38 protein-coding genes (1 of these 38 running past the window's edge) are annotated in these 57,671 nt (G+C 70.5%); 30 read left to right on the top strand and 8 right to left on the bottom strand.

The window, feature by feature from the left end:
- The 6 genes from Pmi06nite_RS26065 to Pmi06nite_RS26040 all read left to right on the top strand — a co-directional run.
- Positions 1-244, top strand: the 3' portion of a protein-coding gene (locus Pmi06nite_RS26065) for a DUF2398 family protein (RefSeq protein ID WP_203955762.1). 1,091 nt of this gene lie to the left of the window's left edge; 244 of the gene's 1,335 nt are visible here — the last part of the coding sequence; the start codon falls outside the window, past its left edge; the stop codon is at positions 242-244.
- Positions 241-4,419, top strand: a complete 4,179-nt coding sequence (locus Pmi06nite_RS26060; protein WP_203955761.1) for an SbcC/MukB-like Walker B domain-containing protein — start codon at positions 241-243, stop codon at positions 4,417-4,419. The genes Pmi06nite_RS26065 and Pmi06nite_RS26060 overlap by 4 nt, the downstream gene beginning before the upstream one ends.
- Entirely contained in the window at positions 4,416-5,645 is a 1,230-nt protein-coding gene (locus tag Pmi06nite_RS26055; protein WP_203955760.1) for a TIGR02679 family protein, read from the top strand. The genes Pmi06nite_RS26060 and Pmi06nite_RS26055 overlap by 4 nt, the downstream gene beginning before the upstream one ends.
- Positions 5,646-6,196: 551 nt before the next feature.
- Positions 6,197-13,369 carry an OmpA family protein gene (locus Pmi06nite_RS26050; RefSeq protein WP_203955759.1) on the top strand — a complete coding sequence of 2,391 codons (7,173 nt, stop codon included), beginning with the start codon at positions 6,197-6,199 and terminating at the stop codon, positions 13,367-13,369.
- 19 nt (positions 13,370-13,388) lie between these two features.
- Positions 13,389-16,646, top strand: a complete 3,258-nt coding sequence (locus Pmi06nite_RS26045) for a hypothetical protein (protein ID WP_203955758.1) — start codon at positions 13,389-13,391, stop codon at positions 16,644-16,646.
- The gene (locus Pmi06nite_RS26040) at positions 16,643-19,930 is read left to right on the top strand and encodes a phospholipase D-like domain-containing protein (RefSeq protein ID WP_203955757.1); all 3,288 of its coding nucleotides are present in this window, start codon (positions 16,643-16,645) and stop codon (positions 19,928-19,930) included. The genes Pmi06nite_RS26045 and Pmi06nite_RS26040 overlap by 4 nt, the downstream gene beginning before the upstream one ends.
- Before the next feature lie 35 nt (positions 19,931-19,965).
- On the opposite strand, the gene Pmi06nite_RS26035 is transcribed toward Pmi06nite_RS26040, so the two are convergent.
- Positions 19,966-20,799, bottom strand: coding sequence for a class II glutamine amidotransferase (locus Pmi06nite_RS26035; protein WP_203955756.1), 834 nt, complete (start codon positions 20,797-20,799; stop codon positions 19,966-19,968).
- A gap of 884 nt (positions 20,800-21,683) precedes the next feature.
- Entirely contained in the window at positions 21,684-22,511 is an 828-nt protein-coding gene (locus Pmi06nite_RS26030) for an IclR family transcriptional regulator domain-containing protein (RefSeq protein WP_203955755.1), read from the bottom strand.
- Between the two features lie 863 nt (positions 22,512-23,374).
- Here Pmi06nite_RS26030 and Pmi06nite_RS26025 point away from each other — a divergent pair.
- From Pmi06nite_RS26025 to Pmi06nite_RS26000, 6 genes are all read left to right on the top strand, one after another.
- Positions 23,375-25,078 carry an amidohydrolase gene (locus Pmi06nite_RS26025; RefSeq protein WP_203955754.1) on the top strand — a complete coding sequence of 568 codons (1,704 nt, stop codon included), beginning with the start codon at positions 23,375-23,377 and terminating at the stop codon, positions 25,076-25,078.
- A 44-nt stretch (positions 25,079-25,122) separates the two neighbouring features.
- The gene (locus Pmi06nite_RS26020) at positions 25,123-26,373 is read left to right on the top strand and encodes an amino acid ABC transporter substrate-binding protein (RefSeq protein WP_203955753.1); all 1,251 of its coding nucleotides are present in this window, start codon (positions 25,123-25,125) and stop codon (positions 26,371-26,373) included.
- 180 nt (positions 26,374-26,553) lie between these two features.
- Positions 26,554-27,423 carry a branched-chain amino acid ABC transporter permease gene (locus Pmi06nite_RS26015; RefSeq protein WP_203955752.1) on the top strand — a complete coding sequence of 290 codons (870 nt, stop codon included), beginning with the start codon at positions 26,554-26,556 and terminating at the stop codon, positions 27,421-27,423.
- Positions 27,420-29,453, top strand: coding sequence for a branched-chain amino acid ABC transporter ATP-binding protein/permease (locus Pmi06nite_RS26010; protein WP_203955751.1), 2,034 nt, complete (start codon positions 27,420-27,422; stop codon positions 29,451-29,453). Before Pmi06nite_RS26015 ends, Pmi06nite_RS26010 begins: the two co-directional genes overlap by 4 nt.
- Positions 29,446-30,162 carry an ABC transporter ATP-binding protein gene (locus Pmi06nite_RS26005; protein WP_203955750.1) on the top strand — a complete coding sequence of 239 codons (717 nt, stop codon included), beginning with the start codon at positions 29,446-29,448 and terminating at the stop codon, positions 30,160-30,162. Before Pmi06nite_RS26010 ends, Pmi06nite_RS26005 begins: the two co-directional genes overlap by 8 nt.
- Positions 30,159-31,460, top strand: a complete 1,302-nt coding sequence (locus Pmi06nite_RS26000; protein ID WP_203955749.1) for a hypothetical protein — start codon at positions 30,159-30,161, stop codon at positions 31,458-31,460. Before Pmi06nite_RS26005 ends, Pmi06nite_RS26000 begins: the two co-directional genes overlap by 4 nt.
- A 113-nt stretch (positions 31,461-31,573) precedes the next feature.
- On the opposite strand, the gene Pmi06nite_RS25995 is transcribed toward Pmi06nite_RS26000, so the two are convergent.
- Complete coding sequence (locus tag Pmi06nite_RS25995) at positions 31,574-32,848, bottom strand: cytochrome P450 (RefSeq protein ID WP_203955748.1); 1,275 nt, start codon at positions 32,846-32,848, stop codon at positions 31,574-31,576.
- Positions 32,845-33,048, bottom strand: a complete 204-nt coding sequence (locus Pmi06nite_RS25990) for a ferredoxin (protein ID WP_203955747.1) — start codon at positions 33,046-33,048, stop codon at positions 32,845-32,847. The genes Pmi06nite_RS25995 and Pmi06nite_RS25990 overlap by 4 nt, the downstream gene beginning before the upstream one ends.
- Before the next feature lie 611 nt (positions 33,049-33,659).
- Between Pmi06nite_RS25990 and Pmi06nite_RS25985 the strand changes: the two genes are divergently transcribed.
- The 4 genes from Pmi06nite_RS25985 to Pmi06nite_RS25970 all read left to right on the top strand — a co-directional run bounded on the left by Pmi06nite_RS25985 (position 33,660) and on the right by Pmi06nite_RS25970 (position 37,717).
- Positions 33,660-34,574 carry a TIGR03564 family F420-dependent LLM class oxidoreductase gene (locus tag Pmi06nite_RS25985; protein WP_203955746.1) on the top strand — a complete coding sequence of 305 codons (915 nt, stop codon included), beginning with the start codon at positions 33,660-33,662 and terminating at the stop codon, positions 34,572-34,574.
- An 87-nt stretch (positions 34,575-34,661) separates the two neighbouring features.
- On the top strand, positions 34,662-36,083 hold the full coding sequence (locus Pmi06nite_RS25980; RefSeq protein ID WP_203955745.1) for an aldehyde dehydrogenase family protein: 1,422 nt from the start codon (positions 34,662-34,664) through the stop codon (positions 36,081-36,083).
- A gap of 14 nt (positions 36,084-36,097) precedes the next feature.
- Complete coding sequence (locus tag Pmi06nite_RS25975) at positions 36,098-37,171, top strand: Zn-dependent alcohol dehydrogenase (protein WP_203955744.1); 1,074 nt, start codon at positions 36,098-36,100, stop codon at positions 37,169-37,171.
- A gap of 336 nt (positions 37,172-37,507) precedes the next feature.
- Positions 37,508-37,717: a ferredoxin gene (locus Pmi06nite_RS25970; RefSeq protein WP_203955743.1), complete on the top strand. Its 210-nt coding sequence runs from the start codon at positions 37,508-37,510 to the stop codon at positions 37,715-37,717.
- Here the strand turns inward: Pmi06nite_RS25970 and Pmi06nite_RS25965 are convergent.
- A complete protein-coding gene (locus Pmi06nite_RS25965) occupies positions 37,692-39,218 on the bottom strand; it encodes an MFS transporter (RefSeq protein ID WP_203955742.1) in 1,527 nt (508 codons plus the stop codon). The genes Pmi06nite_RS25970 and Pmi06nite_RS25965 overlap by 26 nt on opposite strands.
- A gap of 109 nt (positions 39,219-39,327) precedes the next feature.
- Positions 39,328-39,951 (bottom strand): TetR/AcrR family transcriptional regulator, encoded by a 624-nt coding sequence (locus Pmi06nite_RS25960; RefSeq protein ID WP_203955741.1) that lies wholly within the window; start codon positions 39,949-39,951, stop codon positions 39,328-39,330.
- Positions 39,952-40,091: 140 nt separating this feature from the next.
- Between Pmi06nite_RS25960 and Pmi06nite_RS25955 the strand changes: the two genes are divergently transcribed.
- Positions 40,092-41,261, top strand: coding sequence for an acyl-CoA dehydrogenase family protein (locus tag Pmi06nite_RS25955; protein WP_203955740.1), 1,170 nt, complete (start codon positions 40,092-40,094; stop codon positions 41,259-41,261).
- A 1-nt stretch (position 41,262) separates the two neighbouring features.
- Positions 41,263-43,395 carry an acetate--CoA ligase family protein gene (locus tag Pmi06nite_RS25950; protein ID WP_203955739.1) on the top strand — a complete coding sequence of 711 codons (2,133 nt, stop codon included), beginning with the start codon at positions 41,263-41,265 and terminating at the stop codon, positions 43,393-43,395.
- On the opposite strand, the gene Pmi06nite_RS25945 is transcribed toward Pmi06nite_RS25950, so the two are convergent.
- Positions 43,379-43,693, bottom strand: coding sequence for a hypothetical protein (locus Pmi06nite_RS25945; RefSeq protein WP_203955738.1), 315 nt, complete (start codon positions 43,691-43,693; stop codon positions 43,379-43,381). The genes Pmi06nite_RS25950 and Pmi06nite_RS25945 overlap by 17 nt on opposite strands.
- A gap of 120 nt (positions 43,694-43,813) precedes the next feature.
- On the opposite strand from Pmi06nite_RS25945, the gene Pmi06nite_RS25940 reads away from it, so the two are divergent.
- The 4 genes from Pmi06nite_RS25940 (at position 43,814) to Pmi06nite_RS25925 (ending at position 48,684) form a co-directional block, all read left to right on the top strand.
- Positions 43,814-45,133, top strand: coding sequence for an MFS transporter (locus tag Pmi06nite_RS25940; RefSeq protein WP_203955737.1), 1,320 nt, complete (start codon positions 43,814-43,816; stop codon positions 45,131-45,133).
- A gap of 293 nt (positions 45,134-45,426) precedes the next feature.
- Positions 45,427-46,056 (top strand): TetR/AcrR family transcriptional regulator, encoded by a 630-nt coding sequence (locus Pmi06nite_RS25935; RefSeq protein ID WP_203955736.1) that lies wholly within the window; start codon positions 45,427-45,429, stop codon positions 46,054-46,056.
- A gap of 228 nt (positions 46,057-46,284) precedes the next feature.
- Complete coding sequence (locus tag Pmi06nite_RS25930; RefSeq protein ID WP_203955735.1) at positions 46,285-47,772, top strand: MFS transporter; 1,488 nt, start codon at positions 46,285-46,287, stop codon at positions 47,770-47,772.
- A gap of 135 nt (positions 47,773-47,907) precedes the next feature.
- Positions 47,908-48,684: an SDR family NAD(P)-dependent oxidoreductase gene (locus Pmi06nite_RS25925; RefSeq protein ID WP_203955734.1), complete on the top strand. Its 777-nt coding sequence runs from the start codon at positions 47,908-47,910 to the stop codon at positions 48,682-48,684.
- 17 nt (positions 48,685-48,701) lie between these two features.
- On the opposite strand, the gene Pmi06nite_RS25920 is transcribed toward Pmi06nite_RS25925, so the two are convergent.
- The gene (locus tag Pmi06nite_RS25920) at positions 48,702-49,553 is read right to left on the bottom strand and encodes a MaoC/PaaZ C-terminal domain-containing protein (protein ID WP_203955733.1); all 852 of its coding nucleotides are present in this window, start codon (positions 49,551-49,553) and stop codon (positions 48,702-48,704) included.
- A 211-nt stretch (positions 49,554-49,764) separates the two neighbouring features.
- On the opposite strand from Pmi06nite_RS25920, the gene Pmi06nite_RS25915 reads away from it, so the two are divergent.
- The 8 genes from Pmi06nite_RS25915 to Pmi06nite_RS25880 form a co-directional block, all read left to right on the top strand.
- Entirely contained in the window at positions 49,765-50,643 is an 879-nt protein-coding gene (locus tag Pmi06nite_RS25915) for an SDR family NAD(P)-dependent oxidoreductase (protein ID WP_203955732.1), read from the top strand.
- A 24-nt stretch (positions 50,644-50,667) separates the two neighbouring features.
- Positions 50,668-51,465: an SDR family NAD(P)-dependent oxidoreductase gene (locus Pmi06nite_RS25910; RefSeq protein WP_203955731.1), complete on the top strand. Its 798-nt coding sequence runs from the start codon at positions 50,668-50,670 to the stop codon at positions 51,463-51,465.
- A 21-nt stretch (positions 51,466-51,486) separates the two neighbouring features.
- Complete coding sequence (locus Pmi06nite_RS25905; RefSeq protein ID WP_203955730.1) at positions 51,487-51,909, top strand: Zn-ribbon domain-containing OB-fold protein; 423 nt, start codon at positions 51,487-51,489, stop codon at positions 51,907-51,909.
- Positions 51,909-53,054 carry a thiolase C-terminal domain-containing protein gene (locus Pmi06nite_RS25900; RefSeq protein WP_203955729.1) on the top strand — a complete coding sequence of 382 codons (1,146 nt, stop codon included), beginning with the start codon at positions 51,909-51,911 and terminating at the stop codon, positions 53,052-53,054. Before Pmi06nite_RS25905 ends, Pmi06nite_RS25900 begins: the two co-directional genes overlap by 1 nt.
- Positions 53,051-53,779, top strand: a complete 729-nt coding sequence (locus tag Pmi06nite_RS25895) for a PHP domain-containing protein (protein WP_203955728.1) — start codon at positions 53,051-53,053, stop codon at positions 53,777-53,779. The genes Pmi06nite_RS25900 and Pmi06nite_RS25895 overlap by 4 nt, the downstream gene beginning before the upstream one ends.
- 49 nt (positions 53,780-53,828) lie before the next feature.
- Complete coding sequence (locus Pmi06nite_RS25890) at positions 53,829-54,812, top strand: alpha/beta hydrolase (protein ID WP_203955727.1); 984 nt, start codon at positions 53,829-53,831, stop codon at positions 54,810-54,812.
- Between the two features lie 385 nt (positions 54,813-55,197).
- A complete protein-coding gene (locus Pmi06nite_RS25885) occupies positions 55,198-56,730 on the top strand; it encodes a flavin-containing monooxygenase (RefSeq protein ID WP_203955726.1) in 1,533 nt (510 codons plus the stop codon).
- Between the two features lie 653 nt (positions 56,731-57,383).
- The coding region (locus tag Pmi06nite_RS25880; protein WP_203955725.1) for an Hsp70 family protein at positions 57,384-57,671 on the top strand (288 nt) is incomplete at its 3' end.

The following is a 57,671-nucleotide window of genomic DNA, read 5'->3' as shown; positions in this document are numbered from 1 at the left end:
GGAAGAGCTGATCGGGGAGTTGTACGAGCGGTTCGGCGCGGCCTCCTTCACCGGCGCCTGGCAGCAGGATCCGCAGGGGTTGCTCGACGCCGCGGTCGCCCTGCTCGAGGACCTGCGCCTCACCCGCTCCGTACCCGGCGGCGTTCTCGTCCTTCCGGCCGCGCTCCGCTATCGCAACATCTCCCTGGCGATCCCGGCGCCGCCCAAAAACCAGCTTGATCTCTTCGATGGAGACCTGAAATGAAGCGGTTCAAACCGTCCCGTGCCGGTTTGATCAACATCTGGGACTACACGGACGAGGAGTTCGTGTTCGCGGACGGCAGGCTGGTGCTCCGCGGCCACAACGGCTCCGGCAAGACCAAGGCCCTCGAGGTGCTGTTCCCCTTCATCCTGGACGGCGTCGTGGACGCTCGCCGGCTGGATCCATTCAGCGGCGAGAACCGCACGATGAAGTCCAACCTCCTGTACCGAGGGCAGGAGTCGGAATACGGGTTCGTGTGGATGGAGTTCGCAGCGGGCGTACGGACCGTCACGCTGATCATCGCCATGCACGCCCACAAGGATCGGCCGGAGGTCAAGAGGTCGTACTTCGTGACGGCCAAACGGCTTGGTGTCGACTTCGGTCTCTTGACGGACGATTCCCGGCCACTGACCGATCAGCAACTGAAACGTGCGCTGGAGCCCGAGGCGTGGCACAGCAGCCCCACCGACTACCGGGACGCGGTCGACGACGCCCTGTTCGGGCTGGGGCGCGAACGGTACATCCAACTGCTCGACCTGCTGCTCGCGTTGCGCAGGCCGTTGCTGGCCAAGGACCTGGACCCGGGCAAGGTGTCCGACACCCTCACCGCGGGACTGAGCCCGGTGCCGGAGAACCTCGTCGAGCAGGCCGCGCGCGACTTCGACAACCTGGCCGCCGTCCAGCGGCAGGTCGACGACCTCACGGCCGCGGACGGCGCCGCCAAGGCCTTCCTCGAGGCGTACGCCGGCTACCTCCGAGCCGAGGTGCGTTTTCATCTCGACCGCATCGCGAGCCGTACGCAGCAGGTGGTGAAGCAGGCCGGCGAGATCGCGGTGGCGGGAACCGAGATGCGCCGGGCGGATCTCGCGCGGAGCGAGGCGGAGCAAGCACGCGAGGTCGCGAGCGCGGAACAGAACAGACTGTCCGCCAGGCTGGACGGACTCAAGAAGGACAGCGCGTACACCGCTCAAGGAGAGCTCGAAACCCTCCGCGGGCAGGTCGGCAGGCAGGCGCAGGAGATCGTTCACGAGCGGGACGCGAACGCCAGGTCGGCCACGCGCATAGCCGATCTCCTCAAGGAGGCCGACGACGCCGACCGGCGGCTGAAGAGTGCTCGTGACGGAGCCGGGCAGTTCGCCTCGGACCGAGCCGAAGCCGCGAGGCTCGCGGGAATCGTGCATGCGGAGGATGACGATCTTCAGGCCGCCAGAGCGCATGTCAGCGCACGCCGGCAAGACGTGGAGGACGTGCAGGCCTGTCTGCAGAAGGTCGGCGACACGGAGAAGGACCGGCGCCGGGCGGAGCAGGCCGTGGACAGGGCCCGGGGGAGGACCGAGGCCGCGGAGCAGGCTGTCGAGGCCGCCGTTCGGACCCTTGAGGAAACGCGCGCACAGGCGCTGGAGCGACTGCACGCCTGGGCCGGCAGGTGGTCCGCGGACTCCTTGGTGAGCGCGGACGACCTCGCAGCCCTCGTCGAAGGGCTGGACCGCCTGGGAGAGGCGGGCGCCCCGCGCCTCGCCGAAGTCTTCGGCGACCTGACCGAAGAGCGGCGGACGGTGCTCGCCCAGGGCGTGGCGGCGGCGGACGCACGGTCGGCGCAGCTGTCGGCGGATCTCGAACGGCTGGGCGCGCTCCTGGAGGGGATCGCGGCTGAACGCGACGACGCGCCCGCGCTCTCCGGCGCCCGGCGCGCCGACCGGACGGCACGGCGGGGCGCAGCGCTGTGGCAGCTCGTACGGTTCGCCGACGAGGTCTCGGACGCTGACGCGGCGGCTGTCGAGGGAGCCCTTGACGCGGCCGGCTTGCTCACCTCGTGGATTCATCCCGATCCGCAGCTCACCGCGGCCGCCGTGGAGCAGGCCGAGGCCGACGCCTACCTGCTCCCGGCTCCGGTCGGGCTGCGGCCGAGTGGGCCGACCCTTTCGAGCGTCCTCGTTCCGGAAGATCAGGACCATGTCCCCGGTCAGATCATCTCCGACGTGCTCGACTCGATCGCGCTGACCGACGCGCTGATCGGTTCGGCCACGACACCCGCGGTCACCCGGCGAGGGCAGTTCACCTTTGGGACGCACCTCGGCGCGCAGCCGAAGACCGCGGCGGAGTACATCGGCGCGACCAACCGCGCGGCTCGGCGGCGGGCACGGATCGCCGAGTACGAGCGGAACATCGAGGCCATGTCCCAGGACCTGTCGGCTGCCCGGGGGGAGGGCGACCGGCTCAGGGAGCGGCTGAACGATGTGAGCCGGGCTAAGTCGGAGCTTCAGCCGGTGGGCACGGACATTCTCACGGCGGTGAGGACGCTGGCGGAGAAATCGACCGTGCTGGCATTGGCCCGTGCCGAACACGGCGAGTCCACCAGGGCTCTGGACGGTGCCGTCGCCGAGGTGGACGCCGAACGCCGCAGGCTGAGGCAGGCGGCCGCGGACCGGAACATGCCCACCGAAGCGAAGGAGATCGAGGCGATCGCCGCGGCGATCACGGATTTCATCACCGCCGCCGAACGGCTCTCCGCGCAACACACGCACATCGGGTCTTCGGAAACGGACCTCGAGTCGCGGCGCCGTACGATCGCCTCGCTGGAAACGGAACACCGGACCGCGCGCGACACCCTGGCCGAGAAGGAGAAGGCGCACGAGGGCGCCGCCGAGCGGCTGACCGCCATGGAAGAGGCGCTGAGCGCGCCGCTGAAGGAGATCCTGAGCCAGATCAACCAGGTGGAACAGGCGTTCGCCGTGGCCGCCGATGCCTGGAAGACCGCGGACACGTCGGTCCGCGACGAGCACGACGCCCTGGTCAGAGCCACGTCCGCGCATGAACACGGGAAGACGGGCCTCACTGCCGCACTGGGTGAGCTGCTCGGCCAACTGGCGGCGTTCGGGCCGCTCGCCCAGACGGATCTCCGGCCGGTCCTCGGAATCGGCTCGGGGCCGGCGTGGCCGGACCGGGCTCAGTGGGTGGAGCCGGAACAAGGCGTGACCGAGATCATCGAACGGCTGGCCGACCAGGACGCCGCCGCGGTGATCGGATCCATCCTGCCGGACGGCACGGCCGACCTCCGCGGGCTTTACGAGGCGGCCACCGCGGGACGGCAGGCCGGAGAAACGGCCAGGAAGCGCGCTCGTGACCGGATGTCGGAAGCGCTGAACGAGTTCGGCGAGGCACTGAACGCCTGCGAGGAGGACTATCGGCTGGACTGGCAACCAGGGGAGTCCGTGGTCGTCGTGCAGGTTCAGGACGCCGACGGCCGTCACCCGGTCGCCGAGTTCGCGCGGCGCATCGCGGACCGTGCCGAAGAACAGGGCGTCCTGCTGGAGGAACGGGAGCGGACGGTCCTCGAGGACGAGCTCCTCGCCGGCCTGGCGCAGCAGATCTTCGACCGCGTTTTCGCCGCGAAGGACCTCGTCAAGGGCATGGACGCCGACACCAGATCCAGGCCGATGTCGACCGGCACGACTGTGGGCATCCGCTGGGTGGTGGCGGACAAGATCACCGATTCGGAGCGGGAGATGTCCGAACTCCTGGGACGGGATGGCCTGGGGGTCGCCCAACTCGCCGACCTGCGCCGCATCATCCGGCAGATGATCCGGGAGTACCGGGCCGGCCATCCGCGGGCGACCTACAAGGAGGTGCTCTCCAAGGTCCTCGACTACCGAACCTGGCGTTCCTTCGAACTCCGGCTCAAGGTCCCGGGGCAGGAGGAGGTGCGGCTCAGCAAGAAGCGCCATTCTCAGATGTCCGGCGGGGAGAAATCCGCCGCGATCCACCTGCCGCTGTTCGCCGCGGCGAATGCCCTCTATTCGTCGGCGTCGGACACCTGCCCGCGGCTGATCGCGCTCGATGAGGCGTTCGCGGGCATCGACGACATCTACAAGCCGGACCTGCTGGGGCTCACCGTCCGCTACGACCTGGACGCGTTCATGACCGGTCACGACCTGTGGGTCCGATACGAGACGGTTCCCGCGGCGGCCCACTACGACATGCACAGCGACAAGGCGTCGCACACGGTCTCGGCGATGCTCGTCATGTGGGACGGATGCCAGCTCATCGACTCCGCCGCCGGGTTCTCCGGCAACGAAGAACTGGCCACGGAGTTGCTGGGGTTCACCCCGAGCCGGCGCGTTCCCCTTGAGGACGGGTTGCTGGGACTGACGGAGCCTGCCCCTGGGGGCACGCGTTGACGGAGCCGGCGAAGTTCACGGGACCGGGGTTCGCGCGGCTGATCTTCAAGGCGCGTCGATCACTCGAGAGCACGGGAGGGGACCTGGCCGCGAATGTCGGGATCCCTGCCCCCACTGACGCAGAACGTAAGGCCATCGGCGGGCTGCTGGGCCGGCATATCCCATCCGGAGTGAAGCAAACGACGGTCAAGCTGGCCGAGCTGGACGTCGCCTTACGCGCGAGGAGCGGGGCCGGGCTCGTCGATCTTCTGGAGAAGCTGGGACCGGAGCTGCGGAACCGGCCTCAGGCTTTGGAGCAGGAACGCAGGGCGAAAGCCGACTTGCTGGCCGTGGCCCAGGCGAGCCCGCTGTACGGCAGTGCCGAGTGGTTCCGCGACTGGGTGGAAAGGCTCGCCAGGGATGGCACCTTCACCAAACTGACCAGAGAACCGGCGAGGTTCGCTCAGGCCGTCCGCGTGCTTGAGCGCATCGATGGGAACCTCGTTCCCCTGCCCAAGCTCGCCGGCCTGGCAACGGAGCACTCGCACGCGCTCGACCATCCCCGACCGCTGTCCGGCCTGGTGCTCGCGGCACTGGCGATTCGCGCGGGAGTCCCGAAGCCGAAGGGCGCCGAGGAGCGTCGGGAGCTCTGGGACCGGTTCAATGTGATCGTCGACGATCTGGCCAGCCGTGTTCTGGTGCTCAATCTTGCTGCTCGGGGAGCGGGGCTGGGGGAGTGGCTTAGTGGTGCGGCCTCCTTCGGCACGCCCTTTCAGGTGACCTTGCACCAGCTCGTCACGCATGCGCTCCATCTCGACCACCCGATCGTGTACGTCTGCGAGAACCCCGCGGTGCTGCGAGAAGCCGCCGAGGTGCTCGGTCCGAGAGCCTTGCCGCTGATATGCGCGGAGGGCAGACCGTCTACGGCGTTCCACCGGCTTGCGTGGAAGATCACGGATAGCGGGGGTGAGCTGCGGTATCACGGGGATTTCGACTGGCCCGGTGTGGAAATGGCCGGCGCCGTGATTTCGCGCCACGGTGCTATGCCGTGGCGACTCGCTGCCGACGACTACCTCCAGGCGGTTGGGCGGGAGAGCGGCGATCTGATACTGGACGGCGATGAGCGCCCGACACCCTGGGACGTGGAGCTGGGGCAGGTGATGGCACGTGTCCGCAGGCCGATCTATGAGGAGACCGTGGCGGATCTGCTCCTGTCCGATCTCGACCGCGACGCCCCGTCACTCTGACGATCACAACTCCGGCACGCCGAGCTCGAGACCCATGGGGCGACGTTCGAGGACGCGGTGGACGCGTTCTTCACATCCGCCGCTGAGTGCATCATCCGCCGGCACGGCGCGCAAGTCTCCCGGCAATCGAACGGATGAATCCCGAACATCCCTCGCGATAGTCCTTTTCGAGGAACCGGCCAGGCGAGGACGACGGGGGACGGCGTTCGAGGCGGAATGGACAGGCGGATCAGGAAATGCGCGATACCACTGATGGTGTCCACGACCACCTATGACGCTTGGTGGCGCCGTCGACGCATTCTCGGATGTCAGCCCCTGTCCCGAAGGTCTTGACGATCGCCCGCCTGCGGTTAACGTATGGCGTAGGCTCGATCGCTTGTGTGAAAACGGGGTCCGCGCTGCACACGAAATTCTCGTTTCGTGAGGCGGCGCGATGAGGGGTGCGGAAACAAAAAAGAAATTCACTTAATCAGTCATGCAATGGGGAACGTATTCCGGCCGGCGGATGCTCTTCTTCGTCGAGTCGCGTATCCGAATGGACGGAACCGGCGATGGCAAAACGTGGCGTTTCCATTCTCGACCTGGCGGCTCCGTTCCCCGGTGCCCAGGCACTGGTTCCGGACGACCTCGCGTCCCGGCTCGAGAACCTCGCCGTCGTCTCGCATCAGTCGACGACCAGTCCCGGCGTGATGATCCACTCCGGCGTCGTCCAGCCCATCGCCGACCTCGGCTTCCCGTCCCTGCGCGATTGGGACGTGGAGGTGCCCGGGCTGAACTCGGGACTGCCGTTCCGTCTCGTCCGCACGAGGACGACTCCCGGCGCCGGACAGACCCTCGAGCCTGCCGGGGCCGCCTCGTTCCTCGATCTCTTCGTCGACCGGATCGCCATAACCGTGCCCGGTCTGCGGCCGGCGACGCTCGTGCCGTCCGCTCCCGCCGTCGTCGCGCACCTGCTGCCGGACACGACTCGGAGCAAGGTCCGGATCGTCGGCTCAGGCGTCGTGCGCATCGATCTGTCGGGCGCCGGCGATCTCGTCCACTTCGTCGACTGGCCGGACCCGTTCGACCCGTCCGCCCCCTCGGGAGCCGTCTACCGGGTCACCTTCGACCCGGTGAGCTTCTTCATCGGGGGCTCCGACATCGGGATGACGGTGGACCGCCTGGTGTTCGACGCGTCGTCGGAGATCACGCCCCCGGAGATCATCGCCCGCGGCCAGACGCCGGGCTGGCAGGGCATCTCGATCGCGGAGGCGACGCTCTTCCTGCCGCCTGACACACCGCTGGTCGACAAGATCAACGTCGGCGTCAAGGACGTCCTGCTCGGCAGCCCCGCCGGCCTGCAGGGGGAGATCCAGGTGGAACTCGGGCGCACGCCCATCAGCGGCGCCGCCGTGGAGTTCCTCCAGGATTTCGAGGACTCCGAGCAGCCCAGGACCGTCTCAGGCTCCGGCCGGGAGCTCACCGTCCCGTTCATCACGGGGACGCCGAGCACCGGCCGGATGCGGGCCAGGCTCAACCCCTCCGCGCTCGGCGCGTCGACCCACCCGCACATGACGTGGTCCCTGCCCGACGGCACCCTCGTCGATCAGGACGACTCGGGCTGGTTCACCACCTCCGTCGGCGAGACGATGAGTGGCCGCTTCTCCGAGGAGGTCGCCGGAGAGAAGGTGTTCGACTCTCCGACGAGTTACACCTTCGTCCAGTCCGAGGCGGAGGTGAAGCACGCGGCCAAGGTGAACGTGCACGTCGGCGCGGTCGACATCGCGAACGTCGTCGCCGTCGCCGGCACCGCGCAGGACCTGAACCTGCTGGAGTTCGAATCGGCGCTCAACCCGGCCGATGCCGCGAATCTACGCTGGCAACACGGAGAGGGCGCGGACGCCCACACCCGCACCGGTCCGGACTTCGTCCTCATCCCGAGCACCGATCCCGGCACGAGCCACATCGTCGTCACCGACCCGGACAAGCGCACCCGCCGCATCCGCGTCGACGTGCTCGCCAAGGGTGAGCTCCTCATCGGGGCGCAGGACGGCGTCCACGACCGGACGGGCGCTCTCCTGCAGGTCCGCGGCGTCGACCAGACCTACGGCCTCAACGCCTTCCACCGGGACGCCTCCCTCGTCCCGTTCTCCACGCCGGCCGCCCTGTCCGACGGCGCGGTCAGCGTCCCGGACGGCGGGCTCGCCGAGGTGACCGTGGAGCGCGGCAGCGGCACCGAACCGGACGCCCCGCCGCCGCCGGTGACCGAAGGCGAGATCCGCCACCTGACGATTCTCTTCGACTACGGGCTGAGCAATCCCCAGACGTTCGGCGCCCTCGCCCCCCGCACTCGGGGGCCCGACATCCAGGCCTCCGTCCAGGCGTGGGCGGCGTTCTTCCCCGACGCCCGCTTCGTGGTCATCGGCCGCGCCTGCGACATCTCGGACGGCCCCCTCAACGCAAAGCTCGCGACGCAGCGGGCGGACGCCGTAAAAGGCTGGCTTCCGGCCGACAGGACGCTGGTGCGCGGTGAGCAGACCACGCCGAGCCAGGAAATGGCCGATGCACAGAACGCTGTCGCTGGACTGTCGCCCGCCGAGAAGGGCGCCAAATGGTTGATCAAAGAAATCCCTGAAGACGTGCGGAAGGGCTGGGGCAAAGCCTCGACCTACACGACCCGCGTGGAGTATCGGCGTGCCGACATCTACGCCGTCGACGGGACCTACACCCCGCCGGCAGACGCGGGCGCCTCCGACCAGCGCTCGCCGACCGACACTCAGGAACTCGACCCCGCGCTGCGGCGCAGCTACGTCCCGGGCGAGGACGCCGACGAGGTGGTCCTCCCCGAACCGCGCGATCCGCGTCTGGCCTGGCTCGTCCGCCTGCTCGTACGGTGGGACTCTCCCACGGTCACCGACTGGTCGGACGCCATCCCGACCCAGGCCGAGTTCACCTTCGAATGGGCGACCACGAACGTCCAGACCCTGCCGGCGCCCGGTGGCGGCGACTCGCCGGTGCCGGTCCGCGCGCCCTCCGAGCCCGTCGGGCAACCCTCGACCGAGGTCTACACGCTGACCGGACGCTGGTCCTACGACTCCCGATCGGGGCAGACCGTCTTCTCGCTCTCGATCGCGTCCTCGGGCGATCCACAGGGCCTCGCGGCGATCGACTCGGAGTTCCTCGCCGTCGCCCTGGCACTGGCCCCCGCACTTCTGGCCGGGATCGGCGCCTCGGGCGTGGACGGCCAAATGGTGCGGGTCGCCGCGCTCGCGATCGCCGCAGGCGTCCTGTCGAGCGTCGCCAAGGACGGCGAGGTCGTCATCCACGCCGCCGAGATCGAGCATCGGCAGCGGAGCCTCACCGACACCACCGGCTTCCGTACGCGGGTCCTGTTCGACTACACCGCTTCGTTAGGGCTCGACATCGAGGCCGCGGGCCTCGGTGCGATCGCCACCGACGACGGCCACCCGCTCAAGGTGCGGTACAAGAAGGTCGGCCTGGAGTTCGACGATTCCAAGACCGAGTGGTACGACAAGGTCGGCCTCGTCTACGAGGACGTGTCGTTCGAGGTGGCCGACCCCGGCCGATGGCAGATCGACGGACCGCTCGGGCAACTCCTCCAGGTCGTCGCCACCCGCGCCGGCGTCGGCTCGACGTGGTTCGAGTGCGATCTGGAGTTCGCCCTCGACCTCGGCGTCGTGTCCGTCACCGGCGCCACCGTCCGGTGCACCTTCGGCGATGACGGCTTCTCGGCCGAACTGCGCGGGCTCGGCGTCGGCGTCGACATCCCCGGAGTCCTGCGCGGTGAGGGTCGGCTCGTCCTCGGAGACGGCGGCGCGTTCAAGGCCGCCCTCGAACTCGACCTCGTCAGCGTCGGAGCCAAGGCGATGGGCGCGCTCGCGTTCGATCCGGCACACGACTTCCTGTCGATTTCGCTCGGCCTGGTGCTGCCCGTCGGGATCCCGCTCGGTGCGACGGGCCTGGGCATCTTCGGCTTCCTCGGGCAGTTCGTGTCCAACGGCGCCCGCGCGCTGCCACCCGGCTTCGACAACGATCCTGTCGGGCGTGAGATCGCCTGGTTCCGTGACATCCCGTACGAGAACAAGTTCGCCCCGCTGCGCGGCCAGTGGGCGATCGGGCTCGGCATGATCGTCGGGACGCTGCCCGACAGCGCGTTCACGTTCAACGCGACGGGCATGTTCGTCGTCGCCTTCCCCGATCCGACCGTCGTCTTCGGCATCGACGCCAAGCTCGTCGAGAAACCCGCGGCCGCCCCGAGCACACAGGGCGCCCCCGCGGACCCGAGTCTGAGCATCCTCGGGCTGGTCTCCATCAACGATGAGGCGGTCGCGGTCGGCGTCCGCGGCCGATACACGATCCCCAAGGTGCTCGAGTTGCTCCTGCCGATCGACGGCTACTTCCCCTACCCGTCCACTCCGAAGGACGCCTATGTCCGCATCGGATCCGACGGTGTGGTCAGCGAGGGGCGTCCCGGCGACCCGGTGACCATCAAGCTTCTGCCCGGCACGCTCGACGTGCCCGCCTTCTCCTATCTCATGATCGAGGAGAGTAAGCTCCACCGGCTCGGCGGCGATCCGGAGTTCAACTTCGACGGCTTCTCCGTCGGCTTCGGCGCCGGCTGGGAGATCAGGTGGTCGGCCGGGCCCATCAGGCTCGAGGCGTCAGCCAAGATCCTCGTGGGCTTCGGCACGAACCCGATCCTGCTCAAGGGCGGAATCTTCGTCAAGGGCGAGCTGAGCCTCATCGTCGTCAAGGTCTCGGCGAAGGGGTCGATCGTCGCGACCGTCTGGAACGATGGCGGCTTCTTCCCCGCGGTCAACCTCAAGGGCGAGTTCTGCGGCTCGGTCTCGTTCTTCTTCTTCTCCATCGAGGGCTGCGTCGGCATCGAGATCGGCGCCCCGATCACCCCGGACGCCCCGCCGCCTCCACCACCGATCGGCAAGGTGTCGCTGACCGACAGACGCGGCTTCACGACCGCTCTGGCGACCACCACTTCGCCGGGCCTGGAGCAGACCGTCTGGCCCGACACCGTCCCGGTCATCGAGTTCACCCACCACCTGGACGTCGACCTGAGCGGCGGCGCGTTCGGCCCCGGCCCCGGTCCGGCCGGGCCCACCTGGTCGGGCACGAGCGAGATGAAGTACGCCTACCGGCTGACCGGCGTCGAGATCGTCCCGGACGGCGGCACCCCGCTGCCGGGTCCGCTCGACTCCGGCTGGTGGCTGCCCACTTCACGCCCGGGCGTCCTGAGCGACGGGGACGTCGCCGTCTCGGAGTCCGAGGGCATGTTCCTGGCCCTTCTCGCCTGGGACCCGGGCCCGTGGACGTACTGGCTGACCGACGGCGGCGCGGGCACGGACGCCGACCCCGCCGGCACTCCGGGACGGCTCTGCGACCCGCCGGCCCGGCCGAAGCCCAACTGCGTGCTCGGCGAACTCGGCCTGCGCGCCGGCGCTGACGACGTCCGCTTCTTGACCGCGCACGCGGGTGAGCCCCCGTTCCCGTCCCGCTTCACGCTCCTCGCCCGCGAACGCGCGTGCGGGAGGCCGCTCGCCTCGCTGGTGCCGTTCGTGGCGGCGCAGGGATGGTCCCTGACCCCGGGCCGGGTCGACGCCGGACCCTTCGGGGAGGACGTCTGGTGGCTGGCCGGGATCACCCAGCACTCGTTCACCGTGCGGACGACCGAGTTGCGCGGCCGGCTCGCGCCCGAGATCCGCGACGCCGACCTGCTGCTCGTCGTCTGCCGGGACTTCCGCCGGCGGCCGCCGGTGAAGCCGCAGCGGACGTGCGCCGTGGTCGCCGACCGGTTCGGGCCGGGCGAGGATCTCGGCATCGCCAACGCCATCGGGCCGGTGAAGATCGACTCCTACTCGACGGACATGCGGACCTTCGAGGGCGTGAACGGCGTCGGCACGACCCTGCGCTACCCGAACGACGGCATGGCGTTCCACCTCCCGGAGGCGGCCGACGAGGTGCTCGTGACCCTTCACCCGCTCGGCAGTTCCGCCGAGGTGCGGGCCTACGACGCCCGCGGGGCCGTGGTCGCGTCCGACCAGGTCTCCCAGGGCCGCGATCCGGTCGACGTCGTCCTCACGGCGCCGGGCATCGTGCGGGTCGACCTGTACCGCGGCTCCTTCGAGGTCGGCGTCGTCAAGATCTGCTGGGGTGGCGCGGTCGCCGGGCCTCAGCTGCCGGACGACTCCACGACGGGCGCCTTCCCTGTCGTCATGGGAACGGCGGTCGGGAGCGGCGAGCACGAATGGACCCCCACAGTCGAGCAGGAGATACGCACCGGGGAGGGGATCTGCTCTCTCGTGCGGTACACCCCGCCCGACGCCAAGGCGACCTGGTCGGCGGTCCGCATCCGCGAGTGGTCGGGCACCGGCAAGAACGACGCCGGGCGCGTCGGCCTGGTCCGGCTGTGCGGCGTGAGCGGGTCCGCGGCCGCGCAGGCGGAGGCCAACGCCGCCTTCGCGGCACACCTGCTGGCCACCATCAACGACCGCGCCGCGGCCGAGGAGCCCGCACGCAAGGACCTGCTCGAGGCGAACCGGGGCTACACGATCAACGTGTCGTGGCAGTGGCAGGGCTGGGTGAAGTCCGAGAGCCGGCCCGAGCCGCCGGTCGTGCCGCCGTCCGGCGCCTGGCAGAACGGCCCGGTGCAGTCCTATCGGTTCAGGACCGCGGCGCGGGCGGTGACCACCGGGGTCCCGCCGGCGGAGCTGACCGACGAGCGCGACTTCGACCCGCGTTCTCTCCTGCGCTATCTCATCGCGTTCGAGCCGGACACGCACTCCGCGCCTCACCTGCTCGACGACACCCTCCTCGTCCACCTCGCCGTCGACCACGGCGAACAGCTCGCGGCGCTCTACGGGCGCCACCTGCAGCTGCGGCTTCGCCGTACCGACCCGCCGCCGGGCAGCATGCCCGAGCAGGACCATCCCGACGACGAGGCGATCGACGTCGACTGGGGCCCCCTGTTCGACGCCTACCGCCCCCTCGGGCAGTTGCTCTTCCTCCAGGCGATCCGCGAGGCGCCCTGCCTGGAGGAGCCCGTGCTCGGCGGCACCACCGGCGAGATCACCGCGGACCTCGTGCCGGGCGCGTGGTACGACCTCATGCTCATGGCGACGCCGGCCGCCCGGCCCGACGCCGAGGACGTCGTGGTCTCGCGGGCCCACTTCCAGGCCTCGCGCTACCGCGACGCCGCCGAACTCCTCGCGGCTCTCGGCTTCGCCGTCCCCGGGCCCGTGGCGTTCATCGCGCCGGACGCCATGGTCGCCGCCGCCGTGCCGCCCGCACCGCTCGCCGTGGGCGACGGAGACCTCGACGCCGCGCTCGCCGCCGTCGGCCTCGATCCCTGGCCACTGGCCGACCAGGCGCGCACGTCGATCCTCTGGCTTGACGACGCCGGCACGTGGAAACTCGCGGGCCTGCTGCTCGAGGCGCCGGAGGCCATCGTCCGGACGGGCCGGACGGCGCTCGACGTCACGGCCTGCGCCTACGGCGGGGTCACGCTCGCACAGCGCTGCCGCAACCTCGCAGGCACGCGGGTCCTGCTGACGCCGTCCGCGCCGGTCGCCGTGACAGGCGCCGACACCATCACCCTCGCCCTGACCCGCACGGTGACGGACAGGACAGGGACGGCGTCCTCGACGACGGTCACGGGCCGCCGGTTCGCGATCGACGTCCCGCGCTCGGTGCGCATGGAGGCCGGAGCATGACCACGAACGGAGCGCTGCCATGGGCCTGAGCCCGTCATGGGCCCTCTCGGGCCAGGCCGTCGACGGCGTGGGCGACGCCCATCTCGCCACCGGCGTGCACTACCGGGTGCTCACCAACCCGCTGCTCGGGCTGCCCGTGGTCCCGCTGTCCATCGGCCGGATAACCCTCGGCGAGATTGCCAAGGGCCACACCCGCCGCGACGTCACGTGGGTCGACTCGCGCGGGAACATGCTCACCCCGCCCTTCACCGTGACCCCCGACAACCCGGTGACCGGCCACCTGCCACTGGGCGAGACGTGCTGCTGGGCCGCACTCGAAGGAACGGCCGCCCGGGGCGGTCCGCGCCCGCCTGTCCCGCCTCGGCCGCCGCGCCCACCTGTCGTCGTGCCCCTTCGTACCGGTGAGGACGCGCGGACGGCCGGCGTGCGGCCCATCGTGGTGCGACCCGGTGCCGGGCCCGTTCCGCAGGCCGGCCTCCCCGCGTCGTTCTGGGTCGAAGGCGTCGTGGCCACGCCGTACGGCGACGCGCCCGTGGCGATCCGGAGCGCCGAGCCCTTCCATGTCTACGCCTCCCATCTCGAGCGCATCGTCGTCCACGGCAGCGGAACCGTGACCGGCCTGTCCTGGCTTCCCCCGAGCGCCGTGGACGTCTTCGAGCGGTTCCGGACCGCGCCACTGCCGACCGGGCCGGGCGTCCGGTACGCCGGACCCGCCGACGGCGAGGACCGGGGCTTCGAGCGCGTCAAACGCGGAGCGCCGGCTCGCTTCGGCATGCACGAGTCGCCACTGGCGGCCTCGCCGACCGCCTGCGCCCCGGTGAGTCCGGGCGAGGAGTCCGACCGGGTCGCCGCCCTCACCGGGGAACTCGCCGGCAGCCTCGGTCGGCTGATCAACGACGTCTCGGCGCCGCAGCGACTGCTCATCTCCGCCATGACGGTTCTTGACGAGAACGGCAGAGCCCTCGGCAGCTCTGAGCGCTACCTCCTCATGGACCTCCTCCAGGGGGCCGTCGACCCCGGCGTGGCCCGCTGGCTGGGTCTCCTCGACGTCGACCAGGACGTGCCGCCCAAGAACGTCGTCGTCGCGTACGTGGTCGACGGCCTGTTCGCCCCCGACTGGAAGTCCGTCACCTCGGGCCGCCTGGATCAGACGCTGCCGTTCGGCACCGTCGTCGAGGACGGCGCCAAGGCCGTGATGGAGATGGCGCGACACGCACCTGACCTGGCGAACTACGCCGCGCAGGTGGCGAGGATGGGCCGCGGCCCCTTCCTTCAGTTACGCGTCGTCCTCGCCGCGACGGCAGGGGTGCCGCTGGATTCCCCCGCCGCCCCCGGAATGGACACGCCGGCCTCCGGCGACTGGCTGCCGGCGACGGCGCCCATCGCCGCCCGCGAGCTCACCGTCTCCATGGAACATCTCGTGCCGGGCGCGGGCCTGGGGTCGGCGATCGCTCAGCCGTCCGGCGACAAGCCCCTCGCACGCAATCCCGAGGAGCCGAAGGGGCGCCGCGTCCTGCTCACCGCGGGCCTCGACGACCCGCCCCTGGGAGCGAGGAGGGCGGCGAGTGCGACCCGCGGCGTGCTGTCCGACCGGCTCGTCGACGAGCGGGACGGCGTCTGGCAGGTCGCGCAGGCCGACTGGTTCGGGCGGTGGTCGGCCTGGGGCCGGACCGCCTTCGCCACCGCGGACCGGCCCCGGCCACCGCGGCCGGTGTTCACGCTGACGACCCGGCCTCCCGTCGTTCCCGCCCCGGTCCCGGCAGGCCCGCTCGCCGGCGTCGTGCGCATCGAGGTCTCAGTGCCTCCCGTCACCGGGCTGCCTGCGGGCGGACGGCTGCTCCGGCACCTCAAGCTCACGGTCACCTCAGGTGGAGTGCCCGTCCAGACGATCCACCCGATCACCAGTCCCGCCGCTCCTCCGGAGACGCTCGTCGTCGAAGTGCCCGGCCCGGCCCTCCCGCCGACGGCGAGCGGCACGGTGACGGTGACCGCCGTCTGGACGGACAGCGCGGGCATCGACTCCGGCACCTCCGAGGCGAAGCAGGCGACGCTCCACGACCCGCGGCCGCCGGAGCCCGTGGTCATCCCGCCGACGCTGACGTACACCGCGCGACCTGACGCGACGGGCCGCGCCCGCGCCGCCCTCCGCTGGACGCCCGGCGCGGGGCAGGCCGCGTACCGGGTCTTCGTCGCCGACGAGACGACGTTGCGCGCCAAGCTCAAGGACACCGCGACCGGCGTCATCGCCGGGGGAGACGCGGGCCAGGCTCCCACGAGCGGGCAGGCCGCGGCGCTCCTCGCGGCGCTCGACACCGCCCCCGACGCGCCGGCGCGCGGTGCGGTCTGGGACGCGAACCGCCGGCTGCTTCCCCGGCGGTGGTGGCTGCAGTTGACCGCCGAACCCCTGCACCGACCGGTGAGCGGGCAGGCCGTGTTCACCCACGACGTCTCCGGCTCGTTGTCGGTCCTCGTGCTCTACCGCGTGGTGGCGGTCAGTCCCGCGAGCGTCGAGTCCGACTTCGCGACCTGCCCACTGCTGCCCCGCGCCGTGCCGAACCTCCTCGTCCCGCCCGTGCCGACGCTGGACGTCATGCCCGTCGTCGACGATTCGGCCGATCTCCTGGCCAGGCTCACCGTCACCGTTCCTGTCGGGCCGACACCGGCGGTGCGCTATCGGCTTCGCCGGGCGACGGCCACGACCGATCCCACGTTCATGCCGGTGGTGGCCGAGGGCGCCGTTCCGCCTCGGCCGGTCGGCGACCCGGCCCCTCAGGTGTTCACGATCCTCGACGCGGGCGCCTCGCCGAGTGAAGCGCGTACGTCACTGCCCGCGTGGCTTCGCTACAACTGGCGGGTCGAGGTCCAGGGGGCTCCCGCTCCGGGCGGCGGGCCCGCCGGTGAGTGGTCGGCCCCGTCGGCGGCCGCCTCCACGACCGTGATGCCTCCCGATCCACCGGCGGCCATCACCGATCTGACGGTCACGCGCGACGCCGGCGGCGTCCATGTCCGCTTCAGACACCCCGAGCCGCTCGCGGGCGGTGCGACCGCCGGATACACCGTCGACGTCTACCGCCAGTGCCCAGGCGGGTCGTTGCGGCTTCTCACGAGCCTGCCGGGCCAGGCGCCGCCGCCGACCGGCCGCGGCCCCGACGTCACCGGCTCGTTCGACGTCCTGGACCCCGACGCCGAGGCCGTCACCGGGACGCTCTACCGGGTGGTCGTCACCGATCCGATCGGCCGGGCGTCTCAGCCGAGCACGCCGGAGGAGGCGCCATGACCGCGCTCGTGCCGGACCCGGGCACCCTCGGGCTGGAGTCGCCGACACTCGGGCCGTGGTTCTCGACGGACGTCACCCTCGAGGCGCCCGGGAACGACCTCGGGGTGGCGCTGACGATCCCGGCGGGCACCGACTGGCTGCCACCCGCCGCCGGCCTGCTGTCCCTCGCGGTGGCGGGCACCCCGCTGCCGCCGATCCTTGCGGGGCTACGGGGACCGTCCGGGGCTCCTCCCTTCACAGCCGGACGACTCGTCGGGGTGTTCCGCCTGCTGCCGGAGGTCGAGCAGCGTCTGGCCACACTGCTCTCCGACGTTCCCCCTGCCGACGGCACGACCGCGGCCCCGGGCCTCGCGACCCGCGCCGCCGTACGCACGTTCGCGCTGGAGATGCCGGAGGATCCGCCGACGCTCACCGTGCTCAAGACCCGGGTGCACCCGCCGATACCGGTCCTGTCCTCGCCGAGTGAGGAGGCCGAGCACGTGGGTCTGAGCCAGACCGGGGGCGACTTGAACAACGGCGCCGAGCCGATGACGGACCTCAAGCGGCCGGGCCAGTTCTTCGGTCCGCCCGAGAAGCTCCTGACCTTCCCCACGTCCACCGCCGCGACGCTCTACGCCTTCGACGCCCGGGGGCGTGTGATCGACCCCGGGGCGGTCGCGGCGTGGTGGGCCCGGCTGACGAGGACCTTCACGAACCTCTTCGCGGCGGGCGTGACGCAACGAACCGCCACGGTCGACCCCCGGCTCACCGTCCAACTCGTCGGGCCGAACGACGCGCCGGCGTCCGACGCCGTCCTGTCCCGGCTCGCGGCCACCAACGTGACCGGGACGGGACCGGTGCGCGTCCACGGCGGCGGCGACGCGGCCGCCGCCTTCGCCCTGACGGACGGCGCCGTCGACGACGCGCCCCTGCCGTTGCTCGCCGCCATGCCCGCCGGGACGTACGGGGCCGCGGTGAACCTCTGGACCGGCGGCGCCGTCGGAGACGTGACGCGGGACTTCGTCCGGGTGGCTCTCGTCGACGTCGAGCGGCACCTCACCGGTCAGCCGCGCGTGGCCGAATCGGGTGCGAACGCCGAGGTGCGGAGGCGCGCCGACGACCAGAAGCGGGCCTCGACACGCACACTGGCCGCCCAGGCCACGGCGAACGCCGGTGAGAGCGTGCTCCTCGCGACTGCGGACGCCGCGATGAGCGGTCTGCTCGCCGTACTGTCCGCCGGGCCGGCGACGATGGTGGCCCCGGTGCTCGACCGGGCCGCCGGAGCACTGGCGGCGCCCCCGCTGCCCGCAGCCGCCGCTCCGGCGACGCTGCCCGCACCCGTGACCATGACGGCGCTGACCGGCGGCGGGACCGACGACGGCGGCACGGTGGTCGGGCAGCGGGTGCTCGTGCAGACCACGGTCGACCCGTCACTCGCCGGGGCCTGGCTGCGGGTGTGGCCGCAGTATTTCGACTCGACGACGGGCCGCCACGTGCGCGGTGCCGGCGGCGGGGGGCTGGTCGACTCCACGGGTGTCGTGCGTGCCGTCGTCCGGCTCGCGGACGGCGCGGTGGAGCCGGAGAACAGGATGGGCCTGGACCTCATGCTCGTCACGGCCGCCCAGGCCGTCCGCTACCCGGAGGTCCGCCTGGAGAGGCCGGCTCCCGTCGGCGGCGCCATGCCGTCCCTGTCGTCGGTCACGGACACGGTCGTCGCCTGCGAGAGCGGGCAGTCCTTCGCGGGCGGCGTCCCGGCGGGCGCGCTCGCCTCCGGCGTCACGCTGGTGGCCCTGTCCGCTCCGCCGGCGCTGGTCGACCCGGCGAGCATCCCCGCGGCGCAGTGGAGCGTGACGACCGTCGCCGCGAGCCTGACCGCCGGGGACCTCGTCCAGCTGACCGAGCCCGCGTGGAAGGGCTGGCGCGGCGGCGAGGGCCCCGCGACGCTGGCGGGCTCGGCGACGGCGACGCAGATCCTGCGTACCGGGCTGACGCGGCTCACGCAGATCGGTGCGCCACTGCCGACCCAGTCCCGTGACGAGGTGGCGGCCGCCGTGCTCTCCGCCACGGCGGCGGACGGCCTCGTCGCCGGGGTGCGGCCACTCGGCGCCCACCATGAGTTGCTGCCTCACCAGAACGGACATCCCGGCGCGCCCGCCGACGACGAGCGCCACGGCGCCGGCGCCCGGCTCCGCGGCCCGGCCGTCCTCGGGCTCGCCGAGATCATCCGGGAGCGGGTGGCGGGCACGACGGCAGAACTGGCCGCCGACGCCTCGACGCCCCTGGCCACACCCGCCACCCCGGCCGTCCCCGCGTCGTGGGCGGCGACCCTGCGTACGGTGGGGTTCGGGGTCGAGGCCGAGCCCGGCCTCGTCGAGGCGCTCAATCTCGTCGGGGTGGAGGCCTTCCCGTTCGACGGTCCCGTCAACGCGGTCCAGTCGTGGCTGTCCGCGCGCGGCATCACGATCCCCGGTGGCGTCGGAGGCGCGGCGACGAGCATGCTGCGTGCGGTCGACCGGCGCCTGCTCGGCGCCCGCAGCGGCTACAGGGAGGCGGCGACCGCGCTCGCCGCCGCGTTCGCCGGGGCCCAGGATTTCGTCTACCTCGAGACCCCCGCGCTCGACGGGCTGGCCGTGGGGAGCGGTGACGCGACACTCTCCGTGTGGCAGGCGCTCGTCGAGCAGGTGCGCGCCAACCCCGTCCTTCGAGTGCTCGTCTGCCTGCCGGCCAAGCTTGCGCCCGGCGCCCCCGCGAAGCTGCAGCGCGTGCGGGACAAGGGCGTTCGCGAGGCACTGGACGCCATGCGCGCGGCCGCAGGCGAGCGGCTGGCGGTGTTCAACCCGGTCACCGGGCCGGGACGCTCGCTGCATCTGGACGCGACAAGCGTCGTCGTGGACGACGCGTGGGCGCTGACCGGCGGGACGCACCTGTGGCGGCGCGGCCTGAGCTTCGACGCCTCGCTGGCGGTCAGCGTCTTCGACGAGCGGCTGACCGGCGGCCGTCCGGCTGACGTCGTCGCATTCCGCCGAGCGCTCATCGCGGGGCGGCTGGGTCTGGCCGCGACACTGCTGCCCGAGGACCCGGCGGAACTCGTCGCCGCCGTGCGACAGCTTTCCGCACGAGGAGGAGGACTTCGGCTGAGCCCCGAATCCATCCAGGCACCGGACCCGATGCCGTCCGAACTCGACGTGACGGTCTGGAACCCCGACGGCTCCCCGGTTTCGTCGTTCGACGCCATGGCGTGGATCGCCGCGCTCGTGGTCGACGTCCAGGCCGAGTTGCAGGCAGAGATATCAGGATCTCCCTGACCCGGCTTTCGCGGTCCCCTCCCGCGGAGCCTCCGCTACTCGGGCTTCGGATGGAACGGATGCATTTCGAATAGGTTGTGGCTGATCACCGTGTAGGTCGACTCCGGCGCTTCGATCCACTGGCCGGGCAGGTCGCGCAGGGGTTCGGACACGATGACCCGCGCGTCGCCGGACAGATCCACGCGCATGAACACCTCGGGGTGCAGGTCCCGGAGGCACTGTGTGGTGGTGCTGTGGAAGAGCGATCGCGAACGACGCTCGGTGGAGTAGCGGAACGCCCACAGCCGCTCGCCGTCCGATGTCGCCACCGTCATCTGGACCGGGCACTCCACGCCGTGTGCCCGTCCCGTCTTCTCCACGAAGCCGACCATCCGCTCCACCGCGGCCGGCGGGTCCTCGCGCAGCCCGAACGTGAGCGCCAAGAAGAACATGACCTCAGAATCCGTGGACCCCTCGATCGCCGGGAACAACTCCGGCTCGACGGCCAGAACGAGGTCGCGTTTGAGCCGGCCGAACTGGGAGATCGCGCCGTTGTGCATCCACAGCCAGTTGCCGTGGCGGAACGGATGGCAGTTCGTCTGCTGTACGGCCGTCCCGGACGACGCGCGCACGTGGGCCATGAACAGCGGCGACCGGACGTGGCGCGCGAGTTCGCGCAGGTTCCGGTCGCCCCAGGCGGGCTTGGTGTCCTTGAACACCGCGGGCGGCACCTCGACGTCGTCGTAGTAGCCGACCCCGAACCCGTCGCCGTTGACCGTCTCCGCGCCGAGTCTGGCGTGGAGACTTTGGTGGATCAGCGAGTGCTCCGGCTCGTAGAGCAGCTTCTCCAGATTGATCGGCGAGCCGGAATAGGCCAGCCAGCGGCACATATGTCCTGTTTACCCCCGGATGTCGCAGGCGGAACTGGTTCGACCGAATCCGGATTTAGAGGGACATGGGCCGCGGGGAGGTGCAGTCACTCGTGCGTCGAACGAGCGCCCTGGTCGGTGAGGCCGGGGGGCCTTTTCGGGGCCGAAGGTGATCACGATGTCGCTGCCGATGGCGTAGCCGACACCGGCCGATCCGATGCGCGGCGTTTGTCGCGGAACGCTCGACAGGAAATTACAAGCCGTCGCCTTGAGCGGAGTCGCCGCCGACGTCCGAGATATCCGGGACGAGGCCGTTTCCGTTCGGACGGGGAAGGTCCGCCTGTATGGCTTCACGGCGATCTGGACCCGGCGAATGTCCTCTCGGGCGAGACGCTTTAGGGCGTACGGTGAACTCCGCGCCGGCGATCCGACGACGAATCTCACGGCCGTGCGGCGCTCCTTCCGGCCCGCGGCTCCGCGATTCTCAGAGGCGTACATGAGGCGATGATCCCGGCTGTCTTCGCAGATGAACGAGGTGGCCGCGACGACGAACCCCGTTCCGCGCGAGCTGAGGATTTCGACGTCTGACATCTTCGAGTTCGGCCCGATCCACGGGTCAGTGGCATGAAGGTGAAATTCTGCCGAGAGCCTGCGCCGTTGTCGTGTCGTGCGCGTTCAGCACTCTCATCTTGGTCGGAGTCACCTGCTCAGGAGACATGGTGACGAGAGGAATGGTCACTCGTCGCCGCCGAATTCGGAATCGGCCTCAGCCCCACAGGAAACAGGCCTGACGCACACATCACGACGACCGTTTCCCGGAGTCCCCATCGGCTTTCCGCTCGACATCGGGGCGGTTATGAAAGCGCCCGGGCTTCGGGGGCGCCGGCTGCGGTACCGGGGTGCCGTCAGGGAGAGCCGACGGCATCTCCGGCGGCCGGCACCTCGACCTGTGGCCGAGACTGCCAACGGGCCCAGTCCGCACTGATCGCGCTCGCCGCCTTGATCAGTTGTGGCAGGTGCTGCTCGATGAGGGTCTTGACGCTGGTTTCGGCCGAGTGGACGGTCACGTTCATCGCGGCCCTGACGACGCCGTGCCCGTCCCTGATCGGAACCGCCACCGACCGGATGCCGGGCGCCAGCTCATCGTCGGCGAGGGCCCAGCCACAGGCTCGCACTTCGCGCAGGATCGCGTCGATGGCGTTCCGGGTGTGCCGGACCCGTGGTGTCACCCTGGAGTTGCTCGGTTGCGCAAGCACGGAGTCGAGGGTGTCGGGGTCGAGTGCGGCAAGCAGCACCTTGCCCAGCGAGGTCACCTGCGCCGGGAACCGGGTGCCGATCTGCACGCGCAACGCGATGATCTTGGGTACCGCCACCCGGGCCATGTAGACGATGTCCGAGCCGTCGAGCTGCGCCATCGACGTGGACTCCCCGGTCGCCGCGACCAGATCCTGCATGTGCGGGCGGGCGATCTCCCATAGCGAGAGCGCGCCGATGTACGCCATGCCCAGCTCCAGGACCCGGGGGGTGAGTTCGTAGTTGCCCGCGTCCGCGCGGACATACCCCAGCTCCTCGAGGGTGAGCAGGAAGCGCCGCGCGGTGGGCCGGGCCAACCCGGCCGCGGCGGCCACCTCGGTGAGGCTCAGCTGCGGGTTGTCGGCATGGAACGCGGTGATCACGTCCAGTCCTCGGGCCAGAGCCTCGATGAATTCTGGTCCTTCGCCGCGCTGTGCCATCGTCACCTCAATCCGTTCGTACTGGCTCGGTTCCGCCGCGGGTCCGTGGATCCGGCGGTGGCCGGCGCCGTCAGGGGCGGCGCGCGGAACAAGTTCACCACGCGGCGCGAGGTGGTGTGTCGCCCCGCGCCGGTCAAGGGCCCGTCCTGCGCCGTTGTCGGCGCCGCAAGTGGCCTGAACAGCCGTAGTCGACGCCGCGCTGACCGCTTAGCGGACACTAGTCCGCGTGGCCTAATTGTTTCCGGCGTGAGTCTTGACATTAAGCAAGTGTGAGCGCAGATTGTGATCTGCGCAACGTCCGTCTGGCGGACGATTGTCCGCGCAAACGGATGTGGAACGGCTCAGGCTTCCGGAGGAAAGTAATGGCACTGTCGCCAGCGGTTGTTCCCGCGCCCGGCACCGCGGTCGTCGGCACCCGACCACCAGCCGTCCCCAGTTGCGCCGTATCGGGCCACACCGCAGCCGGCCGAGTCGATCCCCGGCGGTGCGGCATGAGCCCCAGACTGCTGCTGCACCGATCGCAGGTCCCCGCCGCCGAAGGCTGATCGATCCACGGGTCACCCGGCGGAGTTCCGCCGGTGGCCCACTCCGACCCCGCACCGACGAAACCCGTCCGCTCGCGGCGAATCCGGCGTCGGCCACCCCGCGCGCCGATACGCCCGCGATCGTCCATCGCGGGACGGGCACCGAACCCACCACTCGCACCTCGGGACCCGACACCGAGGCGCCGGCCATCCGGTTCCGGCGTGGCCGAGATCCCCTGACCACCGTTCGCCGGTGGCCCCTGCCCCAACCCCCGCCTCGCCGACTGCCGGTGCCCCCGCCGGCAGTCGGCGCGCATCCCCATAAGAGGTGACCCGCATATGAGCAATGAGGAACACCAAGGAGTGTCCCGCCGCAGCATCCTGCGTAGCGGAGCCGTGGCCGGCGCGGCCGCGGCCATCGGCACCGCCGTAGGTGCCACCACCGGCGGCGGCACGGCCTTCGCAAGCGAGCACTACCGCGAGGGCGCGCTCCAGGCCGACCTGGTGCTTTACAACGGACGGATCCACACGATGGACCGCCGAGACCGGGTGGCCAGCGTTCTGGCGATCCAGGACGGCAAGATCGTGTACGTCGGCAACGACCAGAAGGCCGCCACCCGCGGCTTCGATGGCAATCCGCGCACCATCAACCTGCGTGGCCGGACCGCCGTCCCCGGCCTGATCGACTGCCACAACCACATCGTCCTGATGGGCAACCGGCCCGGGCACCACACCCCGCTGGAGAACGCCTACTCCATCGCCGACGTCCAGGACACGCTGCGGGACCGGGCCCGTCACGCGCCCGCGGGCGAATTCATCACCACCATCGGCGGCTTCCACTTCAACCAGTTCAAGGAAGTACGGCTGCCCACCCTCGCCGAGTTGGACAAGGCGCTGCCGCACCACCCGGTCTACCTCTCCATCGGTTTCACGGGGCCGTCGGTCACCAACAGCCTCGGGAAGAAGTTCTTCGAGGCGGCCGAGATCCCGGTGACCGTGGGCCCGGACGGCTCGATCGCCGGTGGCACCGAGACCGGCAAGGCCACCCTCGCGCTGCGCCGGACGCTCACCTTCGAGCAGCGCAAGCGCGGCGTGCTCGACGCGATGGAGTACGCGGTCAGCCTCGGCATCACCACGCACCTCGACCAGGGCGCGTTCCAGGCCACCGACACCCCGGCGGACGGCGCGGCCCACGAGGACAACTACGCGATGCACCTGCCCTTCCTCTCCGTCTACGACGAGGAGAAGGGCATCATCAGGCTGCGGATCAACTACCTGCACCAGGACACCGACACGAACGTGACGACGCTCAACCAGCGACTGCTCAACGCGTTCCAGTTCTTCGGCAACGACATGGTCCGCACCGGCGCGATCGGTGAGTTCATCGCCGCCAACTACTCCGGCGGGCCGGTCTTCCTGGAGGCCGCGCGGCGCACCGCCAAGGCAGGCTGGCGCGTCGAGGTGCATTCGCTGAGCGGCAGCGACTTTCAGACCCAGATCCAGGCCTTCGAAGCGGTCCACGCCGAGACGAGCATCGCCGACCTGCGCTGGGTGGTCGCCCACGTGCCGCGGATCACTGAGGAGTACGTCAACCGGCTCAAGGCGATCGGCGGCGGGGTCAACCTCACCGGCTGGCAGTATCTCGCCGGCACCGGCGCGGCGGCAGGCCCGCCGTTCCGCATGATCGTCGACAACGGCATCCCGGCCGGGATGAGCTCGGACGGCATGCAGATCGCGCCGATGAACCCGTGGATCCACGCGTACTACGCGGTCACCGGCAAGAACGCCCGCGGAGACGTGATCAACGCCGGCCAGCAGATCACCCGGCAGGAGTTGCTGCGCCTCTACACCCGCGACAACCAGTGGTTCCTCGGCGGAGCCGACGAGGAACTGCTCGGCAGCCTCGAGGTCGGCCGGCTCGGCGACGTGATCGTGCTCAACGACGACTACTTCACCGTCCCGGACGAGCGGCTCAAGAAGCTCTCGTCGGTCCTGACCGTGGTCGGCGGCGCGGTCGTGCACGACACCGGCGTCGTTCACTGACCGTCCCGCGATCCCGCACCCCCCAACGAAAGGTTCATATCCAGATGCGCAGGCGCTCCATAGCTGTCATCGGTGCCGTCCTGGTGCTCGGCGCCGCTGCCGCGGGATGCGGCAAGGGCTCGGGCTCCGGCGGGGACAGTGACAAGCCCATCGTCGTCGGCTCCACCCTCTCGCTGACCGGCGCGTTCGCCGCGACCGGCCAGATCCACAAGATCGCCGGCGAAGAGTTCGTCGACCGGCTCAACGCGAACGGCGGGCTGCTCGGCCGTAAGGTCGAGTGGAAGGTCGTCGACGACCAGTCGGACCAGGCCAAGGTCAGTCAGCTCTACGAGCGCTTGATCAGCCAGGACAAGGTCGACCTGATTCTCGGCCCGTACGCGACCCCGAACATCCTGTCGGCGATGGCGGTCGCCCAGCGGCACGGGTACGTCATGCCCCAGCACAGTGCCGTGCTGGCCCCGCAGCTGACCTACGAGTGCCAGTTCCCCGCCTGGTCGATCGGCCCCACGCCGAACAGCTTCATCCCCGGCCAGTTGTTCGACGCGGTGGCCACGCTTCCCACCCCGCCGAAGCGGATCGCGGTGCTGACCAGCCAGAGCGGGTCGGCCGCCTTCGTCTCCGACGGTTTCGGCGACGACAAGTCCGGCGCGCTGAGCATCGCCAAGGAGCGCGGCCTCGACGTGGTGGCCGACATCCACTACCCGCCGACCACCACGGACTGGGCGCCGATCGCCGCCCAGGTCCGCGACGCGGATCCTGACCTGGTCATCGACAACGGTCTCGGCGTGGACGCGGCGAACATCCTGCAGGCGATGGCCCAGCTCAACTATCGGCCGAAGCAGATGTTCGGACTGTTCCCCGCGCCCGGACCGCTGCTGGCGCTCGGCGACGAGGCCGAAGGGATGTTGTCGGTCTCGATGTTCGAGCCGAACAAGCCGACCCTCGACAAGCTCGGCCCGGAGGCCACCGAGATCACCGCCGACTTCACCAAGCGCGCGCAGGCGGCGAAGCTGCCGTACACGGTCTTCGAGACCCAGGCCGCTGCGTCCTGGAACGCTTGGGAGATCCTCATCGACGGCGTCAAGAACAGCGGCGGCACGGACCAGCGGAAGATGTGCGACACGCTGCACCAAAAGGGCGCCGACACGACGTTCAGCGGGCACCTGACCTTCGACCCGAAGGTGCACAACTTCTGGCCCACCACGCAGAGCATCAAGCAGATCCAGAACGGCGACTGGGTCACCGTGTGGCCGGCCGACCGGGCCGCCGCGCCGTTGCAGGGTCCCCGCTCCTGACCGCCGCCCGGGTGACCGGCCGCGCCGGTCGCCCGGGTTCAGCACCACCACCCCACAACGCCGTCGGGTACGTGCTTCCCCCAGCCGCGTACCCGACGGCCCCGGCTTCCTGACGAAGCGTCGGACGCCGGGCCGCGAACCCCGTGGCACCGGCCCGACCCCGACCCGAGGCGACCCCGTATGAACGTTATTCAGGCCACGCTCACCGGAGTGCTGATCGGTGGCCTCTACGCCCTCATGGCCGCCGGACTGTCGGTGACATGGGGCGTACTGCGGATCATCAACCTGGCCCACTTCGGGCTGATCCTCATCGGTGCGTACCTGACCTTCCAGATCGCCACCTCCTGGCACCTCGACCCGGTTCTGACGCTGGTGATCACCGTGCCGGCCATGTTCATCGCCGGGGCCGCGATCCAATGGCTGTTCGACAGGTTGCGGCTCACCGAGTTCAACTCGCTGCTGGTCAGCTTCGGGTTGCTGATCATCATCATCCAGGTCACGAGCAACATCTGGAGCGCCGACTTCCGGCGGATGTCAGCCGGAACAAACCCGTATGCCACCCAGTCGGTCGCGATCGGCCGACTGGTCTTCCCGGTCACCACGCTGCTCGCCTTCGGGCTGGCCGCGCTGGTGGTGCTCGCGGCCCACCTGGTGCTGCGCCGTACCTTCGCCGGCCGGGCGATGCGGGCGATCGCCCAGGACCGGGCGGTGGCCGGTGCGTTCGGCGTCGACCACCGCCGGCTCAGCGTGCTGCTCGGCGGGGTGGTCGGGGCCACCGCCGCCCTGGCCGGCATGGTCTTCTCACTCTCGAACGCGCTGACCCCCGATACCGCCTACGAGTGGTTCGGCACCGTCTTCGCGGTGGTCATCCTCGGAGGGATCGGCGAGGTGGTGGGGACATTCGCCGCCGGCATCCTCGTCGGCGTCCTCTCCGGCGTGGTCTCGGCGGTCTGGTCGCCCGCGGCGGCGCCCTTCGTGCTCTTCTCGGCAATCATCCTGGCCCTGTTGCTGCGTCCGCAGGGTCTGTTCGCGGTGGGAGGTGTCCGATGATCCGCCGAGGTGGCATCGGGCTGTTGGTGGCATTCCTGGTGCTGGTCGCCGTGGGAGCGTTCAGCGACCAACTCGGCCTGTCGTCGTTCTATCTCATCCTGCTCGGTTCGATCTGTTTCTGGATCGCGCAGGCGACCAGCTGGAACATCCTGTCCGGCTACAGCGGCTACTTCAGCTTCGGTCAAGCCGCGTATGTCGGCGTCGGGGCGTACACCACGGCTGTGCTGAGCGGGCGGCACGGCGTCAACTTCTTCCTCACCGTCCCGCTGGCCGCCCTGCTCTGCGGCCTGCTGGCGCTCGGCGTCGGCGCGGTCGCGTTCCGGCTCGGCTCGCTACGTGGTGAGATCTTCGCCCTGCTGACCCTCGCCGTGCCGTTCATCCTCGCCGCGTTCGCCCGGATCAACCGGTCGGTCGACGGCGGACAGGGGACCACCGTCCCGATCCCGGAGGTTCCCGACGCGTTCGGAGCCCTGCCGCAGTTCCAGTACCTGCTCGCCCTGTTGATCGCGGCCATCGCCGTCGCGGCCGCGTACGCGATCCAGCACAGTCGGACCGGCTCGGCGCTCGCGGCGATCCGCGACGCCGAGGACGTCGCCGAGGTGATGGGGGTGGCCACCTTCCGCTACAAGATGCTGGCCATGTTGATCAGCGGTGTGCTGGGCGGGGCGGCCGGCAGCGTCTACGCGCTGCAGATCGGCTTCGTCACCGTGGAGAGCGTCTTCGGCCTGACCATCCCCCTCTTCGTCATCGTGATGGGGGTGCTCGGCGGCCGTACCCACTGGCTGGGCCCGGTGATCGGCGCGGTGCTGATCGTCACGCTGCAGGACCGGCTCTCCTCATACGGACTGGACGCCTGGAACTCGATCATCCTTGGCGGCATCCTCGCGCTGCTGGTCGCGGTATCCCCAGACGGCCTGTACGCCCGGTTGCGGGCCCGCCCGCTCGCCGCGCTCGGCGCCCTGGTCGTGGTCAGCGGGGGACTGGCGGTGCTCAACGCCTGGGGCGAGGTTCTCGACTGGCTGGTCGTCGGGATGCTGGTCGCCAGCCTGCTGGCGATCGTGCTGGGCTCTCGGTGGGCCACCGCCTGGTTGCGGCGCGGCCGACCGGCCGCCGTGCCCGACGAGGCCGCGACCGCGACCGCCGACGATGTCACGGTTCCGGGCGATGCTGCCGGCGATGCCGTTCCGGCGGGTTCCGCCGAAAGCACCGTCCCAGCCGGCGCCCCCGGCAGCGGAGCGCCCGGGGATGCCGAGATCGAGGCCGGCGAGACCGGGGCGTCACGGGGGGCCGACCAACTCGGCGCGGTGCTCGTCGAGTGCCGCCAGGTGGCCCGCTACTTCGGCGGCGTGCACGCGCTGGAGGACGTCACACTGGACATCCGGGCCGGCGAACTGGTGGGCCTGGTGGGGCCGAACGGGTCGGGCAAGACGACGCTGATCAACCTGCTCTCCGGCGCGTTCCGGCCGACCCGCGGCGTGATCCGGCTCGATGGAAGGGACATCACCCGGCTGGCCCCGCATAAGATCGCTCACGTCGGGATGGCCCGGACCTACCAGATCCCCCGGCCGTTCGACTCGATGACGATCCGCGACAACGTGGCCATGGCCGTCATGTTCGGCCCGGAGTCGCTGCCGCTGAACCGGGCCCGCCCGATCGCCGAGCAGCATCTGGCCACGGTCGCGTTGGACCATCTGGCCGACGCCTACCCGGCCGACCTCAACCTGCATCAGCGGCAACTGCTGGAGATGGCCCGCGCGGTCGCCTCCAACCCGAAGGTGCTGCTGCTCGACGAGGCGCTCGCCGGGCTCAACCCCGCCGAGGTCGACAACGCGGTACGGGTGGTGCGCCGGATTCACGAGAGCGGCATCACCATCGTCATCGTCGAACACCTGCTGCGGGTGCTCAATCAACTGGCCACCCGGCTCGTCGTGCTCGACCGCGGGACCTGCCTGGCCGACGGCGAGCCGCAGACCGTGCTCAACGACCCCGCCGTCATCCGTGCCTACCTGGGGAGGCAAGCCCATGTCTGAGCCGCTGTTGCAGGTCCGGGATCTCGACGTGCGCTACGGCGACGCGCAGGCGCTGTGGGACGTCGCGATCGAGGTCCATGAGGGAGAGACGGTCTGCGTCGTCGGTCCCAACGGGGCCGGCAAGTCCACCCTGGTCAACGCCGTCGCCGGGATTCACCCCGCTCACCGGGGCCGGATCAGCGTCGGCGGGGTCGATGTCACCCGGCTGCGCGGGCACCGGGTCTGCGGGCACGGCGTGGCGATCGTGCCCGAGGGGCGGCGGATCTTCCCGCGGATGACGGTGCTGGACAACCTGGTCCTCGGCGCCTACCGCAAGGGCGCCCGGCGGGAGCACAGGGCGAGCTTGGCCGGCGTCTACGAGATCTTCCCCCGGTTGGCCGAGCGCGCCGGTCAACTCGCGGGCAGCCTCAGCGGTGGCGAGCAGCAGATGGTCGCGGTCGGCCGGGCCCTGATGGCCCAGCCGCGGCTCCTGCTGCTTGACGAGCCGTCGCTCGGGTTGGCGCCGGTCCGGGTGGACGAGGTCTACGACGCGATCGTGCGGATCAACGAGCGCGGGGTGAGCGTCGTCGTGGTGGAACAGGACGTGGAGCGGGCGCTCGCCATCGCCGGCCGGGCGTACCTGTTGGGGGAGGGCCGGGTGGTGCTCGCCGGACCGGCCGACGCGCTACGTGACAGCGACGACGTGCGGCGCAGCGTGCTTGGGCTATGAGCGGACGGGAGCCGGCCGGGCCGTCACTCGCGGACGCCGAGCCGCCGGTGGCCGGCGGAATCGCGCCAGGAGGTCACCGGGAGGGCGTCCGGCCACTGCTGCTCGGCGGTCGGCGGGCCCTGGTCGACGGTCATCCGATCTGCGCCGGTTGCGGTGCCGCCGTGGTGCCGCGCGGCCCGGATCGGTGGCGGCACCTGCCCGCCGGGCGGCCCTACCCCCGCCGGTCCCGGTGGCTGGCCCCGATAACCCTCTCCGAACTGCGTGAACTGCCGACGTACGAGGACTTCGCCGCACGCTACCCGGACGCGGTACGGCCGGCGGGCGGCCTGGCCGGCGCGACCACCCGGCAGGACTGGATCGAGGGACGGCGCCGGCTGGAGGCCTACCACGCCGCGCTGCCTGACCTGGACCCGAGCCGACTCGGCCCGGCCGACAACCCGTACCTCGAACTGGTGGCGATTCTCACCGGCGGACCGCCCGGGGTCGGTCCGTGGCGGCTGGCGCCCGGGTTGGCCCGGATGCTCGATCTGCCCGGGCGAAGGCGGGAGCTGTCCGGACGGCTCGCCTGGGCGATTCCGAACGAGGCAGCCCTGGCCTGCGTCGCCGGCCACTCTCCGGTGCTCGACGGCGGAGCCGGCGCGGGCTACTGGGCCGCACTGCTGCGGATGCGCGGCGCGGACGTGCGCGCGGTCGACACCGCACCGCCGGCGTCCGGCGGCAACCGGTACCACCCGGCGGACGCCCACCAGTGGGTGGCGGTCGAGCGGCTGAACACCGAGGCGGCGGTCCGCGCGGACCCGGACCGCACGCTGTTGCTGTGCTGGCCGCCGCCGGACGACGACGCCGCGGGGTACGGCGCACTGCGCGCATACAGGGGTGACACGGTGCTCTACGTCGGTGGGGACCAGGACGGCCCCACCGGCACGACCCGCCTGCACCGCGAGCTCGCGTTGAACTGGACCCTCGACGAAGACTTCGGCCTCCCGTCCTGGCCGGGCGTACCCGACCGGCTCACCGTCTGGCGGCGCAAAGCGACCCGCAGGCCGCAGCGTGGCCTGGACCGGTGTCCCGGGTGCGGCCGGTTCCAGCCCGTCGGCGCGATCGGCCGCTGCGACCGGTGCTTCGCCGCGCGGCCGCCGGCGCTGGCCATCCGGGTGGGCGGCCGGCGGGTGGAGTATCCGCAGCACGTCGTCGACCGGATGCCGCCCGCACTACGCGTGGCGCTGGCCGACAGCCCCAACCGGATCCGCTTGCCGGGGAGCACACCTGATCAGGAGCCCCCGCGGAGCCTCAGATGAGTTCCAGACCGTGGGCCGGCAGGTCGGCCTGAAGACCCCCGCGAACGTCGCCTGACATCACCGCCGCGGACGCGGGGGAGCGTCCGCGGCGGTGATGTCACGGCGAGCGAGGCTCAGCCGATGCGCAGGGGAAGCGTGCGGGGTCCGCGGACCTGGCTGGCGGCCCAGGTCACCGCTGCCGGGTCGTGGAGACTGAAGTCCGGGATCCGCTCGAGCCAGACCTCGAGGGCGACCCGAAGCTCCATGCGGGCCAGGTGCGAGCCGACGCAGCGGTGGATGCCGAGGCCGAACGCGACGTGCCGGTTGACCTCACGGTCGATGATCACCTCGCCGGCCCGGTCGAACTGGGCCGGGTCGCGGTTCGCGGCCGGGAACGGCAGCAGCACCCAGTCCTCGGCCTTCATGTCGACACCGTTCCAGTGCATGTCCTCCTTCACCAGCCGCGCCATCGTCACCGGGGCATAGACCCGCAGGAACTCCTCCATCGCGGTCGGCAGCAACTCCGGCTCCGCCACCAGGCGCTCCCGATCGGCCGGGGTCTTCGCCAGGTGCCACAGGGCGGCGCCGACGGAGCTCCAGGTGGTGTCGATGCCGGCGATGAGCAGCAGGTTGATCGTGCCGAGGACGTGAGCGGGTTCGAGTTTCCGGCCCTGCAGTTCGGCGTTGAGCAGGTACGTCGTCAGGTCGTCGCGGGGGTTGTCGATGTGGTCGCGGATCTGCACGAGCAGGTAGTCCGAGAGTTTGGTGAACCGCTCGATGCGTTCCTCTTGCGGGGCGTTGATGTTCTCCAGTGCGTTCTCGACGAACGAGCCGAACTTCTCCGAGTCCTCTTGGGGGAAGCCGAGCATGGCGGCGATGACCCGCGTCGGGATGTGCTTGGCGTATTCGCGCGCGGCGTCGACGACGTCCCGTCCCTCGAAGGCGTCGATGAGCGAGTGGCAGAACGCCCGCGTCCCCTCTTCCTGTCTGGAGACGGCGGTCTTGGTGAAGGCCGGCAGCAGCAGTTTGCGCGCGTCGTGGTGGAACGGCGGGTCGGAGGAGATGGGCGGCGCGCCGCCGACCGGAGCCAGTTCCTTGGGGGGCCGGCGGTTGCTCACGATGATCGCCCGGGAGGTGAAGTGCTCGGTGTCGTAGGCGATGGCCGAGACGTCCTCGTAGCGGGTGGGCAGCCACGCGCCGCCGAAACGGTCGGTGTGCGCGATCGGGCAGCGCTGCCGCAGGTCGTCCTGGATCGGGTACGGGTCGGCGGCCCACACGGGGTCGACATGGGAGAAGTCGGTCGCCCAGTCCGAGACGGGATCGGTGATGATCTCACTCTCGTAGCCGCCGAGGAACCGTTGCCTTCGCTCCTGCTCGCGGTCTTCGCTGAAGCGGTCGTCCACGGTCATTGTGAGGCTCCTTCGACGGCGATGGCCCGTTCGGGACAGTTGGACGCCGCGAGGCGTGCGCCGGGTTGCCGGGCGGGCGACACGGCGCCGTCGCCCAGGACCATGCCGTAGCCTTCGTCGTCCTCGCCGAACATGTCAGGGGCGAGGTCGTAACAGCGGCCGTGCCCGTGGCAACGTTCGGAGTCGATCTTTACTTTCATTGCCTCGTTCCCGTCTGTGTCGTTCCTGTCTGCGTTGTGCTCTCCGGTCCGTGAGTGGTGCCGGTTCGGGTGAGGGCTGTCAGGACGCGGGTGAGCGGCGCCGCCCGCTCCTCGTCGTCGACCGCAAACTGGTTCGGGATCGGCGGCGCGCTGCCCATGGCCGGCGGGAGACGGAAACGGCCGATCGCATCCCGCGGCGGCCGCTCGTGGGTTTTCGGCGGGAGCGGCACCGGCCATGCGTCCCATGGCGGTATCAAAAAACCGTTCATTTGATATGTCAAGACGCGACGCCGGGGCCGGAGACGAAGCCAGGGGAAGCCCCGGGGCCGTAAGAGTGGCGAAACGGGCGGGAGTTCATCGCCTCCGAGCCGGTCCGGCCCCGTCGGCTCGCGAGTGGTCATACCTGTCCTGAAGTGCACCCGGACACCGGTGACCACCCCGTCCCGGATGCCGCGGACAAGTGGCGGCCCGATGGGAGACGCGGGTCTTCACAGCCCCTTGCGCTTGTGATCTAATCATGGAATCACACTCTAGAATTTCCTTCTGGTAATTGAGGTGTGGCCGTGCCGCGGCCTCCGAGCGCCACGCTGCCGGCTGCAAGGGAGGCATTCGTGCGGATCGGGGTTGCTCTCAGGGAACGGGGCGGGCCTGACGCGCTCGTCAAGCTGACCGACGATGTACGGCGGGCCGCCGACGACGGTCTCACCTCAGCGTGGCTGTCCGGCACGGCCGGGCTGGACACGTTGACCGCGCTTGCCCTGGTGGGGAGCCGGGTGCTCGGGATCGAACTGGGGACGGCCGTGGTGCCGACGTTTCCCAGACATCCGGCGGCGCTCGCCCAGCAGGCCCGGACCGCCGCGTACGCCATCGGGCCTGGACGGCTGACGCTCGGGATCGGCCTGTCCCACAAGGTCGTCATCGAGGACAGGTACGGATACGACTTCGCCCGCCCCCTGCGGCACATGGACGAGTACCTGTCGGTCCTGCTTCCGCTGCTGAACCACCGGCCCGCGGCGTTCGACGGAGAGACCGTGCGCGCGCACATCGACCTGTCCGTGCCCGACGAGGGGCCCTTGCCGCTTCTGCTGGCCGCGCTGGGCCCGAAGATGCTGGCGCTGGCGGGACGGCGGGCGGAGGGGACGGTGTTGTGGATGACCGGCCCCGCGACCGTCCGCGAGCATGTGATCCCGACCATCACGGCCGCCGCCGCGGCGGCGGGCAGGCCGGAACCCCGCGTGGTGTGCCTGCTGCCCGTCGCCGTCACCCGCGATGCCGATGGCGCCAGGGAGCGGGCCGCCAAGGTGTTCGAGGTGTACGGGAGGCTGCCCTCCTATCGGGCGATGATGGACCGTGAAGGAGCGGACGGCCCGGCCGACCTGGCGATCGTCGGAGATGAGGACGTGGTCCGGGAGAAGCTGGAGGAGCTGGCCGGGGCGGGCGTCACCGACTTCGTCGCCGCGGAGTTCATGCCGGGCGAGGACCGCAGGCGGACCCAGGAGTTCCTGAGGTCCGTGACGCTGACATGAGTCCCGGCTTCACACCCTTTCGGCGGCGTGCTCTAATGCTTCTAGAATCCAAATCTAGAATTACCTTCTTATAGTTGAGGATGGGGCATGCCGTACCGGATCTATGTCGACGGTGAGTGGGTGGCGGCGAGCGGCGGCGAGGCGATCCCCGTCGTGAATCCCGCCACCGAGGAGGTCGTCGCCGAGGTGCCGCGCGGCGGCGTCAAGGACGTGGCGCGGGCCGTGGAGGCCGCGGCCGCCGCGCTGCCCGCCTGGGCCGCCCGTCCTGCCGCCGAGCGGGCCGCGCTGTGCGCGGCCGTGGCCGGCGCGCTGAAGGAGCGGGCCGAGGAACTCGCGGACACCATCGTGAACGAGCTGGGCATGCCGCTGCCGCTGACCCGGCTCATCCAGGTGGGGGCGCCCATCGCGACCTTCGCCTCGATGCCGGAGGTGGCGGCCGGGATCGACTTCGAGGAGCGGCTCGGCGGCTCGGTGGTGTACCGCGACCCGATCGGCGTCGTCGGCGCCATCACTCCCTGGAACTATCCGCTGCACCAGATCGCGGCCAAGGTCGCTCCGGCCCTGACGGCGGGCTGCACGGTGGTGCTCAAGCCGAGCGAGGTCACGCCGCTCAACGCGTTCGTGCTCGCCGACGTGATGCACGAGGCCGGATTCCCGCCCGGTGTCTTCAACCTGGTCTCCGGCACAGGACCCGAGGCGGGGGAGGCGCTGGCCGCACACCCGCTGGTCGACATGATCTCGTTCACCGGCTCCACCCGCGCCGGGCGGCGGGTCGCCGAGCTTGCCGCGGCGGGCGTCAAGCGCACCGCGCTCGAACTGGGCGGCAAGTCGCCGAACGTGCTCCTCGACGACCTGGACGACGCCGCCTTCGAGGACGCCGTGCGCAAGGGCGTGGGGGCGTGCTTCCTGAACTCCGGCCAGACCTGCTCGGCGCTGACCAGGCTGCTGGTCCCGCGCGACCGCCTGCCGGCCGCCGAGCGGATCGCGGCCGAGGAGGCGTGGACCTACTCGCCCGGGGACCCCCGCGACCCCGGCACCCGGCTCGGTCCGCTGGTCTCGGCCGTGCAGCGGGAACGCGTACGCGGGCACCTGCGCGCAGCGGCCGAGGACGGAGCGACGACTCTCACCGGAGGCCCCGACGCGCCCGAAGGGCTGGAGCGCGGCTTCTACGTGCGGCCGACCGTGCTGACCGGCGTCGCCCCCGAGTCGCGGATCGCCCGGGAGGAGATCTTCGGGCCGGTCCTGGTCATCCTGCCCTACTCCGGCGAGGACGAGGCGGTCCGCATCGCCAACGGCACCCCGTACGGGCTGGCGGCCGGCGTCCGCGCCGCGGACCCGGAACGTGCCCGCCGGGTCGCCAGGCGGCTCAGGGCCGGGCAGATCCGGATCAACGACGGCGCGCACAACGGCCGGGCCCCCTTCGGCGGCTTCAAGCAGTCCGGGTACGGCCGCGAGTACGGCCGCTTCGGTCTGGAGGAGTTCCTCACCACCACGTCCGTACAGCTCTGAACCGGGGAAGGCCCATGCGAGGCGTCATCCTGCGCGAAGTCGGAAAACCCGTCGAGGTCAGCGACCGGCTGACGTTGCGACGGCCGGGTCCCGGAGAGGTCCGGGTGCGGCTGCGCGCCGCCGGGGTGTGCCACTCCGACCTGTCGATGTGCGACGGCACGCTGCCCGCGCCGCGGCCCTTGGTGCCCGGCCACGAGGGCGCGGGGGAGGTGGTCGAGCTCGGCCCGGGAGTGGCCGGTCCGCCGGTCGGCACGCACGTGATCCTCTCGTGGATCCCGCCCTGCGGAAACTGCTACTTCTGCCTGGGCGGTCAGCCGAACCTGTGCGTCACCGCCCGATCCGCCGCGGGGCCGCCCACGCTGAGCCTCGGTGACGAGCAGGCCCACGCCGCGCTCGGCGTGGGCTGCTTCGCCGAGGAGACGGTGGTCGACGCGCGGGCCGCGATCCCGATCCCGGACGACGTGCCGTTCGACGTGGCCGCGGTGGTCGGCTGTGGGGTGCTGACCGGCGTCGGCGCGGTGGTCAACACGGCCGGAGTGCGTCCCGGGTCGTCGGTCCTGGTGATCGGCTGCGGCGGCGTCGGGATCAACGTGATCCAGGGCGCCAAGCTGGCCGCCGCCGCCCCGGTGCTGGCCGTGGACCGCTTACCCGGGAAGCTGGAGATCGCCCGGCGGTTCGGCGCCACCCACACGACCACCCCGGACGGACTGGCCGACGCGGTGAAGGAGCTGACCGAGGGACGCGGGTTCGACTACGCCTTCGAGGTCGTCGGCCGCTCGGCGACCATCAAGCAGGCCTGGCAGGCGACCCGGCGCGGCGGGACGACCGTCGTGGTGGGCGCGGGCAGCCTGGAGGACCAGGTGTCCTTCAGCGCCGCCGAACTCTTCGCGACGGAGCGGCGCCTGCTCGGCTGCCTGTACGGCTCCGGCGACGTGCGCACCGATTTCGGCCGCCTGCTGCGGCTGTGGCGGGCCGGGCGACTCGATCTGGACGGGCTGATCAGCAGGCGCATCACGCTCGACGACGTGGGCGACGCGTTCACGGCCATGGCGTCGGGCGAGGTGATCCGCTCGCTGATCGTCTTCTGAGTGACGCCCGACAGGCGTCCCTGCCGTCCCTGCGGACGAAATGAACGGTCTTTCCAGTCACCCATGGGTCGTGTCGCCGGCGTCACCGCCGCCGCGACCACGCCGGCGGGCGCGCCGAGTGGCCGGCCGAGTTGGTACGGTCAGCCCAAGACGGCGGCGAGCCGGATCGGGCCCTGGCGCCTGACGCGCCGGCCCGCTTCTGCCTGCTGCTTTCGACGGGCGGCGGGTCGATCACGCCGGACCCGCACGCCGTCGACGACGATGAGTGGGGCGTCGCTCGCCCGCGCCGTGGGCGCCCTCGCCCCACCTCCGGCAACACACAGAGGAGCGACCGCGATGAAGATACGCATCGATCCCGAGCGGTGCCAGGGGCACGGCCGCTGCTACGACCTCGCCCCTGAACTGTTCAGTGAGGACGACGAGGGCTACGGGCAGGTCATCGGCGACGGCCTGGTGCCGCCGGACAAGGAGCGCGCGGCGCGACTGGCGGTGTCCAACTGCCCCGAACGCGCGATCGAGATCAATTACCCGTCCGAGATCCGGTGACGGGCAGGTAGGAGGGGCTCTCGTCGCCCGGCGGCGCCGTCCGGGTGGCGCGCCTTCTGCCCAGGCACGTGAGCAAGTTCAGCGCGGCGACGGCCGTCATGCAGCCCAGCGTCCACCGGTAGCCGGTGAGCAGATCGGTGACGGCGCCGGGTGCGACCTGCGACAGGGTTCCGGCGAAGACGGAGTCGTGCAGGACGGCGGGCAGCGGGACGGTGATGACGGACAGGACCATGGCGGTGCCCACCACCCCGCCGGTGTTCTGCAGCATCAGCCGCATGGCGTTGACGATGCCCAGCCGGTTGGAGGGGATTCCGTCGAGCAGGGCTGTGGTGTTGGACGGAAGGAAGAGGCCCGAGCCGAGGCCGATGAGCACCAGGAACGCCGCCATCGAGGCGTAGGGGACGGTCACGGAGATCGTGCAGAGCAGTCCGGCCAGACCGGCGGTGGTCAGCGAGGCGCCCATGACCGTCACGGTCCGCGGGCTCAGCCGTCGCTGCAGGAACCCCGACGTCACCGAAGCCGCCATCGCCGCGATCGACAGCGGCAGCACCTTCAGCGCCGCCGGCACCGGATCCTCGCCGTGCACGGACTGGAAGAACAGCGACACCAGGAACACCACGCCGATGCGGGCCACCGAGTTGAGGAACGACGCCGCCGTGCCGAGGGCGAAGGGCGGATCGCGGAACATGCGCATGTCGACCACCGGATGGCGCGCCCGGCCCTCGCGGAGGACGAACAGCGGGAGCGCCAGCACGAAGACGGCCAGGCCACCGGAGACCAGCGGATGGCCCCAGCCGAGCCGGGTCACCTCCGACAGCGCTAGCAGCAGCCCGCCGAGACCGGCCAGGACGAGCACGTTGCCGGGCAGGTCGAGGCCGCGGCCGCCGCCGGTGGATCGTCCCCGGGGCAACACCAGCGCTCCCCACACCAGGCAGAGCAGGCCGATCGGCACGTTGTACCAGAACACCCACCGCCAGCCGAGATGCTCGGTGAACAGACCGCCGACAGTTGGGCCGACGAGTTGGGCGATGGAGAACGACGCGGTGTAGACGCCCATGCCCTCGCCCAGCCTGGACCGGGGGAAGGCGTCCGTCACCAGGGCGGCGCTGTTGGTGAGCAGCATGGCGGTGCCCGCGGCCTGCAGGACTCGCAGCGCCACAATGAGCCAGGCGTTCGGCGCGAGACCGGCCAGAAGGCTGGCCAGGGTGTAGGTGGCCAGGCCGGCGAGGTACATCGTCCGGCGGCCGAACATGTCGGCGAGCCGGCCGAACGCCACCATGAGCACGGTCGTGGTGAGCTGGAAGGCGATCAGGATCCAGGCCGCGGCGTCGGCACTCGCGTGCGTCTGCCGTACGACCTGGGGGAGTGCGACGTTGAGCGCGCTGCCGCCGAGCGCGGTGAGCACGCTGGCGAGGCTGACCACCGACAGGGTGCGCCAGGCGCGGCGGAGGCGCTCCCTGTCGTCACCTACTTCGGCTGACTCGTCCGTGGTGCTGGTCATCGTTCGACCGACATGATTGCGCTCCCCGTCTCTCCGGCATCTCGAGAAATTCTAGATCGAAATACTAGAATTGTGCTCGGTTTGATGCGGAGGTGACCGGATGCGACGGTCAGGTGGTCGGATCCAGTTGCGGGGCGAAGCGGCGAATCAGGGTGATGGCGGCTTCGATCACCTCGTCGGCCTCGGACCGGGTCTCGCAGACGGCCACCTCGCGACCGGCCTCGCCGATGACGACGGTGAGGACCGCGGCGGTGAGGCGGTCGAGGGCGGTGTCGTCGGCGCCGAGGAGGACGGCGTTCTGCCGGACCCATTCACGGCCGCGGGTACGGCGCATGAGTTCGAAGCCGGGCGGGGCGTCCCCGTCCATGAACAGCCGCGTGAGGTCGCGCCGTTCCCATGAACCCTGCAGGTAGGCGCGGGCGCCGGCGATGAACTGTTCCACCGGGCCCGTCACGCCCGCCTGCCGCGCCTCGGCCACGCTGGACACGGCGGCCTGCTCGTGGGAGCTCTGATGGTCGTCCCAGAGGGCGAGGAACAACTCGGTCTTGCCGCCGAAGTGGTGGTAGAGGCTGCCCACGCTCGACCCGGCGCGTTCGACCACGTCGGCGACGACGGCGTCGGCGAAGCCGTGCTCGGAGAAGACCTCGCGGGCGGCGTCGAGCATGCTACGGCGGGTCTGGGCGGTGCGACTCCACTCCCAGGAGCCGCCCTTGGCGGTGGACTTGCGGGTCATCGAAGCTCCCTGCGTCAGCGGGGTCCCCCAGGGGTCCGCAATTTCTAGAATCAAATTCTACGGCACGGTTGACACGCCACGAGGCCGGAACTCATTCTGGAATCAATTCCTAGACGCTGATTCTAGAAATGGGTCGGACCATGGACTTCTCCCTGAGCACCGAGGAACGGCAGATCCGCGACACCATCCGCAGCTTCATCGAGAGGGAGGTCATGCCGCTCGAACCCGACGTACTGCGCAACGAACGCGCCGGCCGCCCCGGGCTCGAGCCCCAGGTCGTACGGGATCTGCGGCAGAAGGCCAAGTCGATGGGTTTCTGGGGGATCAACACCCCCGAGGAGTACGGCGGAGCCGCCCTCGGCCCACTGATGTCGGCGATCATCGCGATGGAGACGGGCCGCACATTCGTGCCGTTCACCTTCGGCGGCACCGCGGACAACATCCTGTACGCGGGCAACGACGACCAGAAGCGTCGCTACCTGATCCCCACCATCGAGGGTGAGCGCCGCTCCTGCTTCGCGATCACCGAGCCGGGCGCGGGCTCCGACGCCCGCAGCATCCGCACCCGGGCGGTCAAGGACGGCTCCGAATGGGTCATCAACGGTGAGAAGACGTTCATCACCGGGGGGAACGAGGCCGACTTCGTGATGGTGTTCGCCGTCACCGATCCGGACAAGGGCGCCGACGGCGGCGTCACCTGCTTCCTGGCCGACCGCGACATGGGCTGGAAGTCCGAGCCGATCCCGACGATGGGCCAGTGGGGCCCGGCCTCGCTGGTGTTCGAGGACGTACGGGTGCCCGAGGAGAACATCCTCGGCGAGTTGGGCAAGGGCTTCGAACTGGCCATGCAGTGGATCGGCCAGGGCCGTTACATGATCCCGGCCCGGGCCATCGGCGCGGCCGAACGCATGCTGCAGATGGCCGTCGACTACGCCAAGATCCGCCATTCCATGGGCCACCCGATCGCCGAGTACCAGGCCATCCAGTGGATGATCGCCGACTCCCAGGTGGAGATCGAGGCCGCCAAGTGGCTCACGCTGTACGCCGCATGGCGCGTGCAACAGCGCATGGACGCCCGGCACGCCTCCTCGATCGCCAAGCTGAACGGCGCGGACATGGCCAACCAGGTCGTCGACCGGGTGCTGCAGATCCACGGCGGCATGGGGTACACCAAGGAACTGCCCATCGAACGCTGGTATCGCGAGTTGCGATTGCTGCGCATCTTCGAGGGCACCGACGAGATCCAGCGCCGCACCATCGCCCGCAACCTGCTCAAGGGTCATGCCCGCCTGGGCACGATCGGGGAGTGACATGCCTGTCGCAGACCTGTTCAATCCCCGGTCGGTCGCGCTGGTCGGGGCCACCGACAAGTCGGGCTGGTCGATCAGCACACTGGCGAACCTGCACATGCACGGCTTCGCCGGTCCGGTCCACCTGGTGAATCCGCGCGGCGGCGTCGTCCACGGCGAGCGCGCCCACACCAGCCTGTCGGCCATCCCCGAGCCGGTCGACCTGGCCTACGTGATGGTGCCGACGACGGCAGTGCTGCCGGTGCTGGAAGAGGGCGCCAAGCTGGGCATCCGCAGCTACGTCATCCTCACCGCGGGTTTCGGGGAAGTCGGCCCCGAGGGCGCCGCGATGGAGGCGGAGATCGCCGATTTCATCCGGGAGAACGGCCTGACCGTGCTGGGCCCCAACGGCAACGGCTTCATCAACGCCGCGGCCGGCATCACCCCGTACGGCCTGCCCATCCCGCCGCCACTGCTGCGCGGCTCCGTGGGCGTGGTGCTGCAGAGCGGCGCGCTGGCCAGTTCGGTGCTCGCCTTCGCCCAGGCGCGCAACATCGGCATCAGCCTGCTCACCTCGATGGGCAACGAGACGACGCTGACCGTCACCGACGTGATGGACTACCTGGTCGACGACCCGGCCACCACGTCGATCGCGCTGTTCCTGGAATCGGTGCGCAACCCGGCCGAGTTCGCGCGGGTCGCCCGGCGGGCGCTGCTCGCGGGCAAGCCGGTGGTCGCGCTGAAGATCGGGCGCAGCACGATCGCTTCGCACACCGCCCAGGCCCACACGGGCGCGCTGGTCGGCGACGACCGGGTGATCGACGCCGCGTTCCGGCAGCTCGGCGTCCTGCGGGTGCGGTCGCTTGAGGACCTCATCATCACCGCGGGCCTGCTGGCGGAGACCGGGCCGCTGCCGGGGCGGCGGATCGGCGTGGTCACCCCGTCGGGCGGAGCGTCGGAGATCATCGCGGACCGGGCGGAGGACGAGGGGCTGGAGCTGCCGTCGTTCGCGCCGGACACCGTCGCCAAGCTCGAACAGATCGTGCCCGCCTTCGCGACCGTGCAGAACCCGCTGGACGTCACCGGCTACATCCTCATCGACAGGACCCTGCTCGGCCGCGCCCTGGAGGCCGTGTCGGCCGACCCGGGCATCGACGCGATCATGCTGCTGTCGGAGCCGCCCCGCACCGCCCCGCGGGACCCGGCCGCCACGCTGGCGCTGTACGCCGCCAACGCCAAGCGGATCACTGAGGCGCCCGTCCCCGTCATCGTGGTGTCGAACGTCCTGACCGACGTCACCGAGTTCGGCCGTGCCGTACAGGAGGAGACCGGCTTCCCGCACGTCGCCGGCGGCATCGAACACGGCCTGCACGCCATCGGCGCCGCCGTCCGCTGGTCGGAGTATCACCGTGCCGCGCTGGCGGGCGAGGCGGCCGGACCACCCCCTGCCGCCCGTCATGTCGTCGGCGATGTCGCCCGCCACGTGGAAGGGGCGACCGGTGTCTGGGCCGAGCACCGCGCGGCGACCTTGCTGGCCGACGCCGGAATTCCGATGGTGCCCTCCGAACCGGTCCACGACGAGGACTCGGCCGTGGCGGCCGCCGACCGCATCGGGTATCCGGTGGTCCTCAAGGCCTCCGCCGAGGGACTGGGGCACAAGAGCGACATCGGCGGGGTACGCCTCGGTCTCACCACTCCGGATCAGGTGCGCCGCGCCTACCGCGAGGTCGTCGCCGCGGCGACGGCCGCGAGCACGGGCCCGCCCGTGCGGGTGGGCGCGCTGGTCCAGCCGCAGCGCTCCGGCGGGGTCGAGATGCTGGTCGGGGTCGTCCGCGACCCCGGGTGGGGGCTCACCCTGGCGGTGGGGCTCGGCGGGGTGTGGGTCGAGGTGTTGCGGGACACCGCGCTGCGCGTTCTCCCGGTGGGCGCCGACGAGGTACGGCGGGCGCTGACGGAGCTGCGCGGGGCGCGGCTGCTCCAGGGTGCCCGCGGCACCGAGCCCGCCGACCTGGACGCCGTCGCCGATGTGGTGGTGCGCGTGGCGGACCTCGCCCAGAGCCTGGGGGAGCGGCTCGAATCGCTGGAGATGAACCCGCTGCTGGTGGCGGGCTCGCGCGTGGAGGCCCTGGACGCGCTCATCACCTGGCGCGGGTGAGCACGGGCCCCGTCGCCGGGTGCGGTGTGCCCGGGGTGGGTGAGCGCGTGCCGGTCGCCGGTGCGGTGAGCTGGGTGGGGCCGTTCGCCATGCGTTGATCCCGCCCGAGTGAGCGTCGCCGTGATGACCGCCGTGCGACACCGGTCATCACGGCGGTCTCCACGGCGGTCTTCGCCGTGGAAACACGCCTGCCGTACATGCCGGTATGGATGCCGGACCGCCGGCCGCCGGGAGGCTCGACGGCAGGCTCCCCCGCGATGCGCATCCCCGAAGCGCGTCCCCCGGCGAGGACGGGCACGACTCTCTCACAGCCCCTTGACTCGGACAGTGAGAGAGCGGACGATCCGTAGAAATAAATTCTAGAGTCTCCCTCTAGAACTGGTCACGAGGGCCCCAGCTCGACCAGAAAGGCCTAGTCATGAGACTGTCCTATGTCCGTGAGCTCGGCGAGTATCCGACCGGCGCCCGCCGCATGAAGATCCTCACCATGGCCGTCCTGGCCATCCTCATCGGCTCCTACGAAGCACAGATCGCGCCCGTGGTGCCACTGCTGCTCAAGGACCTGCACATGTCCTTGGCGACCTATGGTGCGGTGTCAGGAGTCGCGGTCGTCGCCGGCGCCATCGCCTCCGCGGTGGGCGGCAGGCTCACCGACCGGCTCGGCCGCGTACGGCTGCTGGTCCCGCTCATGCTTCTGACGGCGGTGTGCTGCTTCGCGATGACACTCGTCAACAGCCCGCGCGACCTGCTGATCGCCCGGATCGTCCTGTCCGTCATCGACGGCGTGGCGATGGCGAGCACCGCGCCGCTGGTGCGCGACTTCTCCCCGCGCCTCGGCCGCGCGCAGGCGTTCGGCTTCTGGACATGGGGACCGGTCGGGGCGAACTTCCTCGCCGCCGCCCTCGCCGGCTGGACGCTGCCGATCTTCAACGACTCCTGGCGATCGCAGTTCGTCATCATGGGCTGCATCTCCCTGGTCATCTCCCTCGTCATCGCCTTCAACATCGCCGACCTGTCGCCTGAGTTGCGCGCCCGCATCCAGCACACCGAGAGCGACGCCGCCCACGTGGTCGACCTGGCTCAGCCCGCCAGGGTCCGGGCGCTGTTCGCCCAGCGCAACATCTGGGCGCACGTGATCGGCATCTCCCTCTGGCTGGTCCTCTACATCACGTTGTCGCTGTTCGGCCAGACCATGCTCGTCGGAGCGCTGGGCATCACCACCGCGCAGGCGTCCACGGTCATGACGGCCTTCTGGATCCTCGACCTGGCCGTGCTGGTCGTCATCGGCCGCATCTCGGACCGGACAGGGCTCCGCAAGCCGTTCGCGCTGGGCGGCACGGTCGTGGGCGTGGTCATCACCGCCTACTTCGTCTATCTGCTGGGTCAGAAGGACGTCTCGCTCGGTCTGCTGATGATCGTGGGCGCGCTGCTCGGCGGGGCCCTCGCCGTCGCGTACGCCCCTTGGATGGCCAACTACTCCGAGGACGCCGAGGACGTCGATCCCAGGCTGCAGGGCACCGCCTGGGGTCTGTTCGGCTTCATCACCAAGGCCGTCGCCGTCGTCGGCCTGCTGATCATTCCGCCGGTGGTGGAGAGCACGAGCTGGCAGACCTGGCTGATGATCTCACTCGGCTGTCTCGTGCTGTACATCCCCACGATCTTCCTGTTCAACGGTCCCTGGCGGCGCGCTTCCGTTCCCGCCGCCGTGCACGCTCCGGCCGTGCTGAACGTGGATTGACGCGAACGCGATCGGGCGCGCTCCCCGGGAGCGCGCCCGATCAGGCGTTTCCAGCGGCCTGGTTTCCGGAGTGTCCGTTCGCCGGCGGCCGCATGAGGTCTGGCGTTCTTCGGCGGTGAGCGGGAAAGCCGACCATCGAAGGTTCGCTTCATACCCATTGTCCTGCCGCTTTGATGGGTGCCAATTTTTTGGAACGCGGCTCTGGCAATACCCTCGGATTGTGACCCGGGAGCGAGAAGCCGCGGGAATTCAGCGTTGTGCTCATTCAACGGAACAGTGAATCGGGGGCGGTGATGGCACGCAAGGCGAACGGCGGTGGCGCCTGGCGATGGAGCCGTACCGCGGAGACCCGGCGGGTGCTCCTCAACGCCGCCCGTGAGGTCTTCTGCGAGCAGGGTTTCACCGACGCGAGCATCTCCGATGTGGTCAGTCGTGCCGGCTCGAGCACCGGCAGCCTCTACCACCACTTCGGAGGAAAGGCCGAGTTGTTCCTCGCGTTGTGGGAGGACCATCGGACCACTCTGGAGCAGGCCGCTGCGGCCGCGGTCGCCGAGGCGCGCGCGGGCGGCGAGGACGACCCGCTCAACCTGTTCATCGCGGGCGCCCACGCGTTCCTGGAAGGGTCGTGGCAGCGCCGCGACCTGACCCGGCTGTTCATGGACGGGGACGCCCCGCCCGGCTTCGAGCTGATCCGTCGCACCAGCGGCCGGGAGTGGGTCCGGCAGAACGCGGTGCTCCTCGGCGCCGGCACCAGTTCGGTCGACCGGATGACCGTCATGGTGCTGACCGGGCTCATCGGTGAGGCCGGCCGGGAGATCGCCACGTCGGCGAGCAAGCGGGAGGCCAACCGGATCGCGGACGCCGCGATCGTGCTGATCCGCCGCCTCGACCCCCTCGGTCGTACGGCTGAGCCTGCGACCTGACCCGGCGGAGCCCCCGTCGCGTGAGCCGCATGGCGGCCACGACACCCTTCGAGAACGTTCGCCGGGCCTGCGCGTGCGCTGCCGGCCGGTCTACTCCCGAGTCGACCTCGGCACTGGCATGTCGCGGAGATCGCTCTATTATCGAATGAGATTCTAGTATCTCGCTCTACAACGAGTTCGCGATGCGGTGTGCGAGACGGGCATCCAGCGCGACCGGGAGGAACGCCGATGACCGAGCCGACCGAGCAGGCGCGACTGGGTTATGCGTGGCGGGTGTTGTCGGTCGTGAGCTTGGCGAGCATCCTGATCGCCCTGGGCAGCAGTTCGCTGAACGTGGCGCTGCCGGAGGTGGTCAGGCACTTCCACGCCAGTGCCGCGGCCGCGAGCTGGATGTTGTTGTCGTTCATGCTGGTCACCACGGTGTCGATGGTGGTGTTCGGGCGCCTGGCCGACATGTTCGGCCGCCGCTCCATGTATCTGTGGGGGCTCGCCACCTACACCGGCGCCAGTCTGCTGCTGGGCTTCTCCCCGGACGAGTGGTACGTCGTGGGCCTGCGGGTGGTGCAGGCGGCCGGGGGCGCGATGTTGCTGACGAACAGCGCCGCGCTGCTCACCGACGCCTTTCCGCGACGGCACCTCGGCCGGGGCATGGGGGTCTACATCGCCTCCTTCTCCGTCGCCCAGCTCGTCGGCCCCACCTTGGGCGGCTTCCTCACGCATCGGTTCGGCTGGCAGTGGGTCTTCTGGTACAACGTGCCGGTCGGGCTGATCTGTCTCGCCTGGGGCTGGGTCACGCTGCGCCGCACCGAGGGATCGGCCAGAGACCGGGGCATCGACCTGCCGGGCAACCTCCTGGTGCTGGTGTCGCTGGGCGGACTGCTGTTCGGGCTGTCCCAGGCCGGTGACCGCGGCTGGACGGACCCGGTCGTCCTCGGTGGGGTGGTGGTGTTCGCCGGTCTCGTTCCCGTGTTCGTCCGGGTCGAGCGGCGCAGCCGGCATCCGGTGGTCGACGTCGGACTGTTCGCCGACCGGGTGTTCGGCCTCAACCTGCTGGCCTCGTTCCTCAGCACGGTGGCGAGGATGGCGGTGGTCCTGCTGATCGCGCTCTTCTATCAGGCGGTGCACGGTGAAGACCCGGTGTCGGCCGGGCTGAAGGTGCTGCCGCTGTCCGTCGCCATGATGATCGCCTCGGTGTGCGCGGGGCCACTGCACGCCCGGCTCGACGCTCGGACCGTCGGCCTGCTCGGCAATGTCACCGGCACCGTGGGACTGGTGGTGCTGCTCTCGTGCATCTCCGCCGACGTCGGGTACGTGCCGATCTGTGCCGGCATGGTGCTGGTCGGTGTGGGCGCCGGGATGTTCCTGCCCGCCACCGCCACCGCCCTGCTGGACGAACTGCCCGCGCACCGGGTGGGCATCGTCAACGCCATGCGGCTCATGGTGCAGAACGCCGGAGTCGTGGTGAGCACCGCGCTGGCCCTGTCCCTGGTCACGGGTCCGTTGCCCGCCTCCCTGCGGCCAGAGGTCTTCGCCGGCACCCTGTCTCGGGTCTCTCCCGCGGATGTCGGCCACCTGGTCACCGGTTATCGGCTCACGCTGGGGGTGCTGACGGCGGTCTCCCTGCTCGCCGTGCTCGCCTCGTTCGGCGGCCGCCGGAAGGCCGGCGGCGAGGACCTCCGGTCCCAGCCCGAGACGTTGGCCTCCACCCCGGGCTGACGCGCCGGATGATCGGCGGTATTTTAGAATTTTCCTCTAGAATTTGTTTCATGTGAGATTCGTCAGAATGGGCGGGTTCCGGCTCTGCCGGGGGCAGCAGAAAGATCACCAAGAAGGCTGGTGCAATTTCTCGTGATGGGCTTTCAAACCGACGACTACGCGGTGGAGTTCAGCCGGCGGGTCGTCCTCGTCACCGGCGGCGCGTCCGGAATCGGCCTGGCCGTCGCGCGACGTCTGGCGGCCGGAGGCGCGGCCGTCGCCATCGCCGACCACAACGAGGCGGGCGCCAAGCAGGCGGCCCAGGAGCTGATCGCCGCCGGTGCGCGAGCGCTCGCGGTGCCCGTGGACGTGACCGAACCCGAGTCCGTCCGGGCTGCGGTCGACGTCACCATGGAGGACCTGGGCGGGCTGCACCTGGCCGTCAACAACGCGGGAGTGGCCGGGAACATCGGCGGGCACACGGGCAACTACGACCTCGCGGACTGGCGCCGGGTGATCGCCACCAACCTCGACGGCGTCTTCTACTCCCTGCACTACGAACTGCCGGCGATCCTCGCCTGCGGCGGTGGTGCGATCGTGAACATGGCCTCCGTCCTGAGCGCCAACGGCCTGCCCGGATCCGCGGCCTATGTCGCGGCCAAGCACGGCGTGCTCGGGCTGACGAAGACCGCCGCGCTGGAGTACGCGCCGCTGGGCGTGCGGATCAACGCGGTCGGGCCCGGTTTCGTCGACACGCCGCTACTCGCGGGAGTGGACCCCGACCAGAAGCAGGCGCTGGCCGGGCTGCATCCCGCCGGCCGGATCGGCCGCGCGGAGGAGGTCGCCGAGTTGGTGGCGTTCCTGCTCTCGCCGCGCGCCTCCTTCGTGGCGGGCAGCTACCACCTCGTGGACGGCGCCTACTCCGCCCGCTGAACTCCGGCCGTCCGCGGTCACCCCGGGGCGATGGTCGCGGTGCCCCGGTCGATCACGACCGTGCCGTCCTGCTTGGCGGTGCGGAACATCGCGGTGTCGCCGTCCACCCACATCGACACGGTCAGGGACTCCCCGGGGAACACCGGTGCGCTGAACCGGCCCGACATTCCGGCGAAGCGCGCCGGGTCGGAGCCGGCGAGGGTGTGCAGCAGGGCGCGCCCGGTCACCCCGTAGGTGCACAGGCCGTGCAGGATCGGGCGGTCGAACCCGGCGCGCGCGGCGAACGCCGGGTCGGAGTGCAGCGGGTTGCGGTCCCCGGACAGGCGGTAGATCAGCGCCTGTTCCGGGCGGGTCCGGTAGGTGACCTCGTGGTCCGGCGGCACGTCGGGCACCTTCCATTGCGAGCCCGGCCCGCGTGACCCGCCGAAGCCGCCCTCGCCCCGGATGAACACCGAACTGCGCGAGGTGATCATCGGCTCCGCCGAGTCCGGATCCACCGCGAGCGCCTCACTGACCACCAGGGCTCCCGAACCCTTGTCGTAGATGCCGGTGACCTTCGAGGTGATCCGGACCGTGCCGGCCGGCGGCAGCGGCCGGTGCAGCCGGAACTCCTGCTCGGCGTGCACGAGCATCGCCCGGTCGAAGTCCCCCAGATCCCGCCCGCGGGCGCCCTGCGCGGCCAGCACCGCGAACGTGGGCAGCACCTGTTGCCGGACGTCCGCGGAGTTCTCCGTCGTGAAGGCCAGTTCCCTGGTCGGATCGTCCAGCCCGGCGCCGACGCCCACCGCGTAGAGCAGCGTGTCCTTGCCGGTCCAGCTCCTCTCGACGGGCTCGGACTCGACGCCGATCACGTCGTGGTTCAGTGACATGTGCCCTCCTGGATGCCGATCCGCCCAGCCGGAAAATCCTAGAATAATATTCTATTATTGGATTCGTACGGCTTCCGCTGTCAAGACCGGCAGGGATGCGCCGGATTTCCGGCCGGACGATCAGTCCCCTCTTGACAGTGCCGCCCGTCGGCCTAGAAGCTAATTCCAGAACTTCATTCTAAAATCATCCACCGCAGAGAGGCGGGTGGCCATGGGCCGGCTGGACGGACGGGTCGCGATCGTCACGGGAGCAGGCAGGGGTATCGGTGCCTCTGTGGCGCGGCTGCTGGCGCGGGAGGGCGCCCAGGTCGTGGTGAACGATCTCGGCGTGCAACTCGACGGATCAGGAACGAACAGCGGGCCGGCGGCGGGAGTGGTCGATGAGATCACCCAGGCCGGCGGCAAGGCGATCGCCGACTTCTCCGACGTCTCCGACCACGCTGCGGCCGAGCAGCTGATCGGCACCGCGATCGGCGAGTTCGGCCGGCTGGACGTGCTCGTGAACGTGGCCGGCATCCTCCGAGACCGGATGGTGTTCAACATGGCCGAGCGCGAGTGGGACGACGTGATCCGGGTGCATCTCAAGGGCACGTTCAACACCACCAAGTTCGCCGCGGCGCACTGGCGCTCGCTGCGCGACGCCGACGCGCAGAACCGGATCATCAACTTCACCTCGGTCTCCGGGCTGCACGGGGCGCCAGGACAGCCCAACTACGCGGCCGCCAAGATGGGCATCGTCGGGCTGACCTACTCCTGCGCCAATTCGCTGGCCAGGTACGGCGTCACGACCAACGCCATCTCACCCGGCGCGGCGACGCGGATGACCGCTTCGATCCCGGACGACAAGCGCCGTTCCCCCGCATCCGCCACCGACGAACACTCGCCGGACAATGTCGCGCCGGTCGTGGCGTACCTGGCCGGCTCCGAGTCCGGGTGGATCAACGGACGAATCCTGCACTCGGCCGGGTACCAGTTGGCGCTGTACGACAACCCGCAGCCGATCAGCCGGATCGCCGGCACCGGCCCATGGGATCTCGACACCCTGTCCACCCAGATCGAGCAAGCCTTCGGCCCGCTGCTCGGCCGCTGAGGGCTGAGAGAGCTGAGGGCGGAGATGGGCGAACTCGACGGCCGGGTCGCACTCGTGACCGGGGCCAGCAGAGGCATCGGCGCCGCCATCGCGGCGCGGTTCGCGGCCGCGGGCGCCCGCGTGGCGGTCAGCGCGCGGACGATGGCGGCGGGCACGAGCCGGCTGCCCGGCACGCTGGAGGACACGGTGGGCGGCATCCGAGCCGCGGGTGGGACGGCGGAGGCCTTCGCGGCCGACCTGTCCGTGCCGGAGGACCGTGAACGGCTGGCCGAGCAGGTGCGCGAGCACTACGGCGACGTGGACATCCTGGTCAACAACGCCGCGGTCACCTACTTCACCCCGGTGGCCGACTTCACCGAGCGACGCCGGGCGCTCATGTTCGAGGTGCAGGTGACCGCGCCCATGCACCTGGCGCAACTGTTCGTCCCCGGCATGCGGGCGCGCGGGAGCGGCTGGATCCTGAACATCTCCTCCGTCGCCGCCCGGCACCCGGAGATGCCGCCGGGCCCGTACGCGGGGCGGGGAGGCACCGTCTACGGCATGTGCAAGGCGGCCATGGAGCGGTTCAGCACCGGACTCGCCGCCGAGCTCTACGCCGACGGGATCGCGGTCAACTCCCTCGCCCCGACCAAGGTGGTGCCCACCCCGGGCACGCTGTTCCACCACCTGACCACTGAGGACGACCCGAACGCGGAGCCGCCGGAGGTGATGGCCGCCGCCGCACTGGCCCTGTGCCGGGCCCCGGCGAGCGAGCTGACCGGCCGTATCGCCTACTCCCAGCAACTACTGGCCGAACTCGGGATCGCCCGTCCCACTCGCTGAAATCGTCCACGAAGGAGTTCCGTGTCCGCCAGAGCAAAGCCAGCACCCGTGCCGACACCGGAGACGCAACCCTACTTCGACGCCGCCGCCGAGGGAGAGCTGAAGATCCAGCGCTGCCTCGACTGCGGCAAGCCGTTCTTCTACCCGCGACCGTGCTGCCCGTTCTGCGCCTCCGACGCGCTGGAATGGATCACCACCAGCGGCCGCGGCACGCTGTACTCCTACACGATCAACCACCGACCGGCTCCCGGCTTCGAACAGGACGCTCCGTACGCGATCGCGGTGGTGCAGCTGTCCGAGGGCCCGCGCATGATGGCGAACATCGTCGGCATCGAGAACACCCCGGACAACCTGGTGCTGGACATGGACGTGGAGGTCACCTTCGAAAAGCGCGGTGATGTGACCATTCCCCAGTTCAGGCCGGCGGGAAGGGAGGCGATCTGATGGCACGGGGCGACGTGGTGATCGTCGGCGCGGCCGAAACCGACGAGGTCGGCGTGCTGCCCGGGCACTCCACACTGCGGTTGCACGTGGAGGGCGCCCGCAACGCGGTGTCCGATGCCGGCCTGCGCATGTCCGACATCGACGGCATCGCCAGTGTGTCCGCCCCCGGCCCGATCCAGGTGGCGCACACGCTGGGCATCAAGCCGCGATGGATCGACGGAACCGGAGTGGGCGGCACCTCGTTCCTGCTGCACGTCCGGCATGCGGTCGCGGCGATCCGAGCCGGCCACGCGACCACGGTTCTGGTCACCCATGGGGAGTCGGGCAGGTCCCAGGTCGGTTCCGCGCGCGGAGCCCTGCCGGCGTCGAGCCCCAACGCCCAGTTCGAGGCGCCGTACGGGGTCCTGGGGCCGCCGACCATGTTCACGATCCCGTTGCTGCGGTACATGAAGAAGTTCGGGCTGACCGCCGAGCAGTTGGCCTACGTTCCGGTGGCGCAGCGCAAGTGGGCGGCCCGCAATCCGCGGGCCCGCTACCGCGAGCCGATCACCGTCGAGGACGTGCTCAACTCACGGATGATCTCCTACCCGCTGCACCTGCTGGAATGCTGCCTGGTCACCGATGGCGGCGGCGCACTGGTCATCACCTCGGCCGACCGGGCGGGGGACCTGCCGCAGCCCCCGGTGCACATCCTGGGAACGGGGGAGACCTTCGAGTCGCCGCTGATCTCCCAGATGGAGGACTTCACCACGTCCGCGGCGTTCCGGCGATCCAGCGCCGAGGCGTTCGCGGAGGCCGGCATCACGCACGGCGACGTCGACCATCTGATGATCTACGACGCGTTCGCGCATGTGCCGATCTACGGATTGGAGGACATGGGTTTCGTCGGCCGCGGCGAGGCCGGGGCGTTCATCGCCGAGGGCAACACCGAGCCCGGCGGAAGGCTGCCGCTGAACACCAACGGCGGAGGGCTGTCCTACACCCACACCGGCATGTACGGCATGTTCCTGATCCAGGAGTCGGTGCGGCAACTGCGCGGGCAGGCCGCGGCGCAGGTGCCGGGTGTGGAGATCAGCGTCGCCCAGGGCAACGGCGGCATGTTCACGGCCGCCGGAACGCTCGTGCTGAGCAACCGCACGCCGTGATCGCCGCGCCGGACCCGTCCCGGCCCGTCCCGCCGGGCCGGGTCCGGGTCGACTGCCATGTGCACACCGTCGAATCCGGTGACGCCGTCACCACACTCGACCAGTTGGCCGAGCGGGTGGCGGTCCACCGGATCGACGTGGTGTGCATCACCGACCACAACCACCTGGCGGGCACCCCGGAGAGGCTCTCCCGGGCGATCGGCGCGCGGGCGGTGCTCGGCGAGGAGATCCGCACCCGCTCCGGCGAACTGATCGGCCTGTTCCTCACCGAACGCGTGCCGTATGTGCTGCCCGCCCGCGAGGTGGTCGAGTTGATCCGCGCGCAGGGCGGCATCGTCTGCGCGCCGCACCCCTACGACCCGCTCCGCGCCGGCGTGGGCGCCGACCTCGACGCCATGTGCGACGCCGGGCTGATCGACGCGGTCGAGGTGTTCAACGCCAAGATCGCCGACCCGGAACACAACCGGGCGGCGGTGCGCACCGCCCGGGCGTACGGCCTGCCCGGTACCGTGGGCTCAGACGCGCACGACCCGCCGGGGGTCGGCGCCGCCTACCTTGAACTGCCCGACTTCGACGGTCCGGGGTCCTTCTTGGACGCCCTGCACGAGGCGGAGCACCGCGGCGAGTACAGGCCACACGCCCCCCGCTACATCCCCGGTCCTCCGGCGGCGTCACGGTCCGGCCGAGATCTCGGATCCCGCGGCCACGCACCGGATTCCGCGTGAGACGCCGCGTTTCACATAAGACGTGAACAGCTATCGAGGATGGGTCCCGATGCCTCTTGACCTGCAGATACGCGCGATGCTTGAGCGTGCTGCCGCTGCCCCCGCCATCCCGTTGAGCCAACTGCCGCCCGCCGTCGTCCGCGACGGTTTCCTGGCGTCCATTCTCGCCTCGCTCGGCGAGGGCTACGAACCCGTCCCACTGGCCGAGGTCCGCGACCACACGATCGACGGCTCCGTACCGGTGCGGATCTACCGGCCGCGAGCCGAAGCCACGAGCGTCCCGGTCGTCGCGTTCGCCCACGCGGGCGGATGGGTGCTCGGCGATCTGGAGACCCACGACGAGGTCTGCCGCCACCTCAGCCGCTCGCTGCCGGCCGTGGTCGTCGCGGTGGACTACCGCCTCGCGCCTGAGCATCCGTACCCGGCCGCCGTCGACGACTATTGGACGGCGGTGTGCTGGCTCGCCGAACACGCGGCCGAGCTCGGCGGAGACGCCGACCGCCTCGCCGTGATCGGCGACAGCGCCGGCGGGAACCTCGCCGCCGCGGCCGCACTGCGCGCGCGGGAGGCGGGCGGCCCGCACATCGCGGTCCAGGCGCTGGCCTACCCGACGGTCGACGCGACACTCGAATACGGCACACGGCCGGGGGGTTCGTACACCACCTGCGGTGAGGGCTACGGGCTCACCCTGTCGACCATGCGGTGGTTCGTCGACTGCTACCTTCCCGACCCCGCCGCCCGCACCGCCCCGGACGCCTCGCCCCTGCTCGCCGACGACCTGTCCGGTCTGCCGCCGGCGATCGTGGCCACCGCGGAGTACGACCCGTTGCGCAGCGAGGGCGCGCACTACGCGCACCGGCTCGCGCAGGCCGGCGTCACCGTCACCCACCTCGACGCCGGCGGGCTCGTGCACGGCTTTCTCTATCAGACCAGGGTGTCGCGCTCGGCGGACCGGGCCAGACAGGCGTTCGTCGACGCCGTTCGCGAGGCCCTCGGCGCCCGGCTCGACGACTTGACGGAGGTGCAGGCGTGACCGGAACGACCACCACAGAGCCGATCGCCGACGGAGACGACGCCATCCGGCGGGCACTTCTCGACGCCGAGCTTCCCCCGCTGCTCGCGGCCCTGGCCGTCGCCACCGGTGATCCGGCCCTGCTTCCCGGCCACCTCCGCCCGGCCACGATCAACAGGCTGGTGCCGCAGGGCGGCTACTCGGCGGAGCAGCAGGACGAGGCGCGCTCCCTCGCGTTCACCACGCTCACCGCGATCCGCGACGGCCGCCTCACGCCCCGGCGAACGTCGGCGGGCGACGACGAGATGCTGCGAACGGCGGGGTTCCTGGCCGGCACCGACGCCGAGCGCTACCTGCCGCTGCTGATGGACGAGCTCGCCGCGCCGGACGACCCGGCGGCCCCCCGATGGCACAAGGGGGAGCTCGCCCCCGATCGCCCCTTCCACGTCGTCATCGTGGGCGCCGGGATGCCGGCCTGCTCGCCGGGCACCGGCTGGACCAGGCCGGCATCCCGTACACGATCGTCGAGAAGAACGACGACGTGGGCGGCACCTGGCTGGAGAACACCTATCCGGGCTGCCGCGTCGACGTCAGCAGCCACCTGTACAACTACTCCTTCTTCACGCACGACGACTGGCCCCACTACTTCTCCAGCCAGGACGTCCTGCTGGACTACTTCCGGCAGTTCGCCGACCGCAACGGCATCCGCGAGCACATCCGGTTCGGTACGGAGGTCCTGGCGGCCGAGTTCGACGACGACACGTGCACGTGGACGGTCCGCGTGCGGACGCCGAGCGGCGACACCGAGGTCCTCGGCGCCCAGGCGGTCATCTCCGCGGTCGGCCAGCTCAACCGCCCCTCCTACCCGCGCATCGAGGGCAGGGACGACTTCACCGGGCCGAGCTTCCACTCGGCGCGCTGGGACCACGGCATCGACCTGGACGGCAAGCGGGTCGCGGTGATCGGCACGGGAGCGAGCGCCTTCCAGTTCGTGCCTGAGATCGCCCGCACCGTCGGCAGCATGGTCGTCTTCCAGCGCACCGCCCCCTGGCTGGGACCGACACCCGACTACCACGCCCCCGTCTCGAACGGCCTGCGCTGGTTGTTCCGGCACGTCCCCGGCTACACGCAGTGGTACCGCTTCTGGCTGTTCTCCAGTTCGGTGGAGGGCGGACTGCCGACCGTGGACGTCGATCCCACCTGGCGGGGCGGCGAACGTTCCGTGTCCGCCTTCAACGACGAACGACGCGCCCTGCTGACCATGTACCTGGAGCACATGTTCGCCGACCGCCCGGACCTGCTGCGCGCCGCGATCCCCGACTACCCTCCCGGTGCCAAGCGGATGCTGCGCGACAACGGAGTGTGGGCCGCGGCGCTGAAGCAGGACAACGTCGAACTGGTCACCGACCCGATCAGCCGCATCACCGAACGCGGGATCGCCACCGCGGAGGGAGAGTACGAGGCCGACGTCATCATCTACGCCACGGGATTCTCCGCCTCCGACTTTCTCCTGCCGATGACGGTGACCGGTCGCGACGGGGTGGACCTGCACAAGCGCTGGAACGGCGACGCGCGCGCCTACCTCGGGATGACCGTGCCGGGATTCCCCAACCTCTTCCTGATGTACGGGCCGAACACCAACATCGTCGTCAACGGCAGCATCATCTTCTTCTCCGAATGCGAGGCGCACTACATCCTCGAATGCCTCCGCTCGCTCCTGTACGACGGGCACCGCGCGCTGGACTGCCGGGAGGAGGTGCACGACGCGTACAACGAGATGATCGACGCCGCCAACCGGCAACGGGCCTGGGGTGCGTCCGCTGTGAACAGTTGGTACAAGAACGCCCTCGGCCGCGTCTCACAGAACTGGCCGTTCACCCTCATGGAGTACTGGGAGCGGACCCGGACTCCCGACCTCGGCGACTACGACCCACTCTGACTCAGGCTTCGGGTCACGTGGTGCCCTTAAAGCAGAAAGCCCCGCATGGGGCGAGGCCTGCCGCTTTGGGGCACATCAGGTTTCGACGCTGATCCCGGGCATGGGGCAGAGCATCTTCCTTGGCGGCCGATGAAGCGGTATGGGGGAGACGGTGCCGGTTGATGCCGGACATGCGGGCCCGCGGGCAGAGGTCCATGGGTCTTTCGTGAACATAGGTGGAGTCCGTCAAGGGACGTGCCCGCCTTAGTTGTTTGATCCAAAAATGGGGATCTGAGGGTTTCGGGAGAGGCATGCGCACGCTTTGGCTGGATATGTAGAGGGTTCGGGGCAGGCCGCCCATCTGTGCGCGGTGGCCGATGGAGCGGTGGCGAGGCTTCTCGCCAGTGTGGCGAGGTTTCTCGGCCGGAGGGACAACCGACCATCGGGAGGTTGATCCATGAGAACCCGGAACGAACGCGAGTCGCGCAACACGGTTCCGCCGATGAGGCCCGGCGGGGGCTGATCACCGCCCGGGTGTCCACGAAGACCTTCAAGTAGCGGTCACGCATACGGAACGGACCTCCTGGCCGGGAGCCTTCGGCGGCGCATTCCGGCGGAGACCGGCGGAACCGGGGCCGGGAGGGACGCTCGGGATTCGTGAGGGGATTAGGGAGATGGCGAAGGCAGTAGGCATCGATCTGGGCACGACGAACTCCGTGATCGCGACGACCGAGGACGGCCATCCGACGGTCATCCCGAATGCGGAGGGGGCGCGGACCACACCATCGGTGGTGGCCTTCACCGAGCAGGGTGAGGTCCTGGTCGGCCAGATGGCCCGCCGCCAGGCGATCCTGAACCCGAAGGGCACGATCTATTCGGCCAAGCGGTTCATGGGCCGCCGGTTCGAAGAGGTGCACGACGAGATCAGGGCGGTCTCGTTCGACGTCGCGCCGGGCCCCGAC

It is taken from the genome of Planotetraspora mira (genome assembly GCF_016863275.1).
Taxonomy (GTDB): Bacteria; Actinomycetota; Actinomycetes; order Streptosporangiales; family Streptosporangiaceae; genus Planotetraspora; species Planotetraspora mira.
This window is presented reverse-complemented; position numbering and strand designations above follow the sequence as displayed.

Coding starts and splice junctions, on each gene's coding strand:
- Pmi06nite_RS25950 (WP_203955739.1), top strand. CDS start 41,263: ATGCCTGTCGCAGACCTGTTCAATCCCCGGTCGGTCGCGCTGGTCGGG.
- Pmi06nite_RS26040 (WP_203955757.1), top strand. CDS start 16,643: ATGACCGCGCTCGTGCCGGACCCGGGCACCCTCGGGCTGGAGTCGCCG.
- Pmi06nite_RS25980 (WP_203955745.1), top strand. CDS start 34,662: ATGCCGTACCGGATCTATGTCGACGGTGAGTGGGTGGCGGCGAGCGGC.
- Pmi06nite_RS25960 (WP_203955741.1), bottom strand. CDS start 39,951: ATGACCCGCAAGTCCACCGCCAAGGGCGGCTCCTGGGAGTGGAGTCGC.
- Pmi06nite_RS25955 (WP_203955740.1), top strand. CDS start 40,092: ATGGACTTCTCCCTGAGCACCGAGGAACGGCAGATCCGCGACACCATC.
- Pmi06nite_RS25970 (WP_203955743.1), top strand. CDS start 37,508: ATGAAGATACGCATCGATCCCGAGCGGTGCCAGGGGCACGGCCGCTGC.
- Pmi06nite_RS25885 (WP_203955726.1), top strand. CDS start 55,198: ATGGCACAAGGGGGAGCTCGCCCCCGATCGCCCCTTCCACGTCGTCAT.
- Pmi06nite_RS25965 (WP_203955742.1), bottom strand. CDS start 39,218: ATGACCAGCACCACGGACGAGTCAGCCGAAGTAGGTGACGACAGGGAG.
- Pmi06nite_RS26020 (WP_203955753.1), top strand. CDS start 25,123: ATGCGCAGGCGCTCCATAGCTGTCATCGGTGCCGTCCTGGTGCTCGGC.
- Pmi06nite_RS25920 (WP_203955733.1), bottom strand. CDS start 49,553: ATGTCACTGAACCACGACGTGATCGGCGTCGAGTCCGAGCCCGTCGAG.
- Pmi06nite_RS25900 (WP_203955729.1), top strand. CDS start 51,909: ATGGCACGGGGCGACGTGGTGATCGTCGGCGCGGCCGAAACCGACGAG.
- Pmi06nite_RS26050 (WP_203955759.1), top strand. CDS start 6,197: ATGGCAAAACGTGGCGTTTCCATTCTCGACCTGGCGGCTCCGTTCCCC.
- Pmi06nite_RS26025 (WP_203955754.1), top strand. CDS start 23,375: ATGAGCAATGAGGAACACCAAGGAGTGTCCCGCCGCAGCATCCTGCGT.
- Pmi06nite_RS25975 (WP_203955744.1), top strand. CDS start 36,098: ATGCGAGGCGTCATCCTGCGCGAAGTCGGAAAACCCGTCGAGGTCAGC.
- Pmi06nite_RS25930 (WP_203955735.1), top strand. CDS start 46,285: ATGACCGAGCCGACCGAGCAGGCGCGACTGGGTTATGCGTGGCGGGTG.
- Pmi06nite_RS25995 (WP_203955748.1), bottom strand. CDS start 32,848: ATGACCGTGGACGACCGCTTCAGCGAAGACCGCGAGCAGGAGCGAAGG.
- Pmi06nite_RS26000 (WP_203955749.1), top strand. CDS start 30,159: ATGAGCGGACGGGAGCCGGCCGGGCCGTCACTCGCGGACGCCGAGCCG.
- Pmi06nite_RS26015 (WP_203955752.1), top strand. CDS start 26,554: ATGAACGTTATTCAGGCCACGCTCACCGGAGTGCTGATCGGTGGCCTC.
- Pmi06nite_RS25940 (WP_203955737.1), top strand. CDS start 43,814: ATGAGACTGTCCTATGTCCGTGAGCTCGGCGAGTATCCGACCGGCGCC.
- Pmi06nite_RS26005 (WP_203955750.1), top strand. CDS start 29,446: ATGTCTGAGCCGCTGTTGCAGGTCCGGGATCTCGACGTGCGCTACGGC.
- Pmi06nite_RS25915 (WP_203955732.1), top strand. CDS start 49,765: ATGGGCCGGCTGGACGGACGGGTCGCGATCGTCACGGGAGCAGGCAGG.
- Pmi06nite_RS25925 (WP_203955734.1), top strand. CDS start 47,908: ATGGGCTTTCAAACCGACGACTACGCGGTGGAGTTCAGCCGGCGGGTC.
- Pmi06nite_RS26030 (WP_203955755.1), bottom strand. CDS start 22,511: ATGGCACAGCGCGGCGAAGGACCAGAATTCATCGAGGCTCTGGCCCGA.
- Pmi06nite_RS26035 (WP_203955756.1), bottom strand. CDS start 20,799: ATGTGCCGCTGGCTGGCCTATTCCGGCTCGCCGATCAATCTGGAGAAG.
- Pmi06nite_RS25890 (WP_203955727.1), top strand. CDS start 53,829: ATGCCTCTTGACCTGCAGATACGCGCGATGCTTGAGCGTGCTGCCGCT.
- Pmi06nite_RS26060 (WP_203955761.1), top strand. CDS start 241: ATGAAGCGGTTCAAACCGTCCCGTGCCGGTTTGATCAACATCTGGGAC.
- Pmi06nite_RS26045 (WP_203955758.1), top strand. CDS start 13,389: ATGGGCCTGAGCCCGTCATGGGCCCTCTCGGGCCAGGCCGTCGACGGC.
- Pmi06nite_RS25990 (WP_203955747.1), bottom strand. CDS start 33,048: ATGAAAGTAAAGATCGACTCCGAACGTTGCCACGGGCACGGCCGCTGT.
- Pmi06nite_RS26010 (WP_203955751.1), top strand. CDS start 27,420: ATGATCCGCCGAGGTGGCATCGGGCTGTTGGTGGCATTCCTGGTGCTG.
- Pmi06nite_RS25935 (WP_203955736.1), top strand. CDS start 45,427: ATGGCACGCAAGGCGAACGGCGGTGGCGCCTGGCGATGGAGCCGTACC.
- Pmi06nite_RS25910 (WP_203955731.1), top strand. CDS start 50,668: ATGGGCGAACTCGACGGCCGGGTCGCACTCGTGACCGGGGCCAGCAGA.